Here is a 57,671-nt window from a genome sequence, read left to right on the forward strand (position 1 = left end):
AAGACCGATACAAATCCACTTCCCGTTCCAATGCTTTAATGCGCAGCTCCATTTCACGCTGTTTTGTGAATGGTGACGTGCGCGGTCTTCCCCGCTTTTTAGGTATGCAAACTTCCGGTTTCCTGTTATAACGCCGAACCCAATTTTTGATTTGTACCTTTGTGAGCCCCAGTGCATCTGCTATTTCCTGGCGTGTTTTGCCTTGCTCACGCATGGCGATTATCTCTGGTTCCATTATTTTGATGTGCGTATATTCCCTTTTCATGCAATCGCCCCCTGTCGTAGTTTCTATCCTACAACAGGGGGCGTTTTCTCTCAATGTCTATTTCTTGGGATGCGGTCTATACCTGCGGAGGCTTTTTCTTATATAGTCTATTGCTATTGCGGCCAATCGTCTTGCAAAAAGGCAAAATGATGTGAGATGAACATGCTGAAAGACTTTTATTTTAGGTTATACTTTTTTAGCTTGTATTGTAAAAGTTGGCGAGTAAGCCCTAAGTGCTTTGCAGTCTGTGTAACATTGCCATTTAATTGATTGAAGGCAGAGCAAATTAACTCTTTTTCTATTGTATCCCGCTGTTCTATAAATTTTGCTGGTCCAGTACAACTCATACTGACCGTTTGCGTAGATTGTGATAGTGCTAGAAGATTAGATTGAAATAGTGATGATAGGTGGTGCATTTGTATTTCTTGTTCCGAGGTTACAAAATTCATAGCTCCTTCAATTGCATGCTGAAGTTCTCGAATATTTCCAGGCCAGGAATATTGCTGAAAAGCATCTAATATTGCTGCTGAAACTCTTTTTATATCTAATCTCATGCTCAAATTATATTTTTTAATAAAGCGATCAATATAATCTGGAATGTCTTCTTTGTGCTCGCGCAGAGGCGGTATACGAAGACTTACAGTGCCTAGGGTGTAATATAGATCTTCTCTTAATTGTTTCTGTACTATAGCATCAAAAGGATTCACAGTTATTGTGGAAATAATTCGGACATTAATTGCCGTTTCATTCGTTGCTCCTACTCTGCGAATGGAATTTCCTTGGAGAACTCGTAATAATTTTGCCTGTAGATTCATGTTTATCGAGTTAATTTCATCGAGGAGCAAGGTGCCTCCGTGCGCTTGTTCAAAAAAACCCGGTCGGTCGAGCGCATCGGTGAACCCTCCTTTAACAGTTCCAAAAAGCAATTCTTCTAGCAGATGTTCTGGCAGAGCCGCACAGCTTATTGCAACAAATGGACCTTGCTTACAAAGACTTGCATTATGAATGCTTTGTGCAAACAATTCTTTTCCTGTTCCTGTTTCACCATATAGTAGTATATTTGATGAGGTTCGTGCCGCTCGATGTGCTTGCAGCTTCACAGTTTTTAATGCATCAGATTTTCCAATGATATCAGAAAAAGTATATCGGGTGCTAAAAGGTCGTGTCTTTTTTAGAAAAGACTTTTGGGCAGAAGGGTTTTGCTGAAAGTCAGTAATCTTTTTAGCAATTTCTAAAGCTTTAAGCAATACCGTGTTAGAATGCATAGTATTTAATTGCTTTTTATCTAAAATAGTGTTGACATTTTCAATTTCCAATTGAGTCATCATCGTATGAAACAAAATAGCTGCCTCAAGTTTATCAATTACTTGCATACCTATATCTAAGTTATATAAGAAAGTTTCATATAAAATTAACTTTTGCTCAGCGATTGCCAATTGTTCCTTTAGTTTGCGCTCTCGTTCCATTATATTTTCTTCCGATTTTATCATTATTTTACCTCCATATCAAAGTGTAGGTTTCTGCCAAACCAAGAGGGTTATAATTGAGCACCGGCTTTGGCATGCATGTTGCTTTACAAAAGATACCTCCCAGCTATAAAACTGGGAGGCATCTTTTTATAAAGTAACATGCATAACAATATAAATCCCGGCGCAAAAAACGCCGAGATAAAAGTACAGTTTGGCACATGTGTACTTAATCCCCTCCCCATCGCTCGTGGGTCAAATGGTGACTGTCAAATAGGCAGTTCTCCTGGCTTTGGTTCATTGCTTACTCAAACCTTCCCAAGAACTTAGTCTCAGTGGTATTTCATTGAGGTTGCTCCCCATTACAGTGGCGGGACCGCGTCGGTATCACACCGATCTTCCCTATTAAGCCCTTGCGGGCACCTATTTCTATAGTATTTAATTTTACGGTTGAAGATACTCTAATTCGAAACCATCATAACATTGTATATGAAAGAATGTCAAATCAATCGATAATTGGGATATTAAAGCGCTAGAAGTGCTATTAGGACATTCATTAACACAAAGCACAAATTATGTAACTGAGTTCTGGTTGTAAAGAGTAACATTGCGGTTTCTTTTATTTTAGCCAAACCTTAAGATTGATTTTTTTGCAGTAATATCTTGAAATCATGAGGCTGATAAGGTCAATGCAGAAATTTGAAGGTTACTTGCATTGGCATCATTATTGCATTACAAGAAGGTAAGGAGGGCAATAGACGGCCAGTTTGGCAAACTATTAAATATAGACAATGCAAGGCTTACTATATTGGTGTTGCTAGAATATTGCAATCTATAAAGAGGTGGAGGTAGGTACTATGGGATATCCTTTCATTGAAATTGATCTTGAGAAAATTACTGCTAATGCTCATTTGCTCGTTAATATGTGTAATGCTCATAATATACAGATTGTTGGTGTGGCTAAGGCTGTATGTGCTGATATTGATGTAGCTAAAGCGATGTTAGCTGGTGGAGTGCCGATGCTAGGAGATTCACGAGTCCAAAATCTTCGAAGACTTCGAATGGCTGGCATTGATGTTCCATTACTACTGCTAAGGATTCCAATGCCGAGTGAAGTGGATGAAGTAGTGCAAATTGCTAACTGTAGTTTAGTTTCTGAGCTTTCAACAATTCGTCAGCTAAGTCAGGCTGCTATCAAGGTTGGAGTGATTCATGACGTAATCCTAATGGTGGACATGGGAGATTTAAGAGAAGGAATTATGCCGCAAAAGATTTTGCCTTTAGTTCAGCAGATTCTTTTGTTATCAGGAGTACGTTTGCAAGGACTTGGCGCAAATTTTGCTTGTTATTCAGGAAAAATTCCTACATCGGGGATTCTTAAGAGACTTGTTGCGTTAACTCAGCAAGTTCGAGATGTATTTGCTTTGGCATTACCCATTATTTCTGGTGGTAATTCTGCTGCCATTGACTTGCTAATGACTAGTGGCATACCAGCAGGAATTACTCAATTGCGAATTGGCGAAGGTATTTTGCTTGGACGAGAGACCCTAAAACGGAATCCTATTCCGGGGGCTTACCAGAATCCCTTAATTCTGCATACTGAGATTGTCGAGGTACAGGAGAAACCTTCCGTGCCGTCAGGAGAAATAGCCCAAGATGCTTTTGGGAATATACCGGTTTTTATTGACCGAGGTATCCGCAAACGAGCGATTGCAGCCATAGGCCGACAAGATGTGGAAATCGATCATTTAACGCCAATAGTACCAGGAATTGATATTCTAGGCGGCAGCAGTGATCATTTGATTCTTGATGTCAGTGATGCTGCAGAAGATATTGCTGTTGGTAGTGAAGTTTGTTTTTATTTGCAGTATGGAGCTTTAGCTCATGCTATGGTTTCGCCCTATGTATCTCGTGTTTATAAAACGCGAAATTTTTGAGATGCATGCTGCTGGAAGAGTTGAAGAATTTGCAAAAAAATTTCTCTGTTTTACTGTGGGCAAAACTGGTACGCTAAAATGCCGCAAATAAATTTGCTTATGCATATAGCAAGGTATTTGCCTATAATTTATCGAATATGGGAATTTATATTTATAGAAGGTGCAAATTTTTTTGCAGCAATGATTAAACAAGATGTTTTTATTCATGAGATTTATACATCCTAAGATCAATAAAAATATCTGATTATTGAGAAAATAGGTGTGGCAAGAGCACTTATTTATAGTATTAGTTTAAATTGGCATGATTGTTGCAATATGCAAGTAATAAGCAAGTTGATATATGTGCTTGCAACAATTGAAGGAGGTTTACTGATATGGAAACAGTAAAAGTAATTTTATGGGGATTAGGTGCGATGGGAAGTGGCATGGCAAAAGATATTGTAGAGAATAAGAAAGGAATTGAAATTGTAGGTGCCATTGGACAAAATCCGCAGAAAATTGGAAAAGATTTAGGAGAGGTTTTAGGACTTAATAAAAAATTAGGAATAACTATATCAAAAAATCCTGCAGAAATATTACATAGTACGAAGGCGGATGTGGTATTGCATTCTACCCAGTCCTTTACAAAAGATGTATTTCCTGAGATTAAGCTGATTGTAGAATCTGGTAAAAACGTTATTACGATTGCCGAAGAGATGTCAGCTCCGCAAGTGGAAACTCCTGACTTGGCAAACGAGATGGACGCACTTGCCAAAAAGCATAATGTGACTATTTTGGGTACTGGCGTGAATCCAGGATTTGTACTAGATACATTGATTTTAACGTTAACAGGTGCCTGCCAGGTTATCAGTAAAATTTGGGCAGCTAGAATAAATGACCTCTCGCCATTTGGACCGACAGTAATGAAGACGCAAGGGGTTGGAACCACGGTGGAAGAGTTTCATAAAGGTGTAGAGAATGGCACCATTGTAGGACATATTGGTTTTCAGCAGTCCATTTATTTAATCGCAAAATCTCTTGGCTGGGAGCTGGATAAAGTAGTAGAAAGCCGTGAACCTATTATTACTAAGGTTTATCGTGAAACACCTCATGTTCAGGTCCAGCCTGGCATGGTTGCTGGTTGCCGCCATGTTGCACGCGGCTTTTATAATGATCAAGAAATTATTACGCTAGAGCATCCACAACAAATTCATCCGGAGTTAGAAGGGATAAAAACCGGGGACTATATTACAATCGAAGGTACACCGACAATCAAATTTGCTGATGAACAGGAAATCCCTGGTGGAATTGGCACAATGGCTACCGCTGTGAATATGATTCCACAAGTAATTAATGCTAAGACGGGCTTGTTAACTATGCCGGAATTGCCTGTAATTACCGCTTTAATGGGTGATGTACGTAAATTGGTGAAAAGGTAGAATAATAGGGATGTAATTTACATCCCCCCATAATAGACAATACCCCTAACTGAGAATATGATTCAGAACTGCCTTTTTGGGTTTCCTGATGAATTAGGATTGTTGCTTTTAAGTAAGAGTGCAAAGGGAAAAATGTACAAATGAAGGAGGATAGTAGGCAGAGTGTAATCACTGGAAAATAAACAAGGGGGACTAATAATGAATGAAAATTTTAATGGGAAAATTGAGCAGGCTATAGCGCAGCAATCAGGTTTGGATCGGGGGATGAAAAGTCGACACTTATTTATGATTACGCTAGGGGGCGTTATTGGAACCGGATTATTTTTAGCTTCTGGATCCACCATAAATCAAGCTGGACCCATTGGTAGTGTAATAGCCTATATAATAGGTGGATTCATCATGTATATGGTTATGATGTGTTTGGGAGAACTCTCTGTGGCAATGCCTGTATCCGGTGCATTTCAAACTTATGCGAGCATGTTTATTTCGCCTTCCATTGGCTACTTATTAGGCTGGCTATTTTGGTTAAACGGGGCAACAACAATTGGAATTGATCTCGTGGCAGCAGGCATGCTGCTAAATAATTTGACAGGAGTTTCAGAATGGATTTGGGTACTCATATTTGGTGGTGTATTATTTGCTTTGAATTCTTTGCGGGTAGGTGTTTTTGGTGAATCAGAATTTTGGTTTGCTGGTATAAAGGTAGCAGCTATCGTTGCTTGCATTATAGTAGGTGGCTTGTCAATGATGGGTTATCTTGGGGGGCATGAACCAATTGGCTTTAATAATTATTTTACAGATGGAATGTTTCCTAATGGCGTAGGTGCAATTTTAATAGCTATGCTTACGGTTGCGTTTGCTTTTAATGGAACAGAAATTATTGGGATTGCTGCTGGCGAAAGCCAAAATCCAGAAGAAACGATTCCCAAAGCAGTAAATGCTACTGCATTTAGAACTTTATTATTTTATGTTTTATCGATGATTGTTGTTGCAGCTATCGTTCCATGGAGAGAAGCTGGAGTAAAAGAAAGCATTTTTGCTGAAGTTTTTCAATATGCAGGCATTCCTGGTGCATACACGATTATGACATTAGTGGTTATTACCTCGGCACTTTCTTGTGGGAATTCATGGGCCTATAGTGCCACTCGTATTTTGTGGGCAATGTCTAAGGATGGTATGGCGCCGTCTGCTTTAAGTAAATTAAACAGTCATCAGGTCCCTATGAATGCATTGATTTTGACCATGGCTGTTTCGGGTATATCCTTGTTATGCAGTGTAATTGCCGCAGATACAGTATACCTTTGGTTGATTTCGATTTGCGGGTTAGCAGGTGTGCTAGGATGGATGGGGATTTGTGCTTCCCAATATTGCTTCCGCAAGCAGCTTGTTGATAATGGAGGAAATGCAGAGAGCTTGAAGTATAAAGTTCCTTTGTTCCCTCTAGTTCCAGCTTTAGGTTTTTTCCTCAATGCCCTTATTGTAATCGGATTATGGTTTGATGATAATCAGCGTATAGCCATTTATGCTAGTGTACCGTTTATTGTCGTTGTTATGATCTATTATTACAAGGTTGTTTCACCGCGTAGGAGAGTGATTCAGATGGAAAAAATGGAACGTACAGATAAACATGCATAATTTCTGAATATTCACAAAAAGGTGGAGATACCATGTCGCAAGCACAGAAAGGTGATTGGGTGCAGATCTATCAAATCATTTTACCGGCTGGAAAACGTGCACCACAAGTTCCAGCAGAAACTGCGAGTGTTCCTTTGGAGATGTGGGTGAAAGGCTTTTTAGAGGAAGAGCAAGCGCAAGTGGGTACGGATGTAACTATTTGTTCACTGGCTGGTCGCTTATTACGGGGACGGTTAATCGCTAAAAATCCTCATTATGAGGTTAACTATGGTTTTCCTCAACCTGAATTGTTGACAATTGGTGCTGAATTAAAGGCGATTTTGGAGGGGAATATAGATGAGTAATACTAGCTATCAAGCGGTAATCGCTCGGAAGCCGGAAATAATCAGAAAAGCAACGAATATTGATTATGCTGCCTTTGAAAGTGGTGGGATTGGTTTTGATTATGAGCGCATGATGAGCCAGGTGGCTTATAGCTTAGACAAAATTCATCAAATTCAGAAGGAAACCGGAGTTGGTAATACGCCATTACTAGAACTGAAGAATATTACTGCTTTGGCTAGACAGCTAGCTGGCCCAGGAAAGGGTGCTAGGATTTTTATCAAAGATGAAGCTTGCAATCCATCCGGCAGCTTTAAAGCACGGCGGGCTTCAGTATCTGTTTATCATGCTAAGCAGCATGGATACAAAGGCGTTGTTGCGGCAACTAGTGGGAATTTTGGTGCGGCAATTGCTTCCCAAGCTGCAATGCGCGGTTTAAAAAGTATTATTGTTCAAGAAGTTTATGACAGCCGTGGCATTGGTCAGCCAGAAATACTGGAGAAAACGCGAGCCTGTGAAGCATATGGTGCTGAGGTCATTCAACTAACTGTTGGTCCGGAACTTTTCTATCAATTTCTTCTTGTTCTGGAACAAACAGGATATTTCAACGCCTCGCTATATACTCCATTTAGTATTTGTGGAATTGAAACATTAGGAACAGAAATAGCAGAGCAAGTGTTAGCGGCGACAGGCCGCAAGCCAGATGCTGTTGTTGTAACTCATGCTGGCGGCGGGAATGTAACTGGTACAGCACGAGGCTTGCAGCGGGCTGGATGTGATAATACCCAAATTATTGCCGCTAGCGTTGATTTGAAAGGTCTTCATATGGCCAGTGATATTGATTTTAACCGAAAATCTTTTACTACAGGACATACTGGCTTTGGTATGCCGTTTGCGACTTCTCCTGATCGTGCGGATGTACCGCGGAATGCAGCACGGCCATTGCGCTATATGGATCGCTATGTAACGATCACGCAAGGAGAAGTCTTTTATGTAACTGAAATGTTAGCTGTGTTAGAAGGTTTGGAGCGTGGACCAGCTGGTAATACATCACTGACCGCTGCTTTTGCGCTGGCTCAGCACATGGGACGTGATGAGGTTATTGTTGTACAAGAAACAGAATATACGGGCGCAGGGAAGCATCCATCTCCACAGCTTACCTTCGCGAAAAAGAATGGAATTGAAGTGCGTCGTGGTAATCCGCTGGAGAATGTACCAGGAAAAGCAATCATTATTCCGGAGTGTCCTGGGCAAATCAATATCAAAGACATAAAATTGGACAGCGTACGTCAATCGTATCTTCGTAATGCACTTGGAAGTATCGATATTAGAGTATTGCGTCCACAGGATATTGAATTTCTGGCAGCTGAAACTAGGCTCGAAGCAGCGAGCGTTGAGAGAAAAGTTAGTGAGATACAAGCCGGTCGGTGAAGTTAGAAAATCAATTCGTTAGTCACAATTTTGCTCAGGGGGGTGAACCCAGATATTTCTGGGATTTATATGCACAGAGATGATGATTATTTACAGCGAAGAGCTCATTTGGCACCTTTGACAGAGGAAGAATTAAAGGAACGATTTTGGGGATTGGCCAAACAACTAGTTGAGCCGTTGGTTGAACTGGCACATACTCATACTTCGCCGTCAGTGGAGCGTTCGGTATTGTTACGCATGGGATTTTCTAGTATAGAAGCCAAAGAAATTGTCCAGCATTGTGAGGAACAAGGACTTTTGGGCAAGGGGGCGGGACATGCAGTATGGCGGTTAGCTGCATTAGATCAAATAGACTACCGTGAAGCTGGCTTGCAGTTAGGTAAAGGTCAAGGTTGGGAGAAATTAGTGAAGTTTTGGGCAAAGGGGGAGCAAAATGATATTGAAGCATGAAGATAAGATTTCGTTGGAAGCAATATTAACCGATTTACAGATATATCGTCCCAAGCGTAAAGGTTGGTCATGGCGCAAACCTCATGTAACTGGGAAAATCGGACCTTTTACCTATAAGCAGGCAGCGGAATCTCTCCAAGCTTCGGGAGGATTACCTGCATCCAAATATTTCAATAATATTGATCCTCAACCTGATTGTGTTATCACTACTGAAATAGCCTCAGGAAGATTTGAGGATGATATCCGCCGTATGCGTATGGCAGCTTGGCACGGTGCAGATCATCTTATGGTTATTCGTACTGCAGGACAAAGCCATTTTGATGGCTTAATTGAAGGTACTCCTGAAGGTGTGGGTGGTGTGCCGATTACGCGCAAACAGCTTCGCGCTACCCGAAAAGCATTAGACTATATTGAAGAAGAAGTCGGTCGTCCGATTAATTTCCACTCATATGTAAGTGGTGTAGCAGGACCAGAAGTTGCCGTTCTGTTTTCCGAAGAAGGTGTGAATGGAGCGCACCAAGACCCGCAATATAATGTATTGTACCGCAATATCAATATGTACCGCTCCTTTGTTGATGCTGCTGTTGCCAAGAAAATGATGGCAACAAGTGGGATGGCTCAAATTGATGGCGCGCACAATGCGAATGCTACTGCACGTGAAGCGTGGAAAGTAATGCCGGAATTAATGGTGCAGCATGCTATCAATTGTCAATATTCTGTAATGGTAGGGATGCCCAAGGATAAGATTTGCTTGTCTACCGTGCCGCCAACTGCACCGCCAGCTCCGTGTATTAGCTTGGATTTACCCTACTCTGTAGCATTGCGCCAATTATTTAAAGGTTATAGATTTCGTGCACAAATGAATACTAAGTATATGGAATCCTGCACACGGGAAGTTACAACTACACATGTGCTGAATACATTGCTGTCAAGATTAACTAGTGCCGATATTCAAAGTACAATTACACCAGATGAGGGGCGTAATGTTCCTTGGCATTATAATAATATCCATGGAGTAAATACTGCGAAACAAGCACTGCTTGGTCTAGATGGTATTATGGATTATGTTACTCTAAACTTTGACGGACCTCTGGGTGAAAAAGTTCGAGAATTAAAAGAACGGGCTTGTTTATTCATGGAAGAAATTATGGCATCCGGCGGTTATTTTACAGCAGTAAGCAAAGGATTCTTCGTGGATTCAGGTTTTTATCCAGAACGAAGTGGCGATGGTATCGCAAGGCAAATGAATGGCGGCGTTGGAGCAGGCACCATAGTTCCCCGAGATAAAGACTATATGGCGCCAGTCTGTGATCACTTTGGTTATAATACGCTGCCAGCAGATTGTAATGTTACCGAACTATGTGATTTGATTGACGGTTGTACCTTATGTCATCCGGAAAAAATTCAGTGGATTGATGAACTGGATCCAGAGGATAATGTATATAAGCGGTTGGTCCAGAATGAGCCAGAACGTAAAGAAGGATTATTACGCCCAGAAGTACAGTGGCATGGGGACGGCATCGTTTGTATGACCATGTTCTTGCCTGCGGCGGAACGTGTGGCAGAATTTGCTGCAAAGGATATTGCCCAACGATTAGGCTTAGAGGATGTTGAAGTTATTCATAAACAAGCCATGCATCCCTCTGAGGGAGCATTAATTGAAATAAAAGGTAAGGTACCATTTGGTATCGATCCGACTCAATTAGTGATTCCGCCATTGGTTGAACCTCTAAGTGAAGAGGATATAAGAAATTATGTTAGTGAGAATAAGTTGAAAATCGTGGCAGCCACAGTAGGGGAAGATGAACATTCTGTAGGTCTGAAGGAAATACTTGATATTAAGCATGGTGGGATTGAGAAGTTTGGAATTGAATGTAATTATTTAGGGACATCCGTATCGGTAGAAAAATTGGCAGATGCGGCGGTGGAAATTGGCGCAGATGCTATTTTGGCGAGTGCAATTATTTCCCATTCGGATATTCATCGCATCAACATGCGACGACTACATCAATATTGCCAGGAAAAAGGCATTCGCCAAGATCTGATTATTGTTTGTGGTGGAACCCAAATTACAAATGAAATTGCCAAAGAAGAAGGTATGGATGCTGGTTTTGGCCGTGGTACAAAAGGCGTTCATGTAGCTAGCTTTTTAGTCGATCAACATCGGGCAAACAAGAAAGGGTGAATTGGATGAAAACTGTTGATATGTTGATTGCCGAAATAGGCAGCACAACAACTGTTGTAAATGCCTTTCATAGTATTGATACAGATGCGCCGATTTTTGTTGGGCAGGGTCAGGCAGCTACGACTGCATTGACGGGTGATGTTACGATTGGGTTATATCAGGCAATTGCTTGTTTGGAAAAAAGGCTTGGGATGGAGCTTGCTTGGCAGGAGATGGTGGCCTCCAGTAGTGCTGCCGGTGGGCTTAGAATGACGGTGCATGGTCTAGTTTATGATATGACAGTGAAAGCGGCGCAGGAAGCGGCTCTGGGAGCTGGTGCAAACATTTATTGGGTTACAGCTGGCGTACTGAGTGATGCTGATTTCGACAACATTGAACGTACTAAACCGAATATTATCCTATTGGCTGGTGGAGTCGATTATGGTGAAAAAGCGACAGTCATTGCGAATGCCAGGCGTTTGAGTCATCTGACTTGTCCAATACCGATTATCTATGCTGGTAATAGGGCAGTTAGCGATGAAGTGCGGCAGATATTGGCTACAGGCGGTATATCAGTGACGATAGTCGAGAATGTTTATCCTCGGATTGATCAGTTGAATATTGAACCAACCCGACGGGAAATTCACGATGTGTTTGAAAAACACATCGTCGAAGCACCCGGTATGCAAAAAATTAGGCAATTGGTGAATGGGAGCATCATTCCAACACCAGGAGCTGTGATGAAGGCTGCTCAATTGCTGCGCGAAAGTATCGGGGATTTAATGGTCTTAGATGTGGGTGGAGCAACGACTGATGTTCATTCTGTAGCAGAAGGGAATCCGGAAATCACAGCCATGCAGGTTGGTCCGGAGCCATTTGCCAAACGCACGGTAGAAGGCGATCTGGGAGTCTACGTAAATGCTGATAATGTACTGGCACTTTCTGACGTTAATAAGCTTTGTAAAGAGCTAGATTGCACATCTCAAGAATTGACTGCTTTACGTACACCATTGCCGGCTACTGATAAAGAAAAAAGATTTGCAGTCTATTTGACGGATATGGCTGTACAGACAGCCGTAAATCGGCATGTTGGTAATATTGAGCATATTTATGGTCCAACCGGAAGGTTAACAATTGCTAGAGGTAAAGATTTAACTGGAATCAAATGGATCATTGGCACGGGTGGGGCATTGACTCGTTTGCCGGTAGGGCTGGATATTTTGTTAAATCTTAACGCATCGCCTAGTAGTAATTTGCTGCTGCCACGGCAGGGGCAAGCTCTCCTTGACCGAGATTATATTATGGCATCCGCTGGAATGTTAGCTCAGAAATATCCTCAGGCTGCTTTAGGAATATTGCGGAAAAGCTTATTTGATAATTAAAACAAATTGATATGTAAATAAAGTCCGTTCTCTTTTGTTACAATAATTTTGCAATTTATATAACAAAAAAAGAATGGACTTTTTACATTAAATATTATTGCTGCGGCCAGCTTTTTGCTAGTAAAGAACAAAAATATTAATGCAGAGCATCAACAGATAAGAAAAGTATTTATTTTAGGTTATATTTTTTTAGTTTGTATTGTAAAAGCTGGCGAGTAAGTCCTAGGGACTTTGCCGCCCATGTAATATTGCCGTTTGACTTCTTGAACGCGGCGCATATTAGTTCTTTTTCGATGGTGTCCCGATGTTCTATTAACGTTGTGGGTTCGGTACAATTTATATTGGCTGCCTGTGAGGATTTTGATGTCGTTAGTAGACTAGACAAGAATAATGCCGGTAGGTGGTGCATTTCTATTTCGCTTTCTGTCAATATAAGGTTCATAGCTCCTTCAATTGCATGCTGAAGTTCTCGTATATTGCCTGACCATGAATGTTGATAAAAAGCATCTAATACTGTAGCTGAGACTTTCTTTACATCCAATCCCATAATCGGATTATACTTTTCAATAAAATGATTAATGTAAATTGGAATGTCTTCCTTGTGTTCGCGCAGAGGAGGGATGTGAAGGGCTACAGTACCAAGACGATAATATAGATCTTCCCGTAATTGTTTTTGGGCTATTGCATCAAAGGGGTTCACATTTATTGCGGAAATAACTCGAATATCAACAGCTATTTCATTTGTTGCTCCCACTCTGCGAATAGAGTGTTCTTGGAGTACTCGCAATAATTTTGCCTGTAGATTAATGTTCATGGAGTTAATTTCATCGAGAAATAAAGTTCCACCTTGAGCTTGTTCAAAAAAGCCTGGTCGGTCAAGGGCACCGGTGAACCCTCCTTTAGCAGTTCCGAAAAGTAATCCTTCCAGCAGATGCTCCGGGAGAGCCGCGCAGTTTATTGCAACAAATGGACTGTGTCTGCGGAGGCTGGCATTATGAATGCTTTGTGCAAAGAGTTCTTTTCCTGTTCCTGTTTCACCATACAATAATATATTTGATGAGGATCGCGCTGCGCGATTTGCTTGTAACTTCACTGTTCTTAATGTATCAGAGTTTCCAATGATGTCAGAAAAGGTATAGCGGGTGCTAAAAGGGTGTGTTATATTCAGCGCATTCTTCTGGACAGATAGATTTTGCTGTAAGTCAATGAGCTTTTCGGCGAGCATCTGAATAAAGGTAATATCTTTGGCGATTTCAAGAGCTCCAAACAATTCATTGTTAAAATATATCGGAGTAGTACTATTTACTGTGATAACTCTTTTATTTTGAGCAGTAATATACGTTTGCCGCCGGTCATTTAAAGGGCGTCCCAATTTTAATGCGGTAATGAGTGTACTGTTCTCTGCTTGCAGATAAGGCATTGTGCTTAACAATTTTTTGCCGAGTATATTGTTGACGTCCTCGCCTTCTAATTTTGCCATCATCGTATTATATACAATTGTTGTCTCATGCTTATCAATTACCTGAATACCTACATCCAAACTATTTAAAATTGTTTCATATAATAATAATTTTTGTTCAACTTTTGTCAGCTGTTCTCTTAGTTTATGTTCCTGATTCATTACTATTTCGTTGAGCTTAGTCATAGTTTTCTCCCCCATACAAGAGATAATATTTTCAATATTCTGCATTTTGTAAAAAATTCCTATCTCTACAGGCATTGGCAATAAAATTTATATTTTGTATATTTCTTTATGTTACAATAATATAAAAAATCAGGTGAAGTTTGAATTCAACTTGATTTTATAGTGTGATAGGTGATTAAATAATAGTTGACAATTAGAACATTATAGTATATCATATAAATGTTCCTGAAATTAATATGACTCACTAGCTCAACTGGCAGAGCAACTGACTCTTAATCAGTAGGTTCGGGGTTCGATTCCCCGGTGTGTCACCAGTAAATTCAAGGGTTTGCATCTGCAAACCCTTTTTTATATTTACAGAGTCTTCTTTTGTCTTAGTATTTTAAAAATTACTGTCAACAGATACAAACACGAATAATTGAATATAGATAAATAAATCGCAGGCTTTTTTGCCTGCGATTTTGCTTTTTAATGGAGACTGTATAATCGCTAATTTATGCAGTCAACTAGACCGTGCCCCTATTCTCCACAGAATTTTATTTAGAAAACAGCATTGAAAAAAATACATTAATATTTGGAAATATATCCATTTACTGGTATTTTACGAATTGATATTATAATGATATTGATAATTATTATCAATATCATTATTTGCAGGATGGATTGATAATGGAAGGTAAAGGGGGCTGTTACTGTAACTGTATGAGAGCTATGTTTATTTTAATAGTAAATAATCTTAATTACTATTACCAGTAAATCAATTATGTTTTTGAGGATCATGCTGATCTTAGTTTGTCCATCAATGTTTAAAGAAAGGAAATGATAAGATGAACTATTTAAAAATGAAAGGGAAGATTGCGCTTGTTACAGGAGGTGCCCAAGGCATTGGGGAGTCTGTCGTTCGGGCATTAATTGCATCCGGTGCAGTTGTTGCTATATTAGATCATAATGCAGCAAAACTTGATAGTCTTGTAAAAGAATTGAAGCTGCAAGGATGCAATGTAACGGCGTTTCCTGTAGATATCAGTAATAGTAAAGCTGTTAATACAGTTGTAGATTTGATTGAAGATGATATTGGTCCGATTGATATTTTAGTCAATGTTGCTGGTGTGTTATGTATGGAGCGAATTAGTTCACTTAGTGATCAGGATTGGGAGAAGACTTTTGCCGTCAACTCAACAGGGGCCTTTAATGTATCTCGTTCTGTGAGTAAGTACATGATTCCTCGAAAGAATGGATCAATTGTAACTATTGGGTCAAATGCCACAAGAGTTCCTCGAATAGCAATGGCAGCTTATGCGGCTTCCAAGGCTGCTGCCACCATGTTTACTAAATGTTTAGGCTTAGAGCTGGCTCAGTATAATATTCGCTGCAATATCGTTTCACCTGGGTCTACAGATACTGAAATGCAATGGTCTCTGTGGAAAGATGAGAATGGAGCACGAGCTGTTATTGAAGGTTCTCCTGAAGTATTTAAAATAGGTATCCCTCTAAATAAAATAGCAATACCTTCTGATATAGCAGATGCTGTTCTCTTTTTAGCTTCTGAGCGGGCCAATCATATTACAATGATTGACTTGTGTGTGGATGGCGGAGCTACTTTAGGAGTCTAAAATGCCTTTATCAATTGTTTTGAATACAGAGATTTAGTTAATAAAGGAGGCCATAAAAAATGAAACATCAGAGTAATTCTGCAGTATTAGAAAAACAGCTTTTAAACGATTATCAAGTGGGTGATTTTTTCTTTGCTTCACCAAAGAGAACGCTTTTGGGAAAAGGTTCTTTTGCTGTGATTCCAAGTGACCTCAAAAAAGAGAATCAATTAGAAGGCCTTACAGAACGTGTTTTGTCTGCATTAGAAAATGCTAAAGAGCATGGTTACAGCAATCCAGTAGTTGTAGGAGCAGTACCATTTGATTATAAAAAGAATGTTCAATTGATTGTACCTGAAACGATGGAGGTATCAACTCTATCGCAATTTGATTCTGTTAATCCATTACAATCGTCGATGGCATCTACATATCAAATTCAATCTGTACCGGAACCTGCTCAATATAAAGAAGGGGTAGGAAAAGGAATTCATTATATAAAAAATGGCCACCTTAGTAAAATTGTGCTATCAAGGTCTTTGCATCTTACTTCATCGACGACAGTAAATATCCATCAGTTACTTTATAATCTAGCGCAGCACAATACGTCTGGTTATACTTTCTCCGTTGATTTGCCTAAGACGATAGTAGATAAATCTGGCTTAACTGTTTCTTTCTCAACGGGCAGAACATTAGTAGGAGCCAGCCCTGAGCTGCTTGTTACAAAAACAGGATTAGATTTGATGGCTAATCCATTGGCAGGTTCTAGACCTCGCAGTGAAGATCCTGCAGAAGATCAGCGATTAGCTGCAGAACTGCTTTCATCTACTAAGGATTTACATGAACATCAGGTTGTTGTTAATGCAGTTGCTGCTGCCCTTAGACCGTATTGTCTTACATTGAATGTGCCGGACAAGCCTTCATTAATGCATACAGAGACAATGTGGCATCTTTCAACAGTGATAAAAGGGGAGCTTGCAAATCCTTCAACTTCTTCTTTAGAGCTGGCAATCGCTCTTCATCCGACTCCTGCTGTTTGTGGATCTCCCACAACGCTGGCGAGAGAGGCAATTGGAGAAATTGAACCATTTGACCGAGGATTTTTCGCCGGAATGGTTGGCTGGTGCGATGCAAATGGTGATGGTGAATGGGCAGTCACGATTCGCTGCGCAGAGGTAGAGGCAAGTTCCCTTCGGTTATTCGCAGGAGCTGGAGTGGTTGCCGAGTCAACCCCGGAAGAAGAGTTGGCAGAAACGTCAGCAAAGTTTCGTACCATGCTGTTTGCTATGGGACTAAGTAAGGATGTGATGTATAAATGATGCGAACTAAATACCCTTCCTGGCCTAAAGAATTTGCTGATTTTTACAGGAAGGAGAACTGCTGGCGCGGAGAAACATTTGGTACAATGCTGCGTGAACGTGCTAAGCGCCAAGGCGAGCGCATTGCTGTTACAAGTGGAGAATTAAGTCTCAGTTACGCAGCATTAGACAATGAGGCTGACCGTTTAGCTGCTGGATTTCACGTGTTAGGCATAAAGAAGGGCGATCGTGTGGTGCTTCATCTTCCTAATGTCATTGAGTTTTTTACAGTTATTTTTGCATTATTCAGGTTGGGAGCATTGCCTGTCTTTGCTCTCCCTTCACACCGAAGCAGTGAAATTAACTATTTTTGTGAGTTTACTGAAGCCGTTGCCTATATTATCCCAGATACTTATGCTGATTTTGACTATCGTACACTTGCAAGGGAGGTTAAAAATAGAGTTTCGACTTTACAGCGTGTAATTGTAACAGGTGATTCTGAGGAGTTTATATCTTTGGCAGATCTGTGTGCAGATACCTTTGTAGAATTACCAGAAGTAAGTTCCGAGGATGTTGCCTTTCTTCAATTGTCTGGTGGAAGTACTGGATTATCCAAGTTAATTCCCCGAACACATGATGACTATATATACAGCTTGAGAGTCAGTGATGAGATTTGCCAGATGGATCAAAATAGTGTATATCTTGCAGTTCTTCCTGTTGCTCATAACTATCCCCTTAGTTCACCTGGTGCACTTGGTACGTTGTATGCAGGCGGTAGGGTTGTTCTTGCAGCTGGGGCTAGTCCCGATGAAGCATTTCCCCTTATTGAGCGAGAAAGAATTACGATTACTGCACTTGTACCGCCACTTGCTTTAGTATGGCTTGAAGCTGTATCCTCACGCCATTATGACTTTTCTAGTCTTAAAGTACTGCAAGTTGGTGGAGCTAAATTCAGTGAGGAAGCGGCGCGAAGAGTAAAACCGGCATTTGGTTGTATACTGCAGCAAGTGTTTGGCATGGCTGAAGGGTTAGTTAATTATACAAGATTAGATGATTCTGAAGAAACGATTGTAAGTACACAAGGAAGACCTATGTCAAAGTACGATGAAATTCGGGTAGTGGATGAAGACGATGTTGACGTGGAGCCAGGCAGTGTTGGCTTGCTATTAACAAGAGGACCTTATACTATTCGCGGGTATTATAAAGCTGAAGAGCATAATACTAAGGCTTTTACTGCCGATGGCTTTTATCGTACGGGGGATTTAGTTAAAGTGGATGAGTCTGGTAATATCGTCGTGGAAGGCCGCGATAAAGATCAAATCAATCGTGGTGGTGAAAAAGTGGCAGCAGAAGAGGTTGAGAATCATCTTCTTGCTCATGAGGCTGTACTTGATGCAGCAATTGTTTCAATGCCTGATGAATTTCTTGGGGAAAGGTCATGTGCTTTTGTGATAACCCGCCACCAAACTCCAACTGTGAGTGAACTTAAAAGATTTTTGAAAGAACGTGGGATTGCTGCTTTTAAAATTCCTGACCGGATTGAATTTATACATTCATTTCCCTATACTCCATTAGGAAAAGTAAGTAAGAAAAAGTTGCGTCAGATGATTGCTGAGAAACTGATAGTCCGTGCTGCTGCAAATTAATATAAGTATAAAAATAAAGGAGTGATTTGATGGCTATTCCGGCTATCACACCATATTCCATGCCTATGATATCAGATTTTCCTCAAAATAGAGTATCCTGGAAAGCAAATCCCAAACGTGCAGTGCTTCTTATTCATGATATGCAGCAGTATTTTCTGAATGCTTATACCTTGGGAGAATCACCAATAATGCAACTCATAGAAAATATACAATTATTAAAAGCCAAATGTACAGAACTTGGTATACCCGTTGTTTATACTGCACAGCCAGGTGATCAGAGGCCTGAAGATCGAGCACTTCTCCAAGATTTTTGGGGACCAGGACTTGCTGATGATCCTGTTCAAACGAAAGTTATAGATGAGGTTGCGCCTAACGCAAGCGATATTGTGCTTACAAAGTGGCGATACAGTGCGTTCAAGAGAACCAAACTTATGGAAATCATGCAGGAACAAGGGCGTGATCAAATCATTATTTGCGGTGTTTATGCCCATATTGGTTGTCTCTTAACAGCGTGTGATGCCTTCATGCAAGACATGGAAACTTTCTTTGTGTGTGATGCGGTAGCCGATTTTTCTGCAGATTATCATAAGATGGCGATGACATATGCGGCTGATCGTTGTGCAGTGGCTATTTCAACAGCGCTGCTGCTTGAGCAATTGAAAAGCATTTACCTATCAACTAACAAAGCGGTAGCAAAAGCGAATTTACACAGTCTGACCCAGCCGCTTGTGCGCCAGCAAGTTGCTGAGCTTCTTGGCGAATCACCATCAGATATTGATGACAACGAGGACTTAATTGACAGAGGGCTAGATTCAATCAGAATGATGAGTCTTGCTGAGAGATGGCGCAGTAATGGAGCAGATGTTACTTTTGTGAAGCTTGCAGCAGGACCGACGATTTCTGCTTGGTGGAATTTATTATCATCTGCCAAATAAGAAACACTGTCTCATGAACGCTAATTATGAAGGAGGTAATGAAAGAATGCCAAATTGTCAGGAAACCCCTTGGACCTTGACCGGTGCGCAGTCCGGTATCTGGTTCGCTCAACAGCTTGAACCAGAAAATCCGATTTATAATGCTGGTGAATATATAGAAATCAATGGAAAAATCGATTTGGAATGCTTTGAACTAGCACTGAGGCAGGCTGTGAGGGAAACAGAATCCTTGCATGTTAAATTTGGCGTAAATGAACAGGGACCATGGCAAGTGATCCGCCCTGCTGCTGAATTTTCTTTACATGTCTTCGATGTCAGTGCAGAAGAAGATCCACAGCAAACAGCGCAAATGTGGATGCATGATGACCTTGCAAGGCCAATTGATCTCAGACGGGCTCCTCTTTACTGCCAAGCTTTATTTAAAATTTCGGCCAATCGGTTTTTCTGGTATCAGCGTATTCATCACATTGTAATGGATGGATTTGGTTTTTCACTGATTTCGCAGCGAGTGGCTAGCCTTTACACTGCATTTATAAAGAAGATTGCTTATGATGAAGGTGCGTTTGCTCCCTTACGTTTGCTTCTGGAAGAAGACGTATCGTATCGTGCCTCAGAGGCTTTTTTGCGGGATCGTCAGTTTTGGCTGGAACGTTTTGTAGATGGACCGGAGGTTGTTGGCTTAGCAAATCGGGCACCTAGGACTTCTAAGAGCGTCTTTCGTCAGACTGCGAACTTATCACCGTCTTTCACGCAATCCTTACAGACCGCAGCGCACAAATTTAAAGGAAGCTGGCATGAAATGCTGATTGCGGCAGCAGCTGTTTATGTATATCGTTTGACTGGGTCACAGGATGTAATTCTGAGTTTGCCAATGATGGGACGGTTAGGATCTGTTTCGCTGAATATTCCTAGCATGGTAATGAATTTGCTGCCCCTTCGCTTGCTGGTACGATCAGATATGGATTTTTCAGAGCTGGTAAAACAAGTTTCAAAAGAAATGCGAAGTGCGGGGAAGCATCAAAAATATCGACATGAGGAACTTCGCCGCGATCTTAAGCTGCTTGGAGAGAGCCAGAGATTATTTGGTCCGCAAATTAATATAATGCCCTTTGAATATGGGCTGGACTTTGCTGGTAGTAAAGGGATTATACATAAGTTAGCGACCGGTCCTGTTGATGATTTGTCCATTAATGTTTATAACAAGTCAGATGGAAATGGATTAAGTATTGATTTGGAGGCTAACCCTGAAGTTTACAGCTCCAAAGATGTAGCACTTCACCAAAAACGCTTTCTAGGCTTTCTTGAAAATGTTGCAACTGCTAAGCAGGATCAACCTATAGGAAAAATGGAGATTCTCTTGCCTGAGGAAAGTGAACGGGTATTAGTTCATTGGAATCAAACGGCCCAAACATTACCGTCTGCTGACCTGCCAACACTCTTTGAGAGACAAGTTTCTGAAAATCCTGATTTAACTGCCTTAGTATGTGGTGACATCGCTCTTAGTTACAAGGAGTTAAATCAAAGAGTAAATCGTCTTGCTCATCTACTAATTGAGCAAAAGCTGGGACCAGAGAAATTTGTAGCTTTAGCAATACCACGATCAGTAGAAATGGTGATTGCCATGCTGGCTGTTCTTAAGACGGGAGCTGCATATTTGCCCATCGATCCAGATTATCCAGCGGACAGGATTGAATTTATGTTAAGTGATGCCCAGCCAGTTTGCATCATTACAAGTACAGCAGTTGCAGCAAAAGTACCTGTTACTAGTACCCCGTTCAGGATTGTAATTGATACAGCAGAGATGATTGAGACACTTAAGAATTATCCTGATGCAAACATATCTAGCTCACAGGAGAAAGCGGTGATTATACAGCTTAATCCGGCTTATATGATCTATACTTCGGGCTCCACAGGCAAGCCAAAAGGTGTTGTCGTACTAGCGGAAAGTTTAATCAATTTTCTTCAATCAATGCAAAGCCAATTCTCGTTAACCCAGGAAGATCGACTTCTCGCCGTAACTACGATCGCTTTTGATATTTCAGGTTTGGAAATATTCCTTCCTCTTATCAATGGAGCGAGTTGTATCATTGCTGAAAAGGAAACTGTTCAAGATCCATTAGCATTAACAAATATGATTCAAAAATCTAATATTACGATTATGCAAGCTACGCCAACGCTTTGGCATGTTCTAGTGACAAACTATCCAAATGCGTTACGCGGACTTAGAGTTCTGGTTGGTGGAGAGGCACTTCCAATTAGTCTTGCGGCTGCTTTGCACGGTTTAGGCTGCGAAGTAACTAATCTATATGGACCAACTGAAACGACGATTTGGTCAACTGCAGTTACTCTTGATCCTGCTCAGACAGGAGTACCTGCTATCGGAAAGCCAATTTGGAATACCCAGATGTATGTGTTAGATTCTGGTTTGCAGCCAGTTCCTCCGGGAGTTGCAGGAGATTTATACATTGCTGGTACTGGACTGGCTCGTGGTTATTTAGGTCGTCCAGCTTTGACGTCTGAACGCTTTGTCGCGAATCCCTATGGCCCTAAGGGGAGTCGAATGTATCGAACTGGTGATCTTGTTCGTTGGAGTTCGGACGGTTCTTTGGATTACATTAGCCGCGCTGATCATCAAATTAAAATGCGTGGTTTTCGAATAGAACTTGGAGAAATTGAGGCTGTACTTGCCAAGCATTCTACCATTGATCAGGTTACGGTTATTGTTCGTGAAGATCAGCCAGGAGATAAGCGTTTGGTTGCCTATATCGTTCCTGCTTCAGACGATAATCCGGATGTAAGTGAGCTTCGCCAGTATGCGGGGAGTCGTCTGCCAGATTATATGGTGCCTTCTGCATTTGTGCTGATGAGCGAGTTGCCGCTGACGCCAAATGGCAAGATTAATCGTAAAGAACTGCCCGCACCTGATCTTTCTGCAATCGCTACGAGCCGCGGACCTAGGTCGCCACAAGAGGAAATATTGAGGGATTTGTTTGCTGAGGTTCTGGGGATTTCTCATATTGGGATCGATGATAGCTTTTTTGATCTAGGCGGCCATTCTCTACTTGCATCCATTTTAATGATTCGCATACGTGACACTTTTGGTGTTGAACTAGGCATAGGTAAAATTTTTGAATCGCCAACGGTCGCAGGTCTTGTAGAGCAGCTGAGCAGTGGTAAGAGTGCACGTTTACCTATACACAAAGCTGTGAAAGGGTCAAAGATTCCCCTTTCATTCGCACAGCGCCGCCTATGGTTCCTGTACCGCCTGGAAGGTCCCAGTCCAACTTATAATATTCCAATGGTCGTACACCTGTCTGGAAAACTAGATCAAGATGCGTTGCAAGGAGCTCTTAATGATGTGGTTGAACGCCATGAAATCTTGCGTACTATCTTCCCGGAGACAATGGGCATCTCCCATCAGTACGTTTTAGATGCTGCTGCGGCAAAAGTGGAGCTGCTTATTTCCAATAGCAGTAAAACCGAACTTCAAAATGAGCTTGCTGATGCTGTACGATATAGTTTTGATCTGGCAGCAGAGCCAGCTATTCGCGCACAACTTTATATACTTGGACCAAATGAACATGTTCTGCTTCTTTTATTGCATCATATTGCAGGAGATGGATGGTCGCTAACACCACTTACACGGGATCTTAGTGCAGCCTATAATGCACGTCGCTCTGGTGCAGCTGTTAAGTGGTCGCCGTTACCGGTACAGTATGCTGATTACGCCCTTTGGCAAGAAGAACTCTTGGGCAATGAAAATAATGAAGAGAGTTTGGCTTGCAAACAACTTGAATTCTGGAAGGAGGCACTTGCTAATCTGCCGGATCAGTTAGAATATCCTACAGATTATAAACGTCCGGAGGAGGCTAGCTATCGTGGTGAAACGCTGGAATTTTATATCAATCCAGAACTGCACCATCGCTTACTTGCCCTTGCCAAGGGGAGTGGTACCAGTTTATTTATGGTTTTGCAATCCGGCCTTGCTGCATTGCTTACCCGGCTTGGTGCTGGTACTGATATTCCTATTGGCAGTCCAATTGCCGGGCGCAGCGATGATGCATTAGGCAATCTTGTAGGATTGTTCGTTAATACCTTGGTGCTGCGTACAGACACATCCGGTGATCCCAGCTTCCGTGAACTTTTGAATCGAGTCCGAAGGGTTAATTTAAATGCTTATGAAAACCAAGACTTACCTTTTGAGCGGCTGGTTGAGGCTCTTAATCCAGTTCGGTCAAGAGCAAGACATCCTCTGTTTCAGATCATGTTGGCATTACAGAATACGCCTGATCCGAATATGGAAATGTCTGATCTTCAAAGTACTTTTCAGCTCCATAGTGTAGGTGCTGCAAAGTTTGATCTTACGATGGAACTTCGAGAGTTACATACTAAAGAGGGGCATCCGGCTGGTCTGAATGGGTTTCTCGAATATAGTACAGACTTATTTAAACGTAATTCGGTTAAGCTTCTTATCGACCGTATGCTGAGGTTATTGGAAGCTGCCTCTTCTGATCCAGATCAGCTGATTGGACGTTTAGAAATCCTATCCTCAGAAGAACGCCAAAAGATACTCATCGATTGGAATCAAACTTTAGAAGAAACACGATCAAATTGTTTAACGACATTGTTTGAGGAACAAGTTACCCGAAGCTCTAAAGAAATTGCGGTCGTATTTGAGGATACCGCACTTACTTATGAAGAACTAAACATACGAGCCAATCAGCTCGCCCATCTGCTGATTGCCAAGGGAGTTGGTCCAGAACAGTTTGTTGCGTTAGTCTTGCCGAGATCATTAGAAATGATCGTGGGTCTGCTTGCTGTACTCAAGGCAGGTGCAGCATATTTGCCTATAGAGCCAGAATATCCAAGTGATCGGATCGCATTTATGCTTGGTGATGCGCAGCCTACGTGCATTTTTACAAATTCGAAAGCAACGTCAAAGCTGCCAGTGATAAGGAATGGAATGCAAGTTATTCTTGATGATGTTAGTACCTTAGAGGAATTAAAACAGTATTCAGATGCTAATCCGGTTGATGCTGACCGTGTTCAACCATTATCACCTTTTCATTCAGCGTATATTATTTATACTTCTGGTTCAACGGGTGTGCCAAAAGGCGTAGTGATTCCCCATCAAAATGTCGTTAGACTTTTTAAAACGACTGAACACTGGTTCCATTTTCATCAAGATGATGTGTGGACAATGTTTCATTCTTACGCATTTGATTTTTCTGTGTGGGAGATTTGGGGGGCACTGCTGCATGGAGGTCGCTTAGTTGTTGTACCTCTTTCCGTCAGTCGATCACCAGCAGAGTTTTTACAACTGCTGGTAAGTGAAAAGGTAACGGTTCTTAATCAGACCCCATCAGCTTTCTATCAATTAATGCAGGCTGATCGAGAATGTCCGGATCTTGGGCAGGAGCTTTCCTTGCGCTTCGTGATTTTCGGTGGTGAAGCACTTGAGCTTAGCCGATTGGAAGAGTGGTATAACAGGCATCCAGAAAATGCTCCAACGCTTATCAACATGTACGGTATCACGGAAACAACTGTACATGTCAGCTACCTTGCGCTTAACAGGAGCATTGCTGCTAGGAAAGGAAACAGTCTTGTTGGTTGTGGTATAACAGATCTTGATGTATACGTATTAGATGCTCACTTACAGCCAGTTCCGCCTGGAGTAGTCGGGGAACTATATGTTGCTGGAGCTGGACTTGCTCGTGGTTATTTAGGACGTCCTGGTTTGACGGCTCAGCGTTTTGTAGCGAATCCATTTAGTTCATCAGGTGCCCGAATGTATCGTGCGGGTGATTTAGCTCGCTTTCATGAGGATGGCTCCTTAGATTATATGGGGCGTGCGGATCATCAAATTAAGATTCGAGGGTTCCGTGTTGAACTAGGGGAAATTGAGGCTGTACTTGCAAAACATACTAATGTTGAACAAGTTGCGGTGATCGTTCGTGAAGACCAGCCAGGCGATAAGCGTTTAGTTGCTTATATCGTATCTGCTGCAAAAAGCAGTTTTGATTCAGTTCATTTACGACGGTATGTTGCCGAGGTTCTCCCTGAATACATGATTCCTTCTGCTTTTGTAGAAATTGCAGGTTTACCGTTGACATCGAATGGAAAGCTTGATAGCAAAGCCTTACCGGTACCTGATTTTGGCGCAGCAGTAATAGGGCGTGGGCCTAGAACACCTCAAGAAGAGGTACTGCGTGATCTGTTTATGGAAGTTCTCGATTTGCCACGTGTTGGTATTGATGATGGCTTCTTTGATCTGGGAGGTCATTCTCTGCTTGCTGTGCATTTAATGAGTAAAATTCGTGAATCCCTCGGAGTTCAATTAAATATTGGGAATTTATTTGAGGCTCCTACCGTTGCAGGTCTTGCCGAAAGACTTGAAATGGGTACTAGCCAAAGTGCATTAGATGTTCTGCTGCCTCTTAGACCCAATGGAGAGCAACCTCCACTCTTTTGTGTGCATCCGGCAGGAGGACTTAGCTGGTGCTATGCAGGACTGATGACATCCCTAGGAACTGACTATCCAATCTATGGGTTACAAGCCCGGGGTATTTCTAAATCAGTGGAATACCCCCAGACACTGGATGAAATGGCAGCGGATTATATCAATCAGATCCGTACCATTCAGCCGGTCGGTCCTTACCATTTACTCGGGTGGTCTCTCGGAGGAAACATCATACAGGCAATGGCAACTCAGTTGCAAAATCAAGGGGAAACAATTAATCTTGTTGCTATGCTCGACGCTTATCCAAGTCACTTTTTGCCGATTAAGGATGCTCCTGATGAAGAAGAATCCTTGATTGCCTTGCTTGCTTTGGGTGGCTATGATCCCGAAGGTCTAGGGGACAAACCATTAGATGTTGCCGGCACGATTGAAATACTGCGTCGAGATGGAAGCGCATTAGCAAGTTTAGAAGAGAAGACTATTTTGAATCTCAAAGAAACGTATGTGAATTCAGTTCGTATTTTGAGTCAATATCGACCTAGACCATTTAATGGCAATATCTTGTTTTTTAGATCGACCATAATACCCGAATGGTTTGATCCTATTTACCCAGAATCATGGAAGCCTTATATTGATGGACAAATTGAGCAATATGATATTGAGTGCCGTCACAAGGATATGTGCCAGCCGGGACCCCTTGCTGCGATTGGGCAGATACTTGCAAGCAAATTGTGTGCAGCAGTAGCTAATGAAGGAGGAGATAAAGGATGATCAATCCGTTTGAGGATGAAAATGGTACTTACTATGTATTGAACAATCAAGAGGGTCAATATTCTCTGTGGCCTGTTTTTGTTGATGTGCCTGCTGGATGGAGTGTCATATATGGAGAAGAAAGTCGCATGGTATGCCTAGACTATATCAGTTCGCAATGGAGTGATATGCGCCCAAATAGTCTAAAGTCTGTCACAAGTCTTAGTAAGGAGAGTGACAATGAGGATACAGCTTAATCCCAAACTAGTGGTTCGTATTGTATATGTAACAGCTATGTTTATGGCTGCAATGGATGGGACGATTGTAAATGTAGCCCTGCCCGCTATTAGTCATGAATTTCAAATTCCTCCGACGGCTACCAGTGGAATTAATGTTGGATACTTAGTAAGTATCGCTGTGTTTCTTCCAATGGCAGGTTGGCTTGGGGATCGATTTGGAACCAAAAGAATTTTTTTAATTGCACTCAGTTTATTTACATTTGCATCAGTCTTATGTGGATTTGCTGATAATCTTCAGACGTTGAATTTATTTCGCGTACTCCAGGGGGCTGGAGGAGGATTGCTTACTCCAGTGGGAATGGCGATGTTGTTTAGAATGTTTTCTCCTGAAGAACGCCCCAAAGTATCTCGGTCTCTTGTTTTTCCCATTGCGATAGCACCTGCTCTTGGGCCAATCATTGGTGGAGTATTTGTAGAACAGTTATCTTGGCGATGGGTGTTTTACATCAATCTTCCTTTGGGGATTGTAGCATTGCTGTTTGGGTTCCTGTTTCTTGTTGAACACAAAGAGCCTGGGGCGGGTCGTTTAGACCTGCCTGGCTTCTTACTATCAGCTCCGGGTTTTTCTATGTTGATGTATGCACTGATGCAAGGCTCTTCTCAAGGATGGAGTTCTCCAAGTATCCTAGGCACAGGAATTTGTGGTTTCATTATGGTTTGCATTTTAGTTTTCGTTGAACTGCGAGTAGAAAAGCCGATGCTCGATTTTCGTTTATTATCGGATCGATTGTTTCGCACGATGAGTATAATCTCACTATTTGCAGTTGCTGGTCTAGTGGGGATACTCTTTATTTTTCCCTTGATGTACCAAAATACAATCAATGCATCAGCTTTAGAAAGTGGGCTTATTATTTTTCCAGAAGCATTAGGGTTGATGCTTGCATCACGATTCATGCCTTGGTCATACAAAAAGTTAGGTGGGCGTCAAGTTATTTCCATTGGATTACTTTACACGACAATAGTGTTTGTGCTGTTAAGTATGGTTGGACCAGAAACAAATTTATGGTTCCTAAGATTTTTATTTTTTAACATCGGATTTTTCTTGGGTCACGCTGTGGTTGCTGTACAGTTTCTCACCTTCAATAATATCACTCCTGCCTCAATGGGGAGGGCAACGACATTGTTCAACGTTCAAAATCGAATTGCTTCAGCCCTGGGTGTAGTATTGTTAGCCAGCCTTCTTGGAGCATTCAGTACTGGTACAAATGGGATAGAACCGCCTCTTTTAGCAGCGTATCAGTTCACATTGCTTGCCTCTGCTGCTTTTTTATTGGTGGGCTTGTTTTTTGCCCTAGGAATTCGGAATGCGGATATTGCTGCTGTAGTCCCAAAGCAATCTTCTGCGCAAAACTCTGAGATGGGGCAATCGTAAAAGTAAGTGAGTAATGCGTATAAATACGAACAATCCATACGCATTGGAGGGAGGTTATCGTACATTGATCGAATTGTATCTTTGTGAATTACCAAAAGAGAGGAATCAAATTGTTTTAGAGAAACTGCTGCCCCATATGTCGTATGAGAAGCAGGAGCGTATTAAAAAAATTGTTAAAATCAATGATGCATATCGGACATTGTTAGGAGAACTCTTGGTACGATTTGCTCTCTATAAAAGATATGGTTCTGTTCCAGAACAATTAGAATTTGATAAAAATTTTTATGGAAAACCATTTTTATGTCAATATCCTTTTTTTCATTACAACGTATCTCATTCTGGAGATTGGGTAGCATGCGTTGTTCATAATAAAAGAATTGGAGTTGATATAGAAAAAATTCTACCTTTTGATTGGCAAATGGCAAAAGGATTTTTTACTAGAGGAGAATATTGGGACTTGTTGAATACAAAAAAAGAAAGAAATACTTTTTTTTATGATATATGGACTTTAAAAGAGAGCTATGTGAAAGCACAAGGCAGAGGATTGTCTATTCCTTTAAATTCTTTTAGTGTAAGAAAGCATACCTCTGATAGGATAACATTGACGGACATGAAAACAGGTAAAGTAATTACAGATTTTACTTGTAAACAGTATAAGCTTAATAATCAGTATAGGCTTTCAGTTTGTGTAAATCATGATAATAAGAATCACTTTGCAAAATTACCTTTTCTAGTTACTTTCCATAAGATATGCAATGATTTAAAAATTTCTTTAGCGCAGATTAAGAGCCAATAATTAAATCAAATGGTGAAAGGGTGAAACAATAATGAGTAATAACGAATTACGTCAATTGCAAAAAAGAGTCAATGATGTTAATTTGGAGCTGTTAAAGTTAATAAATGAAAGAGGTAAACTGATTCAAGATATAGAGCAAGCCAAGGGATCTCAAGGAATTCACCATAACGATCCGGCCAGGGTTAGAAAAATGCTGGATACCATTCATGAACATAATCATGGTCCCTTCGAAAAATCAACCATTGAGCATATTTTTAAGGAAATTTTTAAAGCTGGATTAGAACTTAATAAAAATGATCATCGCAAGGCACTGCTCGTCTCACGTAAGTGCAAGGCAGAGAACACTATCATAAACATTAGAGGAAAACAAATCGGTGATAATAAACAGCATTTTATATTTGGACCTTGCGCTGTAGAATCCTATGAGCAAGTAGCTGCAGTAGCAAGCGCAATGAAGGAAAAAGGCCTGAAACTTCTAAGAGGCGGAGCTTACAAACCGCGTACTTCTCCCTATGATTTCCAGGGGCTCGGAATTGAGGGGCTAAAAATTCTAAAACGTATTGCTGATGAGTATGATATGGCGGTAATTAGTGAAATCGTAAATGCTGCTGATCTCAATATGGCTGTAAACTACATTGATGTCATTCAAATTGGATCTAGGAATATGCAAAACTTTGAGCTGCTAAAAGCAGCTGGAGGAATACATAAGCCTATACTTTTAAAAAGAGGCTTAGCGGCTACGATTGAAGAATTTATTAACGCGGCAGAGTATATCATGTCACAGGGAAATGACCAAATTATTCTTTGCGAACGAGGGATTAGGACCTATGAAACTGCAACTAGAAATACGTTAGACATATCAGCTGTTCCACTATTAAAGCAAGAAACTCACTTGCCGGTCTTTGTGGATGTAACTCATTCCACAGGACGCAAGGACTTATTATTGCCTGCTGCCAAAGCTGCAATGGCAATTGGAGCAGATGGAGTCATGGCAGAAGTACATCCAGATCCTGCTGTAGCACTGTCTGACTCCGCACAACAAATGGATTTAAAACAGTTTGATCATTTCTTTAATGAATTGGTAAATTCAAACTTCGTTAGAATTTAATAGACAGAATCACCGTTTGATCTTTGGGAATTAGTCCTGTTAGCATAATCTATAAACACTAAGAAGTCCGTGAATATCACCTCTTTAAAGATGGATTCACGGACTTCTTAGTGTTTTATTGATCTAGCTGATTGGCATATACTTTATTTTTGGAGAGATTTATGTATGGTTGTATCACGCAGCCAAGTATGCTGGAGGGAATTAATTCCTTTGGAAGCATGGATAAAAGCCTCTAGAGGAGTTAAGTTGTAAGTTCCTGTGGAAAAGATGGCAGTATCAACAACAGAGCCTGTAGCGACATCATAGACTGTCTGACTTATTGTTATGTAGTAGGCGTTTCTTTCTTTTTTTACGCGCATGGCGTTTACTTCAGATTGTATCGCCCACTTGCAGCCGGAGGCAGTGGCTGTTTTTTGCCATGAAGTAGATGTAGGTTCATTCGATAAAATGTAGTTTGGTATTGTTTGCTGATATTCATCATATAACGCTTCGTTCATATACCAAAAGTCTGCTTTCAAAGTTTCTGGAAGATTACTTTGGAGTGGGGCAATATAGACGCATCCGTGGTTTGCTTGCTTTGCGGCAGCAGTCGGAGCAGGCAGCTGGATTCCGGCTGCTACAGCTTGGCGGCGTTTATCATAATAATTCTTTAATGCAGAGTCTAAATAGCCAATCAATAGATGGGGATCATTAACGGTAGCAGGCGCAGTCCATTTGATCTCCTGGCCAAACTGCTTGTATCCTCCAACTAAGGTTTGCAGGATGCCGGTAACTGGATCACCGGAATTGACTATCCGTGTCAGAGATAGAAGGGGGCCGAATTTAGCAGCAAACGCAGCGTTACCCACGGCAGGAGCGCCAAAGGTAATGACTCTGATTTGCTCAGGGTGGATTCCCATACTGATCAGCCTTGCTCCAGTTAAGGTTGCGGCTGCCCCTCCTAAACTATGACCGGTAAGGTAAATCTTGCTTCTGGTGTCAGTCAGAAGCAAATCTGGCAGAGAAAATGGTGTTTGGTGGGCATTTCGCAGGGTTGCTGAGGGACCGGCTTGCACGAACTCGTAAAAACCTCTATGGACTTTAGGTTCGCTATTGGGAACATTTTGTTTGGCAGCATTGGCTGAGAATTCTTCGATGCTGCTGCCTGCAAAATAGACTTTGTCAAACTTAAGGTTTGCCTTAATATCTCCATTACTCTCTGTACCAACAATTGCCAGAACATACAACGGAACATTTGTGTCCAGATCTTTTTTTGCTACAAGAAAGCGTATACCAGTGTGACCTTGCGGTTGGACATAATGGTCGATTTGCCAACCGTCCTGTTCTAAATAACGAGTAGCTAATTCACCAACCCGACCGCTGTAAGCAGCGGTACTGGCTCCTGCTGCAATATATAACAAATAGGCTTCCTCGTATTCTTCTTTTGGTCCGGCGTAGAGAATAGCTGGGCTACACAATAGCAGAATGTTAAGTAGAAAAAGAAATATTTTTTTCATGCAGAAACCTCCATCAGCAGATAACTAGATTAGTAGTGGTATTATAAGGCTGACATTAATTAAATGGGAAATATCTTTTTAGTATGATAGTTAAAGCCTGCCTGACCGGATAATAGCATAAAGCAGCCAAACAAACATTATCATTGCAATCCCGAAGCCAATTTCAATAATTGGAATTCTCCATAATAAAGAAGATTGTCCTGTAATACTTAAACTAACAATAATACTAGCCATAATGATGCTAAATGCCAGTAAGATAATGCTAAAAGATAATCGGTTGCTTATGCGGTCTTGGGTTTTTAAGATAAGTTCTATTTCTGGAATTGCAACTTCTAAACAGAGTCGTCCTCGTTTGATAACAGATGTAAATTCTTGAAAATGTTGGGGAAGACTAAGGAATATATCACTCAAGTCACTAAAATTTTTCCACAATGTTTTAGTTAGATTTTTTGGATGCAGGCGCTCCATTACTAATTTTTGCCCGAATGGTTCAGCAATATCAAGAATGCTCAAGTGTGGATCTAGCCTTTCAATAACTCCTTCCATAGTAAGTAATGTTTTTCCGACTAATACCAGATCAGAAGGAATTTTAATTTTGTGTTTTAGAGCCACGGCGAATATGCTGCTTACAGCTTCTCCAAGACTTACTTTGCTTAATGGTATTCCATAGTATTTCTCTTTTAAAACATCAATATCTTCCCTGAGTTGAATTTTATTGACATGATCGGGGACAATTCCCATACGGAAAATAGCTTTCGCTAATTCATCTGAGTTTTGATGCATTAGACCGATGACTAGTGATGATAAATTATATTTCATTTCAGGGCTAAGACGCCCAACCATCCCAAAGTCTAAGAAAGCAATAATTTCTCCTGGCAATACGATCACATTTCCAGGGTGGGGATCTCCATGAAAGAATCCCTCCATAAAAATCTGATGAAAAATTTCTTTGGCAAAACGCTCTGCTAGATGAGAAAGGTTATAGCCTTGTTGTTTTAGATCTTCTTTTTTGCTTATTTTAATTCCTTTGATATATTCTGCTGTAAGTACCTTTTGAGTGGAGTAATTCCAATAGACTTTGGGAATATAAATCATGGGATTATTTGTAGAATGTTTTGCGATTTTCTCTGCGTTGCGTGCTTCACTAGTGTAGTCAAGCTCACTGCGAAGAGACTTTGAAAACTCATCAATCATATCAATGAGTTGATACGTTTTTGCCCAATGAAAACGACGTTCTGCTAAATGAGCCAGTTCATAAAGAATCTCCAGATCTGTTTGGATATCGCTGGCAATACTGGGACGCTGGATTTTTACCGCAACGGTTTTTCCGCTCTTCAAAACTGCCTCATGGACTTGACCAATAGAAGCAGCAGCTAGCGGCTCAGGTTCAAAATGCTGAAAAAATTCTTCCAGAGTTCCCCCTAGCTCTTCTTGAAGTACAAAACGTACTTCAGTGAAGGAAAAAGCAGGAACTGCATCCTGCAGTTTTTCCAATTCCACAATCAGTTCAGGAGGAAGGAGGTCAGGCCGTGTACTGGCAATCTGTCCGATTTTGACATAAGTCGGACCTAATTGTTCAAGAACCAGTCTAATTCGTTCAGCTATTCGTCCATTACTTTCCTTTAAAAATACTGGACGAAAACGTTGATAATAAGGAACTTTTTGAATTAAACCCGTTTCTTCTACAATGTAGTCGAATCCTTGACTGAGCAGTGCGGTACTAATTTCCCGGTAACGATTAAGATGTCGTACTCTTTTAGCAAACATGAATACCTCCCGAATCAGATAGAAAACTTTTGTTTTACTATCCTGATTCTAATAAATATCTCCTTTAATGATAGCGGATATACCCTTTGATACAGATTTATAATTCTCCTATTATAGGAGAATTATAAATCTGTTAACGTTAGAGAAGGAACTGTGACTGGTTAGTCACAGTTTTGTCATATTTATCATTTATAATGCAATAAAAGCAATTGATCATTGGAATTTAAGTCTGTCTTTATACTATTTTACAATGCAGTCATTGCAAATGAAGAAGAGAAATATACTAGCTGTTTTATTATATAGGAGGATCACGATGTTGTTAGATATAGTTTATGGATCATTTTGTATTGGGGCGATCACGTTAGGAACTGTATTTTGTATGTACTTTAAACTGCCATAAGAAGTAGTATGGCAATTGTTTATATGAATCAGTGAGGTGAGTTTGTTGAATAATGGTGAATGGAAAGGTAATCCGATTGTACTCTTTACTGGAGTTTTAGTATTATATACCCTAGGAAATTCAATACTTACATTATTGAATTTCTAAAGTGCGTTACTAATTTTTTCGATTTGAATAGTAGATTTATATAGTACGATATAGTCGCTCTTTAATGAGCGATTATTTATTTTAGTAAGATTATTGAATCTATCGAAAATATTTTTATTTTTATTGTATATTTAAAAATAAAAAAGGAAAGAGTAGAAGTATCCTTAAAATAAGAAGGTGATAACATGATATGGTTCTTAGTTGTCGGAATCGTCTCTGGATGGTTAGCTGGAGTTGTTTCTCGAGGAGGCGGATTCGGTTTATGGGGAGATTTAATAACGGGCATTATAGGTGCTTACGTTGGTGGTTTTTTATTTAACATGATGGGTATATCTGCATATGGAATGATTGGTTCTATTGTTGTAAGTACGATAGGGGCTGTAGTATTTCTATGGGTATTGCGGATGTTTACTCGCAATAAAACAACTGCATAGGCGATCTTTAGCACCTTGCTTTTGTGCCGTCAACCAACTCTTTGAGGGGGGGCGGCATTTTTCATTAGAAATAATAGTGAAAAATGCCCAAGCTTGTCGCTTGGGCAAAGGATTAGGTGTTAATGGTATTTTAATCTGCGAATTAATTTGGAACCAAGATACACAAGCGCACCAGCAGTTAAAGCCATGCCTAGTTTGGATCCCATCATATCTTCCATCATATGGGATCTTCTATTGTGATGCCAATGATGACGAAACATAATTAACACCCCCTCAAATATAGTTTTTCCTTTATGTATATTGCAATGCTAAGTAATATATGGAATGTAAATTATGGTCTTAGATAATTTTGAAATTCGCCTTTAAACCAAAAGAGAGTTTGTTGACAAAAAGAGAGGATGCGTTTATACTTTCTTCGTAAATAGGATGATATGTTACTTCATACAAAATGGTCAGTAAAAGGAGATTATCATGATGCATTGGAGGTCTTTTACTGCCGGAGCCATGGTAGTGCTTTTACTTATGGCAGGCAGCTATTTATTTATCCAAGGACAAAAAGAGACTTCATCCCACTCTTCTATTGAGCAAGTGGAGACAGCGATTCCTTTTGACGCAGTAACAATTACGCCATTGCGCGTGATGTACGGTAAAGATGTGCCTTTTGAGGGTAAGGTAGAACTACGGCAAGCCATAGCAGGAAAATTGGCACAGAAAATAATTGTTGTTAATTTTCAAGCAACTGGTGAGCATGCTGATAAATCAAAGATTAACATTGTGTGGGAGAATGGTGAAGTTGAAACGATTTATCCTGGAACCAAGGATCGAATTTTTCCACCAGAAAAAAGGGCTGCACAAATCACTGTCGTGGGATATAGTGTCCGTGAAAGGCGTATTTTCCAAGATTCAAATCGTAAAGGTAATTTGAATTGGGAGATTCATTATGAACCAGTGGAATTATAGATGATACATTGTCATTGGATAAGAGAAGAACTTGGTCTCTGCTTGCATTGAGTAGAGGCTTTTTCTTCATCCTGATGAAGGAATAATTAAGGTAATGGCGAAAGTTAGAGTATGCTTTGCTCTACGAAGCTCTATTAATTAAGAGGAGGTAATATACTGTGAAAATTATAGGTATAACCAATGTAGACAAGTTTTTAGCAGTTCTTGACAAATGTCAAGGGAAAGTTGAATTAGTGACATCTGAGGGTGATCGTTTAAACTTAAAATCCAAATTGTGTCAGTATCTAGCATTATCGAAAATCTTTAGTGAAGCCAAAATAGATGAAATTGAAATTATTACATCTGAGCCAGAGGATACAAAACTCATTTTGGAATACTTAATAAGGGGTTAACTGTTTAAGGCTAGAGGGAGGTTTTGCAACTACCTTTGGCCTTACAGCAATTTGTTCTGCTCTTTGGATAATGTAGCAACCGTCTTATTGTTTACCAGTGTTAATAAACAGTCTTTGTTTCTCTGAATTTTGTAAAAAATCTGTTATTAACTTTAAAATAATGGCAGGAATTTAATGATGTGTAATAGAAGCATATAAGAAATCATAGTTTATCTGTGAAAGTACTAAATGATTATACCTAACTAAATAAATAAAACCGATGTTATGAAAATGTAATTGAGTCTAATTTAGATAGAGGCTAGAATAGAATATAGTGCCGTCTTCCAGCTAATCAGGTGGAATAGGCGTTTAAAGGTGGAGTCTGTCAAAACAGGCTTCACTTTACTTTTTTGTCTTTTTACAAAAACTCCTTATTATTAAGGTCACTCCCATATTGTGGAGAACAATTTGTGAAAAGATAGTGAAAGGTGAGAATACTATGAGGTCGAAGAAATCTTTATTTAGTTTGCAAACTAAGATTGCAGTACTTGCATGTATTGTGGTTGCTTTGGCATTATTAGTGGCAGATGTTATTATTAATGCTAAAATTTCTGAGAATGCCCAAACTGATACATCGAATGAAGCAATTAAAATTGCCCGAATTGTTGCGGATTCTGCTGTCGTAATTGAAGGGCTAAGCGGGAAACGTGAGGAAAAGCAGATCCAGGTGTTTACCGAAAAAACCCTTAGTATTAGTAATGTTCGATTTATTACTGTGATGGACATGAACAGGGTGAGAAAATCTCATCCAACTGCAAGTAAAATTGGAGAGTATTACCAAGAAGATGATGCAGATCCTGTGTTTGAAGGGCGAGAAAACACTTCGATTAATCAGGGATCATTAGGAACTTCATTGCGTGCTTTTTCTCCTGTATTTGATGAAGATGGCAGGCAGATAGGAGTGGTGCTTGTAGGTATTATGGTAGAAAGTGTGCAAGCTGCAATTAATGATAATCGGGCGGGCATCTACATTGGTGTTGGGGTTGGAATGTTAGTAGGAGTACTGGGAGCACTCCTATTAGCTAGAAATATAAAGAATATTTTATTTGGATTGGAACCTTCTGCTATTGCAAAAATATTTGAAGAACGCAGTGCTATACTGCAATCTGTGCGTGAAGGAATACTGGCTGTTGATCAGGACTCGCGTATGACGATTGCCAATGAGGAGGCCATCAGGCTTTTTCAGCAAGCAGGTATAGAAGGAGATCCCATCGGTAAAAAGGTAGATGAATACGTTCCAAATACAAGACTGCAAAATATTTTAAAAACGGGAAAGGCAGAGTTAGATCAAGAGTAAGATTTAAATGGAACTATAATTTTGGCGAATCGTATTCCTGTAATAGTGGATGGGGAGATCGTAGGGGCTGTTGCTACCTTTCGCGATAAAACAGAAATTAGGCAGTTAGCAGAGAAACTTACGGGAGTTAGAATTTATGCTGAAGCCTTACGATCTCAGACACATGAATTTATGAATAAATTACATGTGATTCTCGGAATGATTCGTATGGGGTATTATGAACGATTATCCCAATATGTAAGCGGGATTGCTCAGCAGTATCAATTGGAAGTTGGATTTGTAGTGAAGAAAATTAAAGACCCTGTATTGGCTGGGTTTTTATTAGGGAAGCTCAGTTTAGCCAGAGAATCTGGTGTAGAAATGAAATTGTCTGAAACTAGCTTTTTGCCTGAGCCGGATCAACCGGAAATTGTACATGAATTAATCACCATAATTGGTAATCTAATTAATAATGCTCTAGATGCTGTAGAGAAATCAATAACAAAAGAAATTGGAATCGATTTTTCACATATGAACAATGTTTTGACAATTCAAGTGAGCGATTCTGGGATAGGAATGAATGAAGAAGTGAAGCAGAATATCTTTACTAAAGGGTATTCTACTAAGGGCGAAAATCGGGGACTCGGCTTATATCTCATTCAACGAAGTCTTGAACGTTTAGGCGGAGAAATCAATGTAATATCAAATGTTAGTAAGGGAACTTTGTTTAGGGTAACTGTACTTTACTGGGGTAAGGAGGGATACATTGATTAAGGTAATGATTGTGGAAGATGATCCTATGGTGGCTGAATTTAACAAATGTTATTTGGAACTAGTAGAAGGATTTGCTCTGCAGGCATTAGTCCATTCTGCCGATGAAGCATTTAGTGTATTGGATCAAGCTGAAATTGACTTAATTATGTTAGATATCTTTATGCCAGGTATGAATGGCTTAGATTTCTTAATTAATCTGAGACAGCAGGGAAAAAGTGTTGATGTGATTGTTATCACAGCTGCTTGTGATAACAATCACATCAAAAAGGCATTGCAATTTGGAGCAGTAGATTATATCATCAAGCCCTTTCAATTTGAACGTCTAAATTCAGCGTTATTAGGATATAAGGGGTTAGTAGGTTTGATGGAACAAGATGTACTGAATCAGGTAGAGCTGGATCAGTGTATATTATATAAGGAGCAGTCTGTTGCTGCAAAACTGCCCAAAGGTGTTGATAGAAATACGTTAAATGTTATATGGAGGAAAATACAGGAATTGGGCCAGAGCCCTTTTTCTACAGAGGAAATAGCCAGTCAAATTGGCGTTTCTCGTGTTTCAATGCGCAAATACTTAGAATTTTTAAAGCAAATTGGATCTTTAAAATTAGAACTTATCTATGGAACAGTTGGGAGACCAATTTATAAATATAGATGTATTCATACGATGAATAATTTTATACATCGCTATTTATAGTTCCCATATCTTGATATCATTTTGTATTAGAATATATAGAGTAATCAATACCTCAAATTTAACAATAAAAATTTGAGTATTGTAAAAACCGACCGAGAGGTCGTTTTTTTTTGGTTACTTTAATTACTAAAATAACTTTAATTACAAAGATGTTTATAAAGTTTGATTATATATGAAATTATCATTATATTTTGTATATTTAAATTGCTTCATTAATATCGTAATCATTCATAATAGAAAATAAAAAGGAGGGGCGCTATTTGTATTCAGAGGTAAAAAGATATGTGGAGGTGTAACATTGTCTACAACACTTGAGAAGCTCGATGATATGAATAAACGAACCCAGAAAGTTATGGCGGGTGGTGGTACGAAACGCATTGATAAACAGCATGCCTTAGGAAAAATGACTGCTCGTGAACGTATCGATAAGTTACTGGATGCTAATTCCTTTATGGAACTGGATCGCTTTGTAACACATCGTTGTACCAATTTTGACATGGAGAAAGAAGAAGCTCCAGGTGAAGGCGTGGTAACCGGCTATGGTACCATTGATGGCCGCCTGGTTTATGTATTTGCTCAAGATTTTACCGTAGTTGGTGGATCTCTTGGTGAAATGCATGCAGCAAAAATTTGTAAAGTACAAGAGCTGGCTATGAAGATGGGAGTACCCATCATTGGTATTAACGATTCAGGCGGTGCCCGGATTCAAGAAGCTGTAGATGCATTATCGGGTTACGGCAAAATTTTCTATAAAAATACCTTGGCTTCTGGTGTTATTCCGCAAATTTCAGCGATTATGGGTCCTTGTGCTGGAGGTGCGGTATATTCTCCAGCTTTAACTGATTTTATTTATATGGTTAAAAATACTAGCCAAATGTTTATTACAGGCCCTCAGGTGATCAAAACAGTAACTGGTGAAGAAGTAAGTGCAGAAGAGCTGGGCGGGGCCATAACTCATAATGCTACATCGGGAGTAGCCCATTTTGTTGCAGAAAATGATACAGATTGCTTAGAGCAAATTCGAAGGCTTATCAGTTTTCTTCCCAGCAATAATTTAGATGGATCACCCACTGTAGATTCTGATGACGATCCGTCTCGCACAGAAGAAGATTTAAATGCACTTATTCCTGATCATTCCAATCAATCCTATGATATGAAAGAAATTATCACTAAAATTATAGATCATGGAGATTTTTATGAAGTGCAGCCGTATTATGCAGCCAATTTAATTACTGCTTTTGCCCGGCTAGATGGGCAGACCATTGGTATCATTGCCAATCAGCCTAAAGTAATGGCTGGATGCTTGGATATTAACGCATCTGATAAGTCTTCTCGTTTTATTCGCTTTTGTGATGCCTTTAACATTCCCTTGCTAAATATTGTGGATGTACCAGGGTTCTTACCAGGAACGAATCAGGAATACGGTGGTATCATCCGTCATGGAGCAAAGATGCTGTATGCTTACTCCGAAGCGACCGTACCTAAAGTGACTCTTGTCGTTCGCAAAGCCTATGGCGGTTCCTATTTGGCTATGTGTTCTCGGGATTTAGGGGCTGATCAGGTCATTGCGTGGCCGACAGCGGAAATTGCTGTTATGGGGCCTGCTGGTGCAGCCAATATAATATTTAAAAAAGATCCGGATATTAAGACAAAAGCAGAAGAGTATGTAAAGACTTTTGCCACTCCCTATCAAGCTGCTAAACGAGGTTTTGTTGATATGGTTATCGAGCCGCAAGAAACACGCCCAATACTGATTAGCACTTTTAGCATGCTTGCTTCTAAACGTGAAGGGCGGCCAGCTAAGCGTCATGGCAATTTTCCCGTGTAAAATTGATACTGCATAAAAAATGAGTAAACGGAGGTGACAGTGATGGGCCAGCCAGTTACAACGGATCCTATTTTGATTGCCGTTATTAATATGACAGTAGTATTTGTTGTTTTGTATGGATTAAGTTTAGTAGTTAATTTAATTCAAGTCATTGATCCTACACAAAAAAAAAAGAGACAAGAATCAGAGCATAACTCCTTAGTTAAGACGGCATCGACAGCTACTGCAACTAATGTACTGCAAGAAGATTATGATGAAATGATAATATTGTTTACTGCAGCGATTGCAGCCTATGGTTATAGTAATATGCGCGTTGTCGCAATTCGACCAGCTAATAGCAGTACGTGGTCGCAAGCTGCTCGTATGGAAATGGTAAATACACGAAGATGAATTAATATTGGATAAAGATTAAGGAGGAAAATAGATGAAACGGTTTCAGATAACATTTAAAGGGCAAGTTTACGAATTGGATGTTGAAGAAATTAGCAGCTCAGCCCCGACTATAAAAAAATCTGCTCCAGCCCCTGTACCAAATACTGCTCCAGTAACGGTTCAAACGCCAAAAGCTGTACAGCCTACTGCTCCAGCAAGTGGTCAAACTGTGCTTGCACCGATGCCTGGGAAAATCTTGACTGTTAATATTAAGGCTGGTGACGCTGTAAAACGAGGGGATGTAATCTTTATTTTAGAAGCCATGAAAATGCAGAATGAAATTATGGCCAATCAAGATGGTCAAATATCTAGTGTGAACGTAACTGTGGGGCAAACCGTGTCAACTGGTGATGTATTAGCTGCTCTTGGCTAGTAAAATTATATATAAGAAGAAATATAGGAGGAAAAAGAATGGACGCATTTATTGTCTCTTTGCAGGCAGTATGGTCTGACAGCGGTTTTACCGCTTTTACCTCTGGCAATGCCATTATGATTGCTGTAGGAGTCATTTTGCTGTATTTAGCCTTTGCAAAAGGATTTGAGCCCTTGCTCTTGTCTCCCATTGCTTTTGGATGTATTTTAGCTAATTTTCCCAAAACGGGTTTTGAAACAGATCCAGGTTTAATGCAACTAATTAGTTTTGGTATTTCCCATGAAGTTTTTCCACCTCTGATTTTCTTAGGCGTCGGTGCAATGACGGATTTTGGTCCCTTGATTGCACGTCCTTCCACTTTATTATTAGGCGCTGCTGCACAAATAGGGGTATTTGTAGCCTTAATGGGTGCTATGGCTTTGGGGTTTAATGTGCAGGAAGCTGCTTCAATTGGTATTATTGGCGGTGCAGACGGCCCAACGGCTATCTACTTAACAATGAAATTAGCACCGCATCTTTTAGGCGCGATTGCAGTTGCCGCTTATTCTTACATGTCTTTAGTACCATTGATTCAGCCACCAATTATGAAATTGTTAACCACACAAAAAGAACGGGAAATTGTAATGGATCAATTGCGTCCCGTGTCCAAGTTTGAGAAACTTGCTTTCCCTGTAGTTACTACTATTATTATCAGCTTATTATTACCCCCGATTGCATCCCTTATGGGAATGCTGATGTTAGGAAATTTATTTCGTGAATCGGGAGTTACAGCTCGTCTTGCAGAAACCTCCGAAAATGCTCTTATTAACATTGTTACCATTTTCCTGGCAACTGGCACTGGTCTTACAATGAAAGCTGAAAACTTCTTAAGTATACAGACCATTTTAATCATTGGTCTTGGTTTGGTAGCATTTGCTTTTGGTACGGCTGGCGGTGTACTATTTGGAAAAATCATGAATTACTTCAGTGGTGGTAAAATCAACCCTCTTATAGGATCTGCTGGTGTCTCGGCAGTACCTATGGCTGCCCGTGTTAGCCAGGTAGTGGGGCAGCAGGCCAATCCTGGAAACTATTTATTAATGCATGCAATGGGACCAAACGTAGCTGGCGTTATTGGTACTGCTGTTGCAGCGGGTACTATGCTGGCAATGCTTAAGTAGTGATACAATACAACTTTCTCCTAGAATTTATAAGTAAAAAAATGGAGGGAAACTATATGTCACCTGCTGTAGTAACACTGATTGTGTTGGCTTTTGTTGCCTTGCTGTTTGTGACGGAAGTAATTCCTTTGGCCATTACGGCTATTGGAGGGGCAATTGTTCTAGGTATTATTGGCATTATTCCAATGAACATGGTTTTTTCAGGGTTATCAAATTCCACAGTAGTTTTATTTGCAGGCATGTTTGTCATTGGTGCTTCTATGTTTCATACTGGCTTAGCTCAAAGGCTGGGAGAATCTGTAGTTCGTGTTGCGGGAAAAAGTGAGAATGGCTTAATGCTTGGCACCATGGTCATTGCGGCGTCAATTTCCTCTGTATCGTCTAATACGGGTACTACAGCTGCCTTAATGCCTGTTATTGTTGGTATTTGTAAAGTAGCAGAAATACCGGCCTCTCGCCAACTGATGCCATTAGCCTTTGGCGCAGGATTAGGCGGAATTATCACCCTTGTTGGTACACCTCCCAATATTATTGCTGCAGGAGCATTGAAAGCAGCTGGTCTTGAACCTTTTGGTTTTTTTGAATTTGCCTGGATTGGCATTCCACTGACGATCGCTGGTATTGCATACATGATGTTTATCGGGAAGTATTTACTGCCCAAGGCCCATATTACAGGTGATTTAGAAATTGATGAAGAGGCGAAACAGGAGGCTACAGCCGGTTCTACTGATCCCAAGAAGATGTGGATCACCGCGTTGACTCTTTTAGCAGTGGTTGTTGTAATGGCTCTTGATTTAAAGCAGCTGCCCCTTGAAATTGCAGCGGTTATTGGCGCACTGGTTCTTGTTCTCACAAAATGCTTAACCGAAAAGCAAGCCTATACAGGAATTGACTGGGTGACTATCTTTCTGTTTGCTGGTATGATGCCCATTGCTACTGCGATGGAAACCAGCGGAGCAGGCAAGTTGATTGCTGATCAAGTGGTGAGTATTCTTGGAGGCAGTCCAAGCCCATTGTTTGTAACAGCAATATTGTTCCTTCTTTCTGGTGGTTTAACCCAAATTATGTCCAATACGGCATGTACTGCTTTGTTGGCACCTATCGGTATTTCCATTGCCAAAGGTCTAGGAGCGAGTCCGCATGCAGTCCTTATGGCGATTGCCGTAGCATCCTCCTGCGCATTTTCTACTCCGGTAGGTACGCCGCCAAATACCTTGGTACTTGGACCTGGCGGATATAAGTTTATGGATTATGTAAAAGCTGGTACAGGTCTTGTCTTGGTTTGCTTTATCGTATCCATTATTATTATTCCAATGGTGTGGCCATTTTTCCCTAAGTAAATTGAGGGAATAGAAAGGTAGTGGTTTAATGGCAGAGATGGATCAGGTAATGCGGATTTTATCAGCTTTCCTTACTGCCTTAGTTATTATTTACGGCATTGCTAAAATCGTTGGCGAAGATAGAAAGGCTGCATGGTTTAAAAAGAGAACAAAGTCTACCATCTTTACTCGTAGAGGAGTATTAGGTGAAACCTGGCATTTTGGAGTTCCATGTAAATGGCAAGGATTTGTCGTTAGTTTCTTAATGTTTAGCATTATTGGCGTGGTAAGTTATCTTATGATTTTTGCAATATAACCTTTAACAATTCAAAATGGCCTTTCCTATATAATGTAGGTGTATTACATGGTGGAGCCTGCCAACAAGGCACCACCATGTTTTATCATATAGGTAAGCCAGCTAGTCGATGTGGTCAACAGTAAAGAGTAGCAATGAGCAATCTATTATTTAGGAGAGAAGGAGAAATGGAACACAGGAGGGAATATGGTAAAATATCAGGAAACATCACAATTTTGTAAAGAGAAGCTTTTCTGGATGGGTTTATCTATCATTGCACTTATCATTTGGATGGGAATTGAGTTTCAAGCATATCTTTCAGGGAAACCCAGTTTCCTTGGCATAGCCTATATTGGCTTGTTTTGTGGATTATTGCTGTGGCGCTATGCTGTTCGATATACCTATGTGCTAAGCAATCAAGAGCTAATCATTACAAGTCAATTCTTCTATATTTCTCGTACCTTTACAATAAACCTGGATTCGTTGGAGAGCTATTGCAATCAATATAAAGGAAATATCTTTAAGCGTAAGAGCGTAAGCCGCCTTGTTCATCGCTATTCGGCTGCTGATGATAGAGTTACTCGAATGCTAACATTTACTGAAAAAGAAAAAAGCTGTGGTTTGCTCCTTAAAATCAGCGATACATTTATGAATAAGCTGAAGACCTTGCGACCGAAGATATATGAAATCATGTAAGACAATAGAATCAATAAATTGGATGTAAGAATTTCTCGCAAAAGCTGGGGTATTCCTACATCTATTTTTTTATGTAGAACATTTAGGCTATAAACTTTAATGAGATAATGATATACTACAAAGTATATTATTTTAATAGCTATATTTTATTATAGAGAGGAGCAGTGCGCACCTAGCGCTAAGAGATAATGGATTTTGTTGCAATTGACTTTGAAACGGCTAATGCCAGCCGATCAAGTGTATGCAGTATGGCGGCTGTAACTGTAGAAAATGGACAGATTGTGCGTTCGGCTTATTCGTTAATTCGGCCGCCTGTGCTAAAATTTGATTATCGGAATATACAGGTTCATGGCATATATCCGGAACAAGTAGTAAATAAACCAACATTTGATCAACTCTGGGAAAGAATTCGTCCTCATCTTGAAAATAAAATTGTGATTGCTCACAATGCAACCTTTGATATTAGTGTGTTACGAAGTATCCTGCGAGAATATTCTTTACCTGTTCCTGCTTTTAAACATGCTTGTACAGTTCAAATTGCAAAAAGAGCATGGCCAGGCGGAGAAAACTATAAGTTAAATACCTTAGCCCAGCGTTTTCAGATCGATTTTGATCATCATAATGCTCTGCATGATGCTCGAACGTGTGCGCAAATCGCTTTGCTTGCCGGGCAAGAACTAAAAGCGAATAATTTTTTGCAGATGATGCATTTACTAAAGCTCTCAGTAAAAGATTTTGTGTGAATGAAGGGAGCTTCTTAGCAGCTCATAGGGATTGAAGTAGTACTTGTTTTACATCATAGAATATATAAATTAATTTATAATAAGTTATGGAGGAGTTTGTCATCGACAGGCTTCTTTTTGCATTTTGGCGAAGGCTAGGGAAGAATTGGGAATCATAGCGCTGCTAATTTTAACTCTTACAAAAAGCAATATAGAAAAAAATGAAATAAAATGATTGACAAATAATTCAATGTATTATAATCTCTTATTGTATAGAATTTATTTTATTTTCAGAAAACTTGCATGCAAGTTGAATTTTAAAATGTAATTATTATCATACTCTTATTTGTGCAAGATTAAGATGTTTATTTAAAAGAGAACATATTTTTTTGACACATCTTGCATGCAAGATGAATTTAAGATGAATTCGATAAAAATGAAGGAGGTAATAAAGTGAATAATCCATATGAAGCTTGTAATGTCTTGTTAACAACTTGTTCAGACAGTCAGAAGGAAGAAAATATATTATTTGTTACCGATGATACAAGCTTTGAGGTTGCTCGTGTGATGTGGGGTGCTGCTAAAGAGTATAAGAACAAAAGTATTGTGATGATGAGGGATCGTACTATGCATGGGCAAGAACCAACGGCAATTGTTGCAGCTGCAATGGCAAGTGCTGATGTAATTTTCGGCATAACAAAATTCTCTTTGTTTCATTCAGAAGCAAGAAGAAATGCAGTAGCAAATGGTGGAAGATTTGTAAACATGGTAGATTATACGATCGGCATGCTGGAAAAAGGCGGACTATATGTTGATTTTATTGAACAAGGTAAGGTAGTGGATAAAGTAGCCGAGCGGATAGTTGGTGATGTGATAAGAATACAAACTGCCAGGGGCACGGATATAACTGCAAAAATCACAGGAAGACCTGCTGTACCGCAGTATGCAAGAAGTTTGAAGAAAGGGACATCTTCATCTCCTCCAGATATTGAATGTGCTGTTGGACCGCTGGAAGATACATCAAGTGGTGTTGTTGTGATCGATGGCAGTATACCTCATCCTGAGTTAGGGCTGATAACAGATGAGATAAAGTTGAAATTGGAAAATGGAAAAATAGTAGATATAAGCGGTGGCAGGCAAGCACAGATACTGGCAAATATTATGAAGGATTTTAATGATCCTAACGCCTATTATTTAGGAGAAATAGGGATTGGTTTAAATCCTATGTGCACATTAAACGGACGTATGTTAGAAGATGAAGGGTGCATGGGAACCGTTCATTTTGGATTTGGAAGCAATACTTCTTTCTTTGGGGTAATTGAAAGCAGATTTCATTTAGATATGGTCTTTGTTGCCCCAACGGTTACTGTTGATGGGAAAATTATATTAGATAATGGTAAAGTTCCATTATAAATTAAATAAATTAAAAGGAGATTTAGCAAATGAGTGATGTAAGTAATGGAGTATTCTTTTCAGATGAGTTATTAAAGGAAATCAAAGATTCATTTTTTTATGTAGATAATGATCCTACAATTGGTCGAAGACTTTTCTTTGATAATGCGGGAGGCTCTTTCAGACTAAAAAAAGCAGTAGAACAATTTGCGAAAATTGATGCAATTCCAGATTGCCCGGAACGTATTCACAAAATGGCATTATACTTACAAAAAATACAAGACAATGGAACGGATGACGTAAAAATTATTTTTAATGCAAAAGGAGGTAGTGTTTTCACATCTCTGACAGCTTCACAAGCTATGTTTGATATGGTTCGAGCTATTGCTGAAAATGTCAGTGGCAGCAATATGATAACGTCTGTATTAGAGCACCCTTCCGCTTATGACCCGATGGAGTATTATGCTAAAAAATTAGGTAAGGAACTCAGAGTAGCAAAAAGCAATCCTATCACTGGTGGAGTAGATGTCGATGAAGTTGTTAAATTAGTAGATAAAGATACATGTATTCTAAGCGTAATGTATGCATCAAACATCTCAGGTGCTATTTATGATATTGAGAACATTGTAAAAAAGGCTCGTGAAATTAAGCCGGATTTATACATTATTGTGGATGCTGTACAGCATGCTCCCCATGATGTAATTGACCTGCAGAAAACACCAGTTGATGGAATTAATTTTGCTCCATACAAATTTTTTGGTTGCAGAGGTTCAGGAATTGCTTGGCTATCTGACAGAGCAGCCGTGCTTCCCCACCATAAGTTAATTGCTAAAAAAGCTGGTGAGTGGGAGCTTGGAAGTCCTGCGCCTGCACAATTTGCTGTAGTTACTGAGATTGTAAATTATGTTTGTTTTATTGGTGGTAAGTTTATTAGCAGCAGTGACCGCCGTGAATTATTTGCTTGCGGCATGTCTCATATTGCTTTGCAGGAAAGAGCTTTAATGTCGACAATGCTTAACGGCACTGATGAAATTACTGGACTTAGAAATATGAGAGGGGTTACAGTATTTCTGGATTATAAAGATTTTACCAAGAAAGATTTTATAGTTGCTATGGGTTTTGAGAATCTGGGATACACACAAGCAGTAAGAGAGTATGAAAAAAGAGGAGTCATTGTATATGAAAGAATAAATACCAGCCCGTATTCAAAGAGAATGCTGGAATCTTTCAACATGGATGGTGCGATTCGAGTTTCACCGCTGCATTGCAATTCAAAGGCGGACATTGATGAATTTTTGAAAGTGACAATGGAATTAACTACATTATAAAGCAAAGAAATAGGCGACTCGCTGACTATTATGGGATTTGTTTATAGCTGTTCTTATAAAAGCTTGCGAGTCTTCCTTATTTTTAATAAGTGGGGCATTCTTAGGAGGACATTATCTACTTATATTGAGCATTCTGATTGATTACCGCTCATTACTTTAAAAAGCACTGTTTACAAGTACGTAAGGGAGTGGAATGAAATATCTGGTATTGATAAAAAACAGAAAAAATAAAATTATTAGAATATTTAGTTGATACTTAGTGCGAAAAAGCCTAGCTGTGAAGATGGTAAGCTTTAAATGATAAAAGCAGTAGAAGTGAAGCGACATTTTGAAGGAGGATATTTCTGTGAAAGTTAAAAGCAATATTGGCCCTAGATTAGATCGTTTGCCTATAGCAAGGTGGCATTATAAGGTTTTATATTTAATTGGCTTAGGTATGTTTGTAGATGGCTTTGATAACTATATGGGCGGTGCAATCTTATCTGAATTGGTAAAGACAGGCTGGTCTAATAACTACCTCAATGCAACATTTGTTTCGTCTACTATGATTGGACTTTTCATTGGCTCTTTGTTTGCAGGCTTTGCTGGGGATCACTGGGGGAGAAAATTTGCCTATCAACTTAATCTGCTGTTATTTGGTGCTGCTTCAATTGCAGCCGGGTTTGTTACTGACATGACAACGCTAATTGTTCTACGCGGGATAATGGGCATTGGTCTTGGAGCTGAGCTTGTTGTTGGTTTTGGTACGTTTTCAGAATTTGTACCAGCGAGAGTTCGTGGAAAATGGGCTTCACTGCTATCACTAGTAGCAAATTGCGCACCGCCGGTTGCACTTCTAGTTGCATATTTTGTTATTCCTGCTTTTGGCTGGCGTGCAATGTTTATCATTGGCGGGGTTGCTGCGCTCATCGTATGGGCTATGCGTCATAGCCTGCCAGAGTCGCCTCGTTGGTATGAAGCTCGCGGTGAACTGGATAAGGCAGAAGAAATAGTTTCCAAAGTCGAAAAAGATATCGAGCGTGAACAAGGCATAAAACTGCCATTAATTGAAATTGAACATTCTGCCACAGATCAGGTTGTAAAAAAAGTATCTTTTTGGAGTTTGTTTAAAGGCGCTTTGTTAAAACGAACAATAGTAGCCTCGGCGGTGCTTATTGGCATGAATACATTAGTATACACCATTGTGAATTGGGTTCCAACCATCTTCATCCAATCAGGTATCAGTGTTACAAAATCTATGGGTATGATGGCCTTGATCATGGTGGGGGCGCCTATGGGAGTAGCAATTGCTTCCCAAATCATAGATAAATTCCCGCGGAAAGGGTTGTCAGTGTCATTATTGCTCATCATTGGATTGCTTGGGTACGTATATTCCTTACAACGATCAGAAACGTTCATTGTTCTCTTTGGTTTTGTTTTAACGGTCGTTATCTATATCTATGTTTGTTTAGCCTGTTCGGTTTATGTCCCAGAGATGTGGCCGACAGAAGCTCGTTTGAGGGGGGCAGGGGTTGCCAATGGAATAGGAAGGATTTCCGCAATCTTTTCACCTTATGGAGTGGCTTGGCTTTTATCAAATTATGGATCGATTGCAGTATTTATAGGACTTGGAGGAGTAGTGATTTTATTAGCATTGATTATTGCTACTTTAGGTGTTGAGACAAGATACAAGTCACTTGAACAAATTAGTAAAGAGGTGGGAGTGTAATAGGTAATTTCATGTGCTACTGGAGAATTCTGATATTAGTAATGATGCACTACAGTATACATAAAGATAATCATTCTATTACTGTTGTTGGCAGGAACTTTTGCCGCTATGGAGATAATCCATCAGCGGTATTTTCTTTTGGAAGGCTAATCTCACTTTAGTAAATAAGTAAAAATGTGCCATTGGAGCCTCGAATTAAAATAGTAATTGAACCTGTACATCAAAAATGAAGTGATATTACAAAATATTTTGTAGGAGGGGATTTATCTTCCCCTACAGATAGAATTTATGAGACATAATTTCTATTGAGGTTTCAAATTTAACTTCTCAAATGGGAAAGTTGAGAAAATTTTGCAAATATATGTTATTATATATTTGCAAAATGTAAGAAATTTACCATGAGAAAGGACAAAGGATATGAGTGTGAATAATAAAGAAGAAAATGATAATTTTGGCAGTTTGACTCAAATAGCGTATAAAATGATAAAAGAAAAAATAGTAAATGGAGAACTTAAACAAGGAGATGTCATTAGTATATCTGCTATGGCTAAGAAACTAAATATTAGCCGAACCCCTATAACATATGCTTGCCAAAAACTTGAAAATGATAAATTTCTTACGATTGTTCCTAAACAGGGAGTGATCATTCATGCTATAACTATTAATGACGCACGGGAAATATATGAGCTAAGAGCTGCTATTGAATCTTATTCGGCCAAACGTGCTTTTTCTAATATCACAGAAGATGATATCAATTATTTGGAAAATTCCTATAGAAAGCAAGTGGAGGCTGTGGAGCAAAATGATATTAATTCTTTTATGGCAGAAGATATTAATTTTCACAGATATTTATTAAATAAGTATGGAAACTCGCAGTTTTTTTCTATTATTAATAATCTTTATGACAGAGCATTTTTAATAGGAGTGGAATCATGTAAAAATTCATTAAGACTTAAAGAAAGCCTTAATGAACATAGGAAAATTATTGATTGTTTGTTAAAAAAAGATAAAGATGGTTTTGTAGAAAACGTTGAAATAAATATTTTAAATGGTTATACTAGTCTCATTGCTACATATATGTTGTAATCATTTCAACATTGGTAATGGAAAGATTTGTATGTCGAAAATCAAGTCAACTTATGAATTTAACTAAGTGAAGTAGCTATTCGAAATATAAGCACGTTTGTAAGCTTGACAATGATAGTGGATTCTATGTATAGTATTACTATATATTTGATAAGCTATGATAGGAAGGAGTATGTTATTACCTCCGTATAGAGAGGAGATCCGTGGCTGAAAGATCTCTCGGGAGTGGGATAGCGGAAGGTAGTCCTGGAGCTATTGCATTGAACTGATAGTAGGTGCAGTCGGTAAGCCCCGTTACGGCATTAAAGTTTGAGTGACTGCTGGAAGTAGAGTCATTTCAAAGAAACAAGGTGGTACCACGAAAGTATGCTCTTTCGTCCTTTTGGGATGGAAGAGTTTTTTATTTTTTAGTCCCTTTGCAGTTAAAGGATGTTTAAATGCTTTTTTATTAAAATAGTAGGAGGATCTTAAGATGGAAAAAAACATTCCAACGGTGTATGACCCACAGGCAGTAGAAGAAAAGTGGTATAAATATTGGGAAGATAATGGATTCTTTCATGAGGAAGTAAATAAGGACAAAAAACCTTTTAGTATTGTGATTCCTCCGCCTAATGTAACTGGGCAGCTACATATGGGTCATGCTTTAGACAATGCCTTGCAGGATATTCTCATTCGTTTTCGCCGTATGCAAGGCTACAATACCTTGTGGATGCCAGGAACCGACCATGCTGGCATTGCTACGCAAATAAAAGTAGAAGAAATGTTGATTAAAGAAGGCAGTTCTCGCTACGATCTGGGGCGTGAGAAGTTTGTCGAAAAAGTTTGGGAATGGAAAGAACAGTATGGAGATCGTATTATAAAACAATTAAAAAGTCTAGGTGCTTCTTGTGATTGGCAAAGAGAGCGCTTTACCATGGATGAAGGCTGCTCAGAAGCAGTGCGTGAGGTTTTTGTCTCATTATACGAGAAGGGACTTATTTATCAGGGCAACCGTATTACCAATTGGTGCCCTCGGTGTAATACTGCACTTAGCGATATTGAAGTAGAACATGAAGAAAAACCAGGAAATTTATATCATGTTCGTTATCTGGTAAAGGGAAGTCAAGGGGAATATGTGACAGTGGCTACGACTCGCCCAGAAACCATGCTGGGTGATACAGCAGTGGCTGTAAATCCCGAAGATGCTCGTTATCGTGATTTAATTGGGAAGCAATTAGTTTTGCCTTTAGTAGGACGATTGATTCCAGTGATTGCCGATGAATATGTAGATCCTGCCTTTGGTACAGGTGCTGTTAAAATTACGCCTGCTCATGATCCGAATGATTTTGAAATGGGATTGCGTCATAATTTACCTCAAATCGTTGTAATTGCTAACGATGGTACAATGGCAGCGGATACTGGTAAATATGCAGGGCTAGAGCGTTATGAGTGCCGTAAAATATTAGTTGCTGACTTAGAAGAAATAGGCTCTTTGGTAAAAGTGGATGATCATATGCATGCTGTAGGGCATTGTCAGCGTTGTACTACTGTTGTTGAACCATTAGTATCGAAGCAGTGGTTTGTCAAAATTCAGTCGTTAGCAGAACCGGCGATTGAGGCTGTGACAACAGGTGCTATTCAGTTTGTGCCTGAACGATTTACTAAAACCTATATTAATTGGATGGAGAATATTCGGGATTGGTGTATTTCTCGCCAGCTTTGGTGGGGACATCGGATTCCAGCTTGGTATTGTGAATGTGGAGAAACCATTGTAGCCCGTGAAGCAGTTACTGCATGCCCTAAATGTGGCAGTCATCGCATAGAACAAGATGAGGATGTATTAGATACTTGGTTTAGCTCTGGCTTATGGCCTTTTTCTACCATGGGATGGCCAGAAGATACAGAAGAATTAGAGCAGTTTTACCCTACAAGCGTACTGGTTACTGGTTATGATATTATTTTCTTCTGGGTAGCTAGAATGATTATGATGGGTTTAGAATTTAAAAAGGAAATTCCTTTTAAACATGTATTTATTCATGGCTTGGTGCGTGACTCACAGGGACGTAAAATGAGTAAATCATTAGGAAATGGGATTGATCCTCTAGAGGTTATTGACAAAAATGGCGCAGATACGCTGCGTTTTACGTTAGTGACTGGTAATACACCGGGAAATGATATGCGTTTTTATTGGGAGCGGGTAGAGTCTAGTCGTAATTTTGCCAATAAGCTTTGGAATGCCTCTCGCTTTGTATTAATGAATTTAGAAGACGTAGCCACTGTGGAACAATTAGCAAGCTATGGTACTGCAGCCAAGGAGAAGGAGTATTTTACATTAGCAGATAAATGGATATTAAGCCGTTACGCTAAGACGGTGAATGAGGTAACTCGTAATTTAGAACGCTTTGAATTAGGAGAAGCAGCCCGTCTGTTATATGAATTTATTTGGAACGAATATTGCGACTGGTACATTGAAATGGCAAAAGCCAGATTGTACAACAAAGAAGCAGTTGAGGCTCGGAACACTGCTCAGTATGTCTTATGGTATGTATTAGAAAATACGTTAAAACTATTACATCCGTTTATGCCATTTATTACAGAAAGCATTTGGCAGCATTTGCCTCATAATGGACAGAGCATTATGGTAGCTGATTGGCCAATTGATAGTTCCGCAGCACTTATTAATGAAGATATCGAACAACAAATGGTCACAATGATGGAAACGATTAAGTCAATTCGTAATATGAGGGCGGAAGTGAATGTGCCGCCAGGAAAGAAGAGTGAAGTTATTTTGCAAATTACAGCTAGTGAATTCCAGCAGGTGTTTGCAAGCAATTTGCAATATATAAAAACTCTGGCTTCAGCAGAGTCTGTTCAATTGTTAGGGACCTATGAAGCCAAGCCAGAGAATGCGATGACTGCAGTAGTGAGTGGTGTAGAAATTTACCTTCCATTAAAAGGTTTAATTGATATAGAAAAGGAATCTCTTCGGTTAAATAAAGAATTAACAACATTAGGGAAAGAAATTGCTCGTATTGATGGAAAGCTTTCCAATGAGGGTTTTGTAGCAAAAGCTCCAGCAGAAGTAATTGCAAAAGAAAGAGCAAAAGCAGAAGAGTATCAAGAAAAGCAAACAGCAATCCGGGAACGCTTGGCTTATTTGGCTACCTTGTAGAAAATATAAGGTAATAAATAGTGGTATGTTTTGTGAACCACAAAGGTACAGTGCTGATTTAAGGCATATAAGGTAGGTATGTAGGGAAGTTTCGTATCGTTTCTTTGTGCCTTTGTGGTTCCATTATTTTTATCTGCTTTGTAGCTTATTTCGGAAGGTGTGAAAATAATGACATATGAAGAATCCTTAACCTATTTAGCGAATCTCACTAAGTTTGGAATTAATTTAGGTTTAGCTAGAATTGAAAAACTATTAGAATTGATGGACCATCCAGAAAGAAAATTTCAAACGATTCATGTAGCTGGTACGAATGGCAAAGGATCAACGACAGCAATGTTAACATCCATACTAAGGTCTTCAGGAATAAAAACAGGAATGTATACATCACCGCATTTATCTGCGTATACAGAACGTATGATTGTGAATGGAAAAGAAATTACTCCTGATGAATTTGGAAAGGCGATTGCGTATACAAGTAGATTTATGGATAAAATAGTAGCGCAAGGATTAGGTCATCCAACTGAATTTGAAGTGCTAACGGCAGCTGCGTTTTATTATTTTGCAGCCTGCGGTGTGGAGTATGCTGTGATTGAAGTTGGTTTGGGAGGGCTTTTGGACTCAACGAATGTGATTATGCCTGAAATCGCAGTGATTACCAACGTTACTTTGGATCATACAGATAAATGCGGCAGCACCGTAAGGGAAATTGCCCACCATAAAGCAGGAATTATTAAAAAAAATGTCCCGGTGATTACAGGTGCCGAAGGAGAAGCTTTGGATGTCATAAAAAATATATCACAAAAAAACGCAGCGGATTGTTACGTATACAGAGAAGATTTCTCAGCAGCATTTCTTGAAATGGAAGGGGAATGCCAAAAAGTAATGGTAGCGGTAGGAACAGAAAGTAAAGCAGTTCCCTTTCTTGTTAATCTTCTAGGCGGACATCAAGTTGATAATTGTGCACTTGCAGCTATGGCTGCAATTATCTTGGGAAAAAAGGAAAGACGTATTGATACACTTGCAATCGAAAAGGGACTACGGACAGTACGATGGCCTGGACGCTTTGAAATAATGCCTGGGCGGCCTACAATGATTATTGATGGTGCGCATAATCCTGATGGGATAAGGGCATTGCGAGAAAATTTAGATCGGTTTTGTGATGGGAAAAAAATAGTATTCTTGTTAGGAATTTTACAGGATAAAGATGTGAAGACTATGGTTACCACATTAGTACGATCGCAAAATAAAGTTGTAGTTGTGGCCCCTGTATCTGAACGGGCAGGAAAACCAGAAATGGTTGCCCGGGAAATAAAGTCGGAACATGTAGAAGTTGCTTCTTCAATTGAAGAGGGATTAGAGCGGGCTAAATTATTAGCTGGCGAAGAAAATATTCTTTGTGTTGCGGGTTCTTTATATCTAATTGGTGCTGTCCGAAAAATAATATGTAGCTAGACAAATGACTTTTTCTTAGCTATAATTAAAAATGGTATTGAATTTGGCAGTTATCAAATGGTATAGAAATACTAAATGATAGATGCTATTAGACGGGTGAATTTATGTATATAACATATAGAACTACCCATACTCAGTATTTTTTAGAATATTTGATTGAGCACTGCGTACTGGCGGTGACCTTTTTTTTGCCATTGTCCCTCAAATGGAGCAGCATCTTTCTAGGAGTGGGTGCTTTGTTATGGCTGGGAAAGATCATAGTTCTACAAAAACTGGATTTTAAGGCGACTCCTTTCGATTTTGGTATAGCCTTATTAGTTCTATTATCGGGTGCTTCTATTTTGGCATCTCCAGATAGAGACTTTAGTTTTTATAACTATTACAACTTAATGGGACGATACATATTACTTTACTATTTGGTTGTTAATAATATGCGCTCTAGCACTCAAGTAAAGCGGCTTATATGGAGCATGTTATCATCTGCGGTAGTGGTTGCTATGTATGGTTTTTATCAATATTTTTTCGGGGCGACCCTCTCCGCTCTTGAGTGGGTTGATGGGGAGCAATTTCCAGATCTAAAGATGCGCGTTTTTTCCACTCTGGAAAATCCGAATTTGTTGGCTGGATTTTTAGTGACTATGATGGCGATTGCTTCAGGTATGGGATATAAAGCGCAGGAGAATAAATATAAAATTGTATATTCTGCGCTAGTAATCTTGTTTGGTGGATGTTTAATTCTTACCTATTCACGAGGTGCCTGGCTTAGTGTATTAGCCATTGTGGCTATGTATGGCATGTTGTGCAATCGTAAAATATTTTGGCTGTTGCTGTTATTGCCTGTCATTGCATTTTTCGCTCATGACGCATTACTAGAGCGGCTCATGTCAATTATGAATCCTACTGATACTTCGTCAACGCTGCGGTTGGCACTATGGGAAAGTACGATTGCTATGATCGTGAATAAGCCATTTCTAGGTATTGGCTGGGGAGCCTACTGGATGGTATATCCCGACTATGATTTTTTTATAAATAATCCGAATACTAAGATTTTTCATGCTCATAATATGTATTTAAATATTGCTGCTGAAATTGGTATTCCAGGTTTAATTACTTTCTTAACAATCATGTATGGACATTTACGTTTAGCCTTATCCTCTGTAAGAGAGTCTATACGGTGGTCATCTGGAATTATGTTAGGAATTGTGGGGGCAATATTTGGATTGATTGTAAATGGGTTTACGGATTATGTAATGTTTAATATACAATTATCGATGTTGTTTTGGTTATTGAATGCACTCATCGTAGTAGTCTGGAAGCAAAATTCTCAGCGCCAAGATCAGAATTATCGATTGAAAAAAGTAATATAAGGTATTGTCACAAAAAATAGAGCCATTGTGCTCTATTTTTGCTATTAAGGAAAACAAAGCCTTTAAGAATGCGGTTTATGCGTTAATTGCATATGATATAATTTAAAAGGAACTAAAATGTATTTCTGGCATAAAAAGTAAAAAAATGTTGAAAATAATTAAAAAATTTAAATAAAAATAAAATAATATCTTAATTAGAGGCAGGATTTTTTAGTTTATGTGAGAAATTGTACATACTAGAGAAATGAGAGAAAATAGAGAAAAGAATGTTAACTGCTCATTCGCCACTTACATTCGAGGGAGGATTCTGGGTTGAAAGACAGTAAAGACAAAATGTCTATTTCCAAGGCTACCATAGATCGTTTGCCGTTATATTTTCGGACATTGAGATTAAGTCAAGAAGAAGGCATGGAGATCATTTCTTCAGAGGAACTGGGGCAACGTCTAGGAGTGACTCCGGAACAAATCCGCAAAGACTTAGCTTCTTTTGGTCAATTTGGTAAAAAAGGTGTTGGCTATTATGTGAGTGAACTCATTCGCAATATAGGAGAAATCTTAGGACTTGATTACAATTGGCATATTGCCGTCGTAGGTGTAGGACACTTAGGTTGGGCAT

The 57,671-nt window shown here is 39.7% G+C and carries 45 protein-coding genes, 1 tRNA gene, 1 riboswitch and 1 other annotated feature (1 of these 48 running past the window's edge); of the genes, 40 read left to right on the forward strand and 6 right to left on the reverse strand.

The annotated features are described in order from the left end of the window. Both BMZ99_RS08565 and BMZ99_RS08570 read right to left on the reverse strand, forming a co-directional pair. Positions 1-265, reverse strand: a 265-nt coding sequence (locus tag BMZ99_RS08565) for a helix-turn-helix domain-containing protein (RefSeq protein ID WP_090935352.1), incomplete at its 3' end; no start/stop codon positions are given. A 176-nt stretch (positions 266-441) separates the two neighbouring features. After that, positions 442-1,755, reverse strand: a complete 1,314-nt coding sequence (locus BMZ99_RS08570; protein WP_090935356.1) for a sigma-54 interaction domain-containing protein — start codon at positions 1,753-1,755, stop codon at positions 442-444. Positions 1,756-1,990: 235 nt separating this feature from the next. Then, positions 1,991-2,173: riboswitch (cobalamin riboswitch) on the reverse strand. 415 nt (positions 2,174-2,588) lie between these two features. Between BMZ99_RS08570 and BMZ99_RS08575 the strand changes: the two genes are divergently transcribed. From BMZ99_RS08575 to BMZ99_RS08610, 8 genes are all read left to right on the forward strand, one after another. Then, positions 2,589-3,668: an alanine/ornithine racemase family PLP-dependent enzyme gene (locus BMZ99_RS08575; protein ID WP_090935359.1), complete on the forward strand. Its 1,080-nt coding sequence runs from the start codon at positions 2,589-2,591 to the stop codon at positions 3,666-3,668. A gap of 374 nt (positions 3,669-4,042) precedes the next feature. Then, a complete protein-coding gene (gene ord, locus BMZ99_RS08580) occupies positions 4,043-5,086 on the forward strand; it encodes a 2,4-diaminopentanoate dehydrogenase (protein WP_090935362.1) in 1,044 nt (347 codons plus the stop codon). Between the two features lie 198 nt (positions 5,087-5,284). Continuing rightward, positions 5,285-6,721 carry an amino acid permease gene (locus BMZ99_RS08585; RefSeq protein ID WP_090935365.1) on the forward strand — a complete coding sequence of 479 codons (1,437 nt, stop codon included), beginning with the start codon at positions 5,285-5,287 and terminating at the stop codon, positions 6,719-6,721. Between the two features lie 32 nt (positions 6,722-6,753). Beyond that, on the forward strand, positions 6,754-7,065 hold the full coding sequence (gene ortA / locus BMZ99_RS08590) for a 2-amino-4-oxopentanoate thiolase subunit OrtA (protein WP_090935368.1): 312 nt from the start codon (positions 6,754-6,756) through the stop codon (positions 7,063-7,065). Further along, positions 7,058-8,473 (forward strand): 2-amino-4-oxopentanoate thiolase subunit OrtB, encoded by a 1,416-nt coding sequence (ortB, locus tag BMZ99_RS08595; RefSeq protein ID WP_090935371.1) that lies wholly within the window; start codon positions 7,058-7,060, stop codon positions 8,471-8,473. The genes ortA and ortB overlap by 8 nt, the downstream gene beginning before the upstream one ends. Before the next feature lie 69 nt (positions 8,474-8,542). Further along, positions 8,543-8,923, forward strand: a complete 381-nt coding sequence (locus tag BMZ99_RS08600; RefSeq protein ID WP_090935653.1) for an ornithine aminomutase subunit alpha — start codon at positions 8,543-8,545, stop codon at positions 8,921-8,923. Further along, entirely contained in the window at positions 8,907-11,108 is a 2,202-nt protein-coding gene (oraE, locus tag BMZ99_RS08605; RefSeq protein ID WP_090935374.1) for a D-ornithine 4,5-aminomutase subunit OraE, read from the forward strand. The genes BMZ99_RS08600 and oraE overlap by 17 nt, the downstream gene beginning before the upstream one ends. A gap of 5 nt (positions 11,109-11,113) precedes the next feature. After that, positions 11,114-12,469 (forward strand): GlmL-related ornithine degradation protein, encoded by a 1,356-nt coding sequence (locus BMZ99_RS08610; RefSeq protein WP_090935377.1) that lies wholly within the window; start codon positions 11,114-11,116, stop codon positions 12,467-12,469. A 169-nt stretch (positions 12,470-12,638) separates the two neighbouring features. On the opposite strand, the gene BMZ99_RS08615 is transcribed toward BMZ99_RS08610, so the two are convergent. Further along, complete coding sequence (locus BMZ99_RS08615; protein ID WP_090935380.1) at positions 12,639-14,114, reverse strand: sigma-54 interaction domain-containing protein; 1,476 nt, start codon at positions 14,112-14,114, stop codon at positions 12,639-12,641. A gap of 238 nt (positions 14,115-14,352) precedes the next feature. Between BMZ99_RS08615 and BMZ99_RS08620 the strand changes: the two genes are divergently transcribed. From BMZ99_RS08620 to BMZ99_RS08665, 10 genes are all read left to right on the forward strand, one after another. After that, positions 14,353-14,428, forward strand: a tRNA-Lys gene (locus tag BMZ99_RS08620). Between the two features lie 528 nt (positions 14,429-14,956). Then, complete coding sequence (locus BMZ99_RS08625) at positions 14,957-15,727, forward strand: 2,3-dihydro-2,3-dihydroxybenzoate dehydrogenase (protein WP_245754882.1); 771 nt, start codon at positions 14,957-14,959, stop codon at positions 15,725-15,727. 59 nt (positions 15,728-15,786) lie between these two features. Beyond that, on the forward strand, positions 15,787-17,022 hold the full coding sequence (dhbC, locus tag BMZ99_RS08630; RefSeq protein WP_090935388.1) for an isochorismate synthase DhbC: 1,236 nt from the start codon (positions 15,787-15,789) through the stop codon (positions 17,020-17,022). Beyond that, a complete protein-coding gene (locus BMZ99_RS08635; RefSeq protein WP_090935391.1) occupies positions 17,019-18,647 on the forward strand; it encodes a (2,3-dihydroxybenzoyl)adenylate synthase in 1,629 nt (542 codons plus the stop codon). Before dhbC ends, BMZ99_RS08635 begins: the two co-directional genes overlap by 4 nt. Before the next feature lie 29 nt (positions 18,648-18,676). After that, positions 18,677-19,582: an isochorismatase family protein gene (locus tag BMZ99_RS08640; RefSeq protein ID WP_090935394.1), complete on the forward strand. Its 906-nt coding sequence runs from the start codon at positions 18,677-18,679 to the stop codon at positions 19,580-19,582. 46 nt (positions 19,583-19,628) lie between these two features. Beyond that, the gene (locus tag BMZ99_RS08645) at positions 19,629-26,813 is read left to right on the forward strand and encodes an amino acid adenylation domain-containing protein (RefSeq protein ID WP_090935397.1); all 7,185 of its coding nucleotides are present in this window, start codon (positions 19,629-19,631) and stop codon (positions 26,811-26,813) included. Then, positions 26,810-27,049 (forward strand): MbtH family protein, encoded by a 240-nt coding sequence (locus tag BMZ99_RS08650; RefSeq protein WP_090935400.1) that lies wholly within the window; start codon positions 26,810-26,812, stop codon positions 27,047-27,049. Before BMZ99_RS08645 ends, BMZ99_RS08650 begins: the two co-directional genes overlap by 4 nt. After that, the gene (locus BMZ99_RS08655) at positions 27,033-28,463 is read left to right on the forward strand and encodes an MDR family MFS transporter (protein WP_090935402.1); all 1,431 of its coding nucleotides are present in this window, start codon (positions 27,033-27,035) and stop codon (positions 28,461-28,463) included. The genes BMZ99_RS08650 and BMZ99_RS08655 overlap by 17 nt, the downstream gene beginning before the upstream one ends. Before the next feature lie 64 nt (positions 28,464-28,527). Beyond that, positions 28,528-29,259: a 4'-phosphopantetheinyl transferase family protein gene (locus tag BMZ99_RS08660; protein ID WP_090935405.1), complete on the forward strand. Its 732-nt coding sequence runs from the start codon at positions 28,528-28,530 to the stop codon at positions 29,257-29,259. A gap of 31 nt (positions 29,260-29,290) precedes the next feature. Continuing rightward, positions 29,291-30,367, forward strand: coding sequence for a bifunctional 3-deoxy-7-phosphoheptulonate synthase/chorismate mutase (locus BMZ99_RS08665; RefSeq protein WP_090935407.1), 1,077 nt, complete (start codon positions 29,291-29,293; stop codon positions 30,365-30,367). A 143-nt stretch (positions 30,368-30,510) separates the two neighbouring features. On the opposite strand, the gene BMZ99_RS08670 is transcribed toward BMZ99_RS08665, so the two are convergent. Beyond that, on the reverse strand, positions 30,511-31,824 hold the full coding sequence (locus BMZ99_RS08670; protein WP_245754883.1) for a lipase family protein: 1,314 nt from the start codon (positions 31,822-31,824) through the stop codon (positions 30,511-30,513). A 129-nt stretch (positions 31,825-31,953) separates the two neighbouring features. Then, a complete protein-coding gene (locus BMZ99_RS08675) occupies positions 31,954-33,630 on the reverse strand; it encodes an ABC1 kinase family protein (RefSeq protein WP_090935412.1) in 1,677 nt (558 codons plus the stop codon). A gap of 732 nt (positions 33,631-34,362) precedes the next feature. Between BMZ99_RS08675 and BMZ99_RS08680 the strand changes: the two genes are divergently transcribed. After that, positions 34,363-34,611, forward strand: coding sequence for a GlsB/YeaQ/YmgE family stress response membrane protein (locus BMZ99_RS08680; RefSeq protein WP_090935415.1), 249 nt, complete (start codon positions 34,363-34,365; stop codon positions 34,609-34,611). Between the two features lie 119 nt (positions 34,612-34,730). On the opposite strand, the gene BMZ99_RS26255 is transcribed toward BMZ99_RS08680, so the two are convergent. Then, the gene (locus BMZ99_RS26255) at positions 34,731-34,871 is read right to left on the reverse strand and encodes a hypothetical protein (RefSeq protein WP_175490504.1); all 141 of its coding nucleotides are present in this window, start codon (positions 34,869-34,871) and stop codon (positions 34,731-34,733) included. A 211-nt stretch (positions 34,872-35,082) separates the two neighbouring features. Between BMZ99_RS26255 and BMZ99_RS08685 the strand changes: the two genes are divergently transcribed. The 21 genes from BMZ99_RS08685 to BMZ99_RS08780 all read left to right on the forward strand — a co-directional run. Next, positions 35,083-35,571: a hypothetical protein gene (locus BMZ99_RS08685; RefSeq protein ID WP_245754884.1), complete on the forward strand. Its 489-nt coding sequence runs from the start codon at positions 35,083-35,085 to the stop codon at positions 35,569-35,571. A 158-nt stretch (positions 35,572-35,729) separates the two neighbouring features. Then, positions 35,730-35,963: a polya polymerase gene (locus BMZ99_RS08690; protein WP_090935420.1), complete on the forward strand. Its 234-nt coding sequence runs from the start codon at positions 35,730-35,732 to the stop codon at positions 35,961-35,963. A 478-nt stretch (positions 35,964-36,441) separates the two neighbouring features. Then, complete coding sequence (locus BMZ99_RS26980) at positions 36,442-37,299, forward strand: PAS domain-containing protein (RefSeq protein WP_245754885.1); 858 nt, start codon at positions 36,442-36,444, stop codon at positions 37,297-37,299. Positions 37,300-37,320: 21 nt separating this feature from the next. Next, complete coding sequence (locus BMZ99_RS26985; protein ID WP_245754886.1) at positions 37,321-38,052, forward strand: ATP-binding protein; 732 nt, start codon at positions 37,321-37,323, stop codon at positions 38,050-38,052. Further along, positions 38,045-38,746: a response regulator gene (locus tag BMZ99_RS08700; RefSeq protein ID WP_090935423.1), complete on the forward strand. Its 702-nt coding sequence runs from the start codon at positions 38,045-38,047 to the stop codon at positions 38,744-38,746. The genes BMZ99_RS26985 and BMZ99_RS08700 overlap by 8 nt, the downstream gene beginning before the upstream one ends. A 298-nt stretch (positions 38,747-39,044) precedes the next feature. Beyond that, positions 39,045-40,574 (forward strand): methylmalonyl-CoA decarboxylase subunit alpha, encoded by a 1,530-nt coding sequence (gene mmdA / locus BMZ99_RS08705; protein WP_090935426.1) that lies wholly within the window; start codon positions 39,045-39,047, stop codon positions 40,572-40,574. 42 nt (positions 40,575-40,616) lie between these two features. Continuing rightward, complete coding sequence (locus BMZ99_RS08710) at positions 40,617-40,964, forward strand: OadG family protein (RefSeq protein WP_090935428.1); 348 nt, start codon at positions 40,617-40,619, stop codon at positions 40,962-40,964. 34 nt (positions 40,965-40,998) lie between these two features. After that, positions 40,999-41,379 carry a biotin/lipoyl-containing protein gene (locus tag BMZ99_RS08715; RefSeq protein WP_090935431.1) on the forward strand — a complete coding sequence of 127 codons (381 nt, stop codon included), beginning with the start codon at positions 40,999-41,001 and terminating at the stop codon, positions 41,377-41,379. A 38-nt stretch (positions 41,380-41,417) separates the two neighbouring features. Beyond that, on the forward strand, positions 41,418-42,539 hold the full coding sequence (locus tag BMZ99_RS08720; protein WP_090935433.1) for a sodium ion-translocating decarboxylase subunit beta: 1,122 nt from the start codon (positions 41,418-41,420) through the stop codon (positions 42,537-42,539). Between the two features lie 56 nt (positions 42,540-42,595). Then, entirely contained in the window at positions 42,596-43,879 is a 1,284-nt protein-coding gene (locus tag BMZ99_RS08725; RefSeq protein WP_090935436.1) for an SLC13 family permease, read from the forward strand. A gap of 28 nt (positions 43,880-43,907) precedes the next feature. Next, the gene (locus BMZ99_RS08730) at positions 43,908-44,174 is read left to right on the forward strand and encodes a hypothetical protein (protein WP_090935439.1); all 267 of its coding nucleotides are present in this window, start codon (positions 43,908-43,910) and stop codon (positions 44,172-44,174) included. A 186-nt stretch (positions 44,175-44,360) separates the two neighbouring features. After that, a complete protein-coding gene (locus tag BMZ99_RS08735; protein ID WP_090935442.1) occupies positions 44,361-44,849 on the forward strand; it encodes a hypothetical protein in 489 nt (162 codons plus the stop codon). Positions 44,850-45,037: 188 nt separating this feature from the next. Beyond that, entirely contained in the window at positions 45,038-45,592 is a 555-nt protein-coding gene (locus BMZ99_RS08740; protein WP_090935445.1) for a 3'-5' exonuclease, read from the forward strand. Between the two features lie 432 nt (positions 45,593-46,024). Beyond that, positions 46,025-46,984, forward strand: a complete 960-nt coding sequence (locus BMZ99_RS08745) for an aminopeptidase (RefSeq protein ID WP_090935448.1) — start codon at positions 46,025-46,027, stop codon at positions 46,982-46,984. Positions 46,985-47,013: 29 nt separating this feature from the next. Further along, entirely contained in the window at positions 47,014-48,291 is a 1,278-nt protein-coding gene (locus BMZ99_RS08750; RefSeq protein ID WP_090935451.1) for an aminotransferase class V-fold PLP-dependent enzyme, read from the forward strand. A gap of 346 nt (positions 48,292-48,637) precedes the next feature. After that, positions 48,638-49,999, forward strand: coding sequence for an MFS transporter (locus BMZ99_RS08755; protein ID WP_217645064.1), 1,362 nt, complete (start codon positions 48,638-48,640; stop codon positions 49,997-49,999). A gap of 423 nt (positions 50,000-50,422) precedes the next feature. Next, complete coding sequence (locus BMZ99_RS08760) at positions 50,423-51,085, forward strand: GntR family transcriptional regulator (protein ID WP_175490505.1); 663 nt, start codon at positions 50,423-50,425, stop codon at positions 51,083-51,085. 148 nt (positions 51,086-51,233) lie between these two features. After that, positions 51,234-51,470, forward strand: a binding site (T-box leader). A gap of 87 nt (positions 51,471-51,557) precedes the next feature. Further along, a complete protein-coding gene (locus BMZ99_RS08765) occupies positions 51,558-54,236 on the forward strand; it encodes a valine--tRNA ligase (RefSeq protein WP_090935457.1) in 2,679 nt (892 codons plus the stop codon). A 168-nt stretch (positions 54,237-54,404) separates the two neighbouring features. Beyond that, positions 54,405-55,688, forward strand: a complete 1,284-nt coding sequence (locus BMZ99_RS08770; RefSeq protein ID WP_090935460.1) for a bifunctional folylpolyglutamate synthase/dihydrofolate synthase — start codon at positions 54,405-54,407, stop codon at positions 55,686-55,688. Between the two features lie 104 nt (positions 55,689-55,792). After that, positions 55,793-57,055: an O-antigen ligase family protein gene (locus tag BMZ99_RS08775; protein ID WP_090935464.1), complete on the forward strand. Its 1,263-nt coding sequence runs from the start codon at positions 55,793-55,795 to the stop codon at positions 57,053-57,055. A gap of 312 nt (positions 57,056-57,367) precedes the next feature. Further along, positions 57,368-57,671, forward strand: the 5' portion of a protein-coding gene (locus BMZ99_RS08780; protein ID WP_090935468.1) for a redox-sensing transcriptional repressor Rex. It continues 347 nt past the right edge of the window; the window shows 304 of its 651 coding nt (coding positions 1-304); its start codon is at positions 57,368-57,370; its stop codon lies off the right edge, out of view.

Origin of the sequence: Pelosinus propionicus DSM 13327, assembly GCF_900114615.1 — a bacterium.
Taxonomy (GTDB): Bacteria; Bacillota; Negativicutes; order DSM-13327; family DSM-13327; genus Pelosinus; species Pelosinus propionicus.

Bases quoted from the DNA above. Each gene is read 5' to 3' on its own strand.
- BMZ99_RS08570 (WP_090935356.1), bottom strand. From the start codon at position 1,755: ATGATAAAATCGGAAGAAAATATAATGGAACGAGAGCGCAAACTAAAG.
- BMZ99_RS08575 (WP_090935359.1), top strand. From the start codon at position 2,589: ATGGGATATCCTTTCATTGAAATTGATCTTGAGAAAATTACTGCTAAT.
- ord (WP_090935362.1), top strand. From the start codon at position 4,043: ATGGAAACAGTAAAAGTAATTTTATGGGGATTAGGTGCGATGGGAAGT.
- BMZ99_RS08585 (WP_090935365.1), top strand. From the start codon at position 5,285: ATGAATGAAAATTTTAATGGGAAAATTGAGCAGGCTATAGCGCAGCAA.
- ortA (WP_090935368.1), top strand. From the start codon at position 6,754: ATGTCGCAAGCACAGAAAGGTGATTGGGTGCAGATCTATCAAATCATT.
- ortB (WP_090935371.1), top strand. From the start codon at position 7,058: ATGAGTAATACTAGCTATCAAGCGGTAATCGCTCGGAAGCCGGAAATA.
- BMZ99_RS08600 (WP_090935653.1), top strand. From the start codon at position 8,543: ATGCACAGAGATGATGATTATTTACAGCGAAGAGCTCATTTGGCACCT.
- oraE (WP_090935374.1), top strand. From the start codon at position 8,907: ATGATATTGAAGCATGAAGATAAGATTTCGTTGGAAGCAATATTAACC.
- BMZ99_RS08610 (WP_090935377.1), top strand. From the start codon at position 11,114: ATGAAAACTGTTGATATGTTGATTGCCGAAATAGGCAGCACAACAACT.
- BMZ99_RS08615 (WP_090935380.1), bottom strand. From the start codon at position 14,114: ATGACTAAGCTCAACGAAATAGTAATGAATCAGGAACATAAACTAAGA.
- BMZ99_RS08625 (WP_245754882.1), top strand. From the start codon at position 14,957: ATGAAAGGGAAGATTGCGCTTGTTACAGGAGGTGCCCAAGGCATTGGG.
- dhbC (WP_090935388.1), top strand. From the start codon at position 15,787: ATGAAACATCAGAGTAATTCTGCAGTATTAGAAAAACAGCTTTTAAAC.
- BMZ99_RS08635 (WP_090935391.1), top strand. From the start codon at position 17,019: ATGATGCGAACTAAATACCCTTCCTGGCCTAAAGAATTTGCTGATTTT.
- BMZ99_RS08640 (WP_090935394.1), top strand. From the start codon at position 18,677: ATGGCTATTCCGGCTATCACACCATATTCCATGCCTATGATATCAGAT.
- BMZ99_RS08645 (WP_090935397.1), top strand. From the start codon at position 19,629: ATGCCAAATTGTCAGGAAACCCCTTGGACCTTGACCGGTGCGCAGTCC.
- BMZ99_RS08650 (WP_090935400.1), top strand. From the start codon at position 26,810: ATGATCAATCCGTTTGAGGATGAAAATGGTACTTACTATGTATTGAAC.
- BMZ99_RS08655 (WP_090935402.1), top strand. From the start codon at position 27,033: ATGAGGATACAGCTTAATCCCAAACTAGTGGTTCGTATTGTATATGTA.
- BMZ99_RS08665 (WP_090935407.1), top strand. From the start codon at position 29,291: ATGAGTAATAACGAATTACGTCAATTGCAAAAAAGAGTCAATGATGTT.
- BMZ99_RS08675 (WP_090935412.1), bottom strand. From the start codon at position 33,630: ATGTTTGCTAAAAGAGTACGACATCTTAATCGTTACCGGGAAATTAGT.
- BMZ99_RS08680 (WP_090935415.1), top strand. From the start codon at position 34,363: ATGATATGGTTCTTAGTTGTCGGAATCGTCTCTGGATGGTTAGCTGGA.
- BMZ99_RS26255 (WP_175490504.1), bottom strand. From the start codon at position 34,871: ATGTTTCGTCATCATTGGCATCACAATAGAAGATCCCATATGATGGAA.
- BMZ99_RS08685 (WP_245754884.1), top strand. From the start codon at position 35,083: ATGATGCATTGGAGGTCTTTTACTGCCGGAGCCATGGTAGTGCTTTTA.
- BMZ99_RS26980 (WP_245754885.1), top strand. From the start codon at position 36,442: ATGAGGTCGAAGAAATCTTTATTTAGTTTGCAAACTAAGATTGCAGTA.
- BMZ99_RS08710 (WP_090935428.1), top strand. From the start codon at position 40,617: ATGGGCCAGCCAGTTACAACGGATCCTATTTTGATTGCCGTTATTAAT.
- BMZ99_RS08715 (WP_090935431.1), top strand. From the start codon at position 40,999: ATGAAACGGTTTCAGATAACATTTAAAGGGCAAGTTTACGAATTGGAT.
- BMZ99_RS08720 (WP_090935433.1), top strand. From the start codon at position 41,418: ATGGACGCATTTATTGTCTCTTTGCAGGCAGTATGGTCTGACAGCGGT.
- BMZ99_RS08725 (WP_090935436.1), top strand. From the start codon at position 42,596: ATGTCACCTGCTGTAGTAACACTGATTGTGTTGGCTTTTGTTGCCTTG.
- BMZ99_RS08730 (WP_090935439.1), top strand. From the start codon at position 43,908: ATGGCAGAGATGGATCAGGTAATGCGGATTTTATCAGCTTTCCTTACT.
- BMZ99_RS08735 (WP_090935442.1), top strand. From the start codon at position 44,361: ATGGTAAAATATCAGGAAACATCACAATTTTGTAAAGAGAAGCTTTTC.
- BMZ99_RS08740 (WP_090935445.1), top strand. From the start codon at position 45,038: ATGGATTTTGTTGCAATTGACTTTGAAACGGCTAATGCCAGCCGATCA.
- BMZ99_RS08750 (WP_090935451.1), top strand. From the start codon at position 47,014: ATGAGTGATGTAAGTAATGGAGTATTCTTTTCAGATGAGTTATTAAAG.
- BMZ99_RS08765 (WP_090935457.1), top strand. From the start codon at position 51,558: ATGGAAAAAAACATTCCAACGGTGTATGACCCACAGGCAGTAGAAGAA.
- BMZ99_RS08770 (WP_090935460.1), top strand. From the start codon at position 54,405: ATGACATATGAAGAATCCTTAACCTATTTAGCGAATCTCACTAAGTTT.
- BMZ99_RS08775 (WP_090935464.1), top strand. From the start codon at position 55,793: ATGTATATAACATATAGAACTACCCATACTCAGTATTTTTTAGAATAT.